Origin of the sequence: Corynebacterium sp. HMSC036E10 (assembly GCF_001836265.1) — a bacterium.
Lineage (GTDB): Bacteria > Actinomycetota > Actinomycetes > Mycobacteriales > Mycobacteriaceae > Corynebacterium > Corynebacterium coyleae.
The window spans coordinates 3,332-52,616 of the sequence record NZ_KV827998.1 but is presented as its reverse complement, the minus strand read 5'-3'; the positions used below and the strand labels follow the sequence as shown (position 1 = coordinate 52,616).

41 protein-coding genes are annotated in these 49,285 nt (G+C 62.4%); 25 read left to right on the top strand and 16 right to left on the bottom strand.

What is annotated here, in order from left to right; genetic code table 11:
• The 8 genes from HMPREF2736_RS12480 to HMPREF2736_RS11570 form a co-directional block, all read left to right on the top strand.
• Positions 1–911 (top strand): hypothetical protein (locus HMPREF2736_RS12480; protein ID WP_168167645.1); only part of this gene is annotated, 911 nt, incomplete at its 5' end.
• A gap of 208 nt (positions 912–1,119) precedes the next feature.
• Positions 1,120–1,560, top strand: coding sequence for a helix-turn-helix domain-containing protein (locus tag HMPREF2736_RS11605; RefSeq protein ID WP_070829934.1), 441 nt, complete (start codon positions 1,120–1,122; stop codon positions 1,558–1,560).
• 38 nt (positions 1,561–1,598) lie between these two features.
• Positions 1,599–2,177 (top strand): PIN domain-containing protein, encoded by a 579-nt coding sequence (locus tag HMPREF2736_RS11600; RefSeq protein WP_070829932.1) that lies wholly within the window; start codon positions 1,599–1,601, stop codon positions 2,175–2,177.
• A gap of 489 nt (positions 2,178–2,666) precedes the next feature.
• The gene (locus HMPREF2736_RS11590; RefSeq protein WP_070829929.1) at positions 2,667–3,734 is read left to right on the top strand and encodes an ATP-grasp domain-containing protein; all 1,068 of its coding nucleotides are present in this window, start codon (positions 2,667–2,669) and stop codon (positions 3,732–3,734) included.
• A gap of 79 nt (positions 3,735–3,813) precedes the next feature.
• The gene (pta, locus tag HMPREF2736_RS11585; protein WP_070829927.1) at positions 3,814–5,160 is read left to right on the top strand and encodes a phosphate acetyltransferase; all 1,347 of its coding nucleotides are present in this window, start codon (positions 3,814–3,816) and stop codon (positions 5,158–5,160) included.
• On the top strand, positions 5,161–6,363 hold the full coding sequence (locus tag HMPREF2736_RS11580; protein WP_070829925.1) for an acetate kinase: 1,203 nt from the start codon (positions 5,161–5,163) through the stop codon (positions 6,361–6,363).
• 99 nt (positions 6,364–6,462) lie between these two features.
• Positions 6,463–9,684, top strand: a complete 3,222-nt coding sequence (locus tag HMPREF2736_RS11575; protein ID WP_070829923.1) for a YPDG domain-containing protein — start codon at positions 6,463–6,465, stop codon at positions 9,682–9,684.
• A 6-nt stretch (positions 9,685–9,690) separates the two neighbouring features.
• Positions 9,691–12,126: a hypothetical protein gene (locus tag HMPREF2736_RS11570; protein WP_070829921.1), complete on the top strand. Its 2,436-nt coding sequence runs from the start codon at positions 9,691–9,693 to the stop codon at positions 12,124–12,126.
• Between the two features lie 167 nt (positions 12,127–12,293).
• Here the strand turns inward: HMPREF2736_RS11570 and HMPREF2736_RS11565 are convergent, their stop codons facing one another.
• Genes HMPREF2736_RS11565 through HMPREF2736_RS11555 form a run of 3 tightly spaced genes read right to left on the bottom strand, consistent with a single transcriptional unit; the run spans position 12,294 to position 17,150 of the window.
• Positions 12,294–14,702 carry a serine/threonine protein kinase gene (locus HMPREF2736_RS11565; protein WP_070829919.1) on the bottom strand — a complete coding sequence of 803 codons (2,409 nt, stop codon included), beginning with the start codon at positions 14,700–14,702 and terminating at the stop codon, positions 12,294–12,296.
• Positions 14,695–15,756, bottom strand: coding sequence for a glutamate ABC transporter substrate-binding protein (locus tag HMPREF2736_RS11560; RefSeq protein ID WP_246822160.1), 1,062 nt, complete (start codon positions 15,754–15,756; stop codon positions 14,695–14,697). Before HMPREF2736_RS11560 ends, HMPREF2736_RS11565 begins: the two co-directional genes overlap by 8 nt.
• The gene (locus tag HMPREF2736_RS11555) at positions 15,753–17,150 is read right to left on the bottom strand and encodes a hypothetical protein (protein ID WP_083279425.1); all 1,398 of its coding nucleotides are present in this window, start codon (positions 17,148–17,150) and stop codon (positions 15,753–15,755) included. Before HMPREF2736_RS11555 ends, HMPREF2736_RS11560 begins: the two co-directional genes overlap by 4 nt.
• Positions 17,151–17,347: 197 nt before the next feature.
• Here HMPREF2736_RS11555 and HMPREF2736_RS11550 point away from each other — a divergent pair, with 197 nt between their 5' ends.
• The 4 genes from HMPREF2736_RS11550 (at position 17,348) to HMPREF2736_RS12085 (ending at position 20,474) form a co-directional block, all read left to right on the top strand.
• Positions 17,348–17,671, top strand: coding sequence for an NUDIX domain-containing protein (locus HMPREF2736_RS11550; protein WP_371326421.1), 324 nt, complete (start codon positions 17,348–17,350; stop codon positions 17,669–17,671).
• Positions 17,664–18,587, top strand: coding sequence for an ATP-binding cassette domain-containing protein (locus tag HMPREF2736_RS11545; RefSeq protein WP_070829917.1), 924 nt, complete (start codon positions 17,664–17,666; stop codon positions 18,585–18,587). Before HMPREF2736_RS11550 ends, HMPREF2736_RS11545 begins: the two co-directional genes overlap by 8 nt.
• Positions 18,580–19,311: an ABC transporter permease gene (locus HMPREF2736_RS11540; RefSeq protein WP_070829915.1), complete on the top strand. Its 732-nt coding sequence runs from the start codon at positions 18,580–18,582 to the stop codon at positions 19,309–19,311. The genes HMPREF2736_RS11545 and HMPREF2736_RS11540 overlap by 8 nt, the downstream gene beginning before the upstream one ends.
• 251 nt (positions 19,312–19,562) lie before the next feature.
• Positions 19,563–20,474 carry an endonuclease domain-containing protein gene (locus HMPREF2736_RS12085; RefSeq protein WP_168167644.1) on the top strand — a complete coding sequence of 304 codons (912 nt, stop codon included), beginning with the start codon at positions 19,563–19,565 and terminating at the stop codon, positions 20,472–20,474.
• Positions 20,475–20,611: 137 nt separating this feature from the next.
• Here HMPREF2736_RS12085 and cls read toward each other — a convergent pair whose 3' ends face one another.
• From cls to HMPREF2736_RS11510, 5 genes are read right to left on the bottom strand one after another with little or no spacing between them, the layout of a single operon-like run.
• On the bottom strand, positions 20,612–22,072 hold the full coding sequence (cls, locus tag HMPREF2736_RS11530; protein WP_070829911.1) for a cardiolipin synthase: 1,461 nt from the start codon (positions 22,070–22,072) through the stop codon (positions 20,612–20,614).
• On the bottom strand, positions 22,069–22,860 hold the full coding sequence (locus tag HMPREF2736_RS11525; protein ID WP_070829909.1) for an exodeoxyribonuclease III: 792 nt from the start codon (positions 22,858–22,860) through the stop codon (positions 22,069–22,071). The genes cls and HMPREF2736_RS11525 overlap by 4 nt, the downstream gene beginning before the upstream one ends.
• Positions 22,861–22,864: 4 nt before the next feature.
• On the bottom strand, positions 22,865–23,461 hold the full coding sequence (locus HMPREF2736_RS11520) for a GNAT family N-acetyltransferase, cg3035/Rv0428c family (protein WP_070829907.1): 597 nt from the start codon (positions 23,459–23,461) through the stop codon (positions 22,865–22,867).
• Between the two features lie 23 nt (positions 23,462–23,484).
• The gene (locus HMPREF2736_RS11515) at positions 23,485–24,546 is read right to left on the bottom strand and encodes a hypothetical protein (protein ID WP_070829905.1); all 1,062 of its coding nucleotides are present in this window, start codon (positions 24,544–24,546) and stop codon (positions 23,485–23,487) included.
• A gap of 43 nt (positions 24,547–24,589) precedes the next feature.
• The gene (locus HMPREF2736_RS11510) at positions 24,590–25,162 is read right to left on the bottom strand and encodes a peptide deformylase (RefSeq protein ID WP_070452812.1); all 573 of its coding nucleotides are present in this window, start codon (positions 25,160–25,162) and stop codon (positions 24,590–24,592) included.
• Between the two features lie 15 nt (positions 25,163–25,177).
• Between HMPREF2736_RS11510 and HMPREF2736_RS11505 the strand changes: the two genes are divergently transcribed.
• From HMPREF2736_RS11505 to HMPREF2736_RS11495, 3 genes are all read left to right on the top strand, one after another.
• A complete protein-coding gene (locus HMPREF2736_RS11505) occupies positions 25,178–25,384 on the top strand; it encodes a DUF3263 domain-containing protein (protein ID WP_070422446.1) in 207 nt (68 codons plus the stop codon).
• A gap of 50 nt (positions 25,385–25,434) precedes the next feature.
• Positions 25,435–26,451, top strand: coding sequence for a LytR C-terminal domain-containing protein (locus HMPREF2736_RS12835; protein ID WP_210399471.1), 1,017 nt, complete (start codon positions 25,435–25,437; stop codon positions 26,449–26,451).
• Between the two features lie 276 nt (positions 26,452–26,727).
• On the top strand, positions 26,728–27,858 hold the full coding sequence (locus HMPREF2736_RS11495) for a glutamate--cysteine ligase (RefSeq protein WP_070482319.1): 1,131 nt from the start codon (positions 26,728–26,730) through the stop codon (positions 27,856–27,858).
• Between the two features lie 18 nt (positions 27,859–27,876).
• On the opposite strand, the gene HMPREF2736_RS11490 is transcribed toward HMPREF2736_RS11495, so the two are convergent.
• The 7 genes from HMPREF2736_RS11490 to HMPREF2736_RS11460 all read right to left on the bottom strand — a co-directional run bounded on the left by HMPREF2736_RS11490 (position 27,877) and on the right by HMPREF2736_RS11460 (position 35,750).
• Entirely contained in the window at positions 27,877–28,284 is a 408-nt protein-coding gene (locus tag HMPREF2736_RS11490; protein WP_070614382.1) for a monovalent cation/H(+) antiporter subunit G, read from the bottom strand.
• Positions 28,281–28,559, bottom strand: coding sequence for a monovalent cation/H+ antiporter complex subunit F (locus HMPREF2736_RS11485; protein ID WP_070422450.1), 279 nt, complete (start codon positions 28,557–28,559; stop codon positions 28,281–28,283). The genes HMPREF2736_RS11490 and HMPREF2736_RS11485 overlap by 4 nt, the downstream gene beginning before the upstream one ends.
• Positions 28,556–29,077 carry a Na+/H+ antiporter subunit E gene (locus HMPREF2736_RS11480; RefSeq protein ID WP_180950054.1) on the bottom strand — a complete coding sequence of 174 codons (522 nt, stop codon included), beginning with the start codon at positions 29,075–29,077 and terminating at the stop codon, positions 28,556–28,558. Before HMPREF2736_RS11480 ends, HMPREF2736_RS11485 begins: the two co-directional genes overlap by 4 nt.
• Positions 29,077–30,789 (bottom strand): Na+/H+ antiporter subunit D, encoded by a 1,713-nt coding sequence (locus HMPREF2736_RS11475; protein ID WP_141761654.1) that lies wholly within the window; start codon positions 30,787–30,789, stop codon positions 29,077–29,079. Before HMPREF2736_RS11475 ends, HMPREF2736_RS11480 begins: the two co-directional genes overlap by 1 nt.
• Positions 30,779–31,240, bottom strand: a complete 462-nt coding sequence (locus tag HMPREF2736_RS11470; RefSeq protein ID WP_070829902.1) for a Na(+)/H(+) antiporter subunit C — start codon at positions 31,238–31,240, stop codon at positions 30,779–30,781. Before HMPREF2736_RS11470 ends, HMPREF2736_RS11475 begins: the two co-directional genes overlap by 11 nt.
• A complete protein-coding gene (locus HMPREF2736_RS11465; RefSeq protein ID WP_070829900.1) occupies positions 31,241–34,219 on the bottom strand; it encodes a Na+/H+ antiporter subunit A in 2,979 nt (992 codons plus the stop codon).
• A gap of 160 nt (positions 34,220–34,379) precedes the next feature.
• A complete protein-coding gene (locus HMPREF2736_RS11460) occupies positions 34,380–35,750 on the bottom strand; it encodes a dipeptidase (RefSeq protein WP_070829898.1) in 1,371 nt (456 codons plus the stop codon).
• Positions 35,751–35,975: 225 nt separating this feature from the next.
• Here HMPREF2736_RS11460 and groL point away from each other — a divergent pair, with 225 nt between their 5' ends.
• The 10 genes from groL (at position 35,976) to HMPREF2736_RS11415 (ending at position 48,956) form a co-directional block, all read left to right on the top strand.
• Positions 35,976–37,613, top strand: coding sequence for a chaperonin GroEL (gene groL / locus HMPREF2736_RS11455; protein WP_070422454.1), 1,638 nt, complete (start codon positions 35,976–35,978; stop codon positions 37,611–37,613).
• A gap of 400 nt (positions 37,614–38,013) precedes the next feature.
• A complete protein-coding gene (locus HMPREF2736_RS12475) occupies positions 38,014–38,178 on the top strand; it encodes a hypothetical protein (protein ID WP_167617019.1) in 165 nt (54 codons plus the stop codon).
• Between the two features lie 29 nt (positions 38,179–38,207).
• On the top strand, positions 38,208–38,375 hold the full coding sequence (locus tag HMPREF2736_RS12470; RefSeq protein ID WP_167594467.1) for a hypothetical protein: 168 nt from the start codon (positions 38,208–38,210) through the stop codon (positions 38,373–38,375).
• A gap of 102 nt (positions 38,376–38,477) precedes the next feature.
• On the top strand, positions 38,478–39,377 hold the full coding sequence (gene ppk2 / locus HMPREF2736_RS11450) for a polyphosphate kinase 2 (RefSeq protein ID WP_070422455.1): 900 nt from the start codon (positions 38,478–38,480) through the stop codon (positions 39,375–39,377).
• A gap of 458 nt (positions 39,378–39,835) precedes the next feature.
• Complete coding sequence (locus HMPREF2736_RS11445) at positions 39,836–41,557, top strand: SpaH/EbpB family LPXTG-anchored major pilin (RefSeq protein WP_070829896.1); 1,722 nt, start codon at positions 39,836–39,838, stop codon at positions 41,555–41,557.
• Positions 41,558–41,771: 214 nt separating this feature from the next.
• Entirely contained in the window at positions 41,772–42,680 is a 909-nt protein-coding gene (locus HMPREF2736_RS11440; RefSeq protein WP_070829895.1) for a class C sortase, read from the top strand.
• On the top strand, positions 42,680–43,573 hold the full coding sequence (locus HMPREF2736_RS11435) for an LPXTG cell wall anchor domain-containing protein (RefSeq protein WP_070829893.1): 894 nt from the start codon (positions 42,680–42,682) through the stop codon (positions 43,571–43,573). Before HMPREF2736_RS11440 ends, HMPREF2736_RS11435 begins: the two co-directional genes overlap by 1 nt.
• A gap of 34 nt (positions 43,574–43,607) precedes the next feature.
• Positions 43,608–47,198 (top strand): LPXTG cell wall anchor domain-containing protein, encoded by a 3,591-nt coding sequence (locus tag HMPREF2736_RS11430; RefSeq protein ID WP_141761653.1) that lies wholly within the window; start codon positions 43,608–43,610, stop codon positions 47,196–47,198.
• 484 nt (positions 47,199–47,682) lie between these two features.
• The gene (locus tag HMPREF2736_RS11420) at positions 47,683–48,192 is read left to right on the top strand and encodes a hypothetical protein (RefSeq protein WP_070829887.1); all 510 of its coding nucleotides are present in this window, start codon (positions 47,683–47,685) and stop codon (positions 48,190–48,192) included.
• A gap of 5 nt (positions 48,193–48,197) precedes the next feature.
• Positions 48,198–48,956 carry a hypothetical protein gene (locus HMPREF2736_RS11415; RefSeq protein WP_070829885.1) on the top strand — a complete coding sequence of 253 codons (759 nt, stop codon included), beginning with the start codon at positions 48,198–48,200 and terminating at the stop codon, positions 48,954–48,956.
• Positions 48,957–49,001: 45 nt separating this feature from the next.
• Here the strand turns inward: HMPREF2736_RS11415 and HMPREF2736_RS11410 are convergent.
• A partial coding sequence (locus tag HMPREF2736_RS11410; RefSeq protein ID WP_141761652.1) for a hypothetical protein occupies positions 49,002–49,285 on the bottom strand: 284 nt, incomplete at its 5' end.

Sequence of the window (49,285 nt, the reverse complement as noted above, 5' to 3'; positions counted from 1 at the left end):
AGGTCAACAACCCGGATAAGGACACCAAGGTCTCCGCTAAGGATGAGGACGGCAAGGACATCCCTGTCGAAATCGATCCGAACACCGGCGAGATCGTTGTCACCCCGGGTAAGGACGTTGATGGTCCGATCACGGTAACCATCGAGGATCCGGACCTGGACGGCGGCAAGACCGAGGTCGAAATCGACGTCAACGGCCACAAGAAGGGCCGCGACGACAACGGTTCCGGCGCGTCCGACGACAAGACCACTGTCTCCCCGGGTAAGAGCACGGTCACGCCGAACGGCAAGGAGCAGAACGTCGGCAAGGTTGATCAGGGCAACTCTGACAAGAAGGGTGAACTGACTGCTGAGCTCGTCGATAAGGATGGCAACCTGATCAAGGGCGCCAAGGTCACCATTGACAAGGATGGCAACATCATTGTCTCCGTCCCGGAGGGCACCCCGGCCGGCGAGGCTTGGGTCGTCGTTAAGGAAGACGGCAAGGAGATCGACCGCTTCAAGATCCAGATCGGTGAGGGCAAGACCACTGCAGGCAGCAGCTGGGGCGACCTCTCCGCCGATCAGCAGCGCAAGTGCCTGGCCTCCTCCATCGGTGGTCTCGGCCTGCCGCTGCTGGCACTGATCCCGGTCGGCCTGCTGGCCACCACGGGTCTGCCGGGCCTGGAGCCGGTCATCCGGGACTTCAACGCCCAGGTCGAGGCTGCGAACATCGCACTGCAGAAGCAGGTTGGCATCTACAACCCGCAGATGGCAGCACAGGCCGCTGAGATCAACGCACAGCTCAAGGAGATCGGCCTGAACCTGGTCACCGGTGCTGCTGTGCTGGTGCTCATCCCGGCTGCTATCGCTGGTGGCGTGCTCACCGCGAAGAACTGCACCCCGGGCGAAGGCTTCGGTTCCTCCATCTAAGCCAGCACCCTGAAACCGCCCCGCTTCCCAGCGCTCACTGAGCGCGGGAGGTGAGGCACCTTCCTCGAAACGTCGTTGCCCCGCTCACCAAACAGGTGGGCGGGGCAACGGCGTTTTGTATTGCGGTAGAAGTAGCCAAACAGGGACACCTCTTGCACTTGCAAGTGAAAGTCGATATTGTTCATCCTGTACATAACAGGAGGTTCAGATGTCCATCACACTATCTCCCCCGAAGCCCATCGTTCTCACTACCGAGGAGATGGCATCATTTGAAACACTGAAGCTGCCGGACGGCGCGGACATTGCGATCCGTGACCGTGATGGTAACGATATTGATCTGCCTGAGGGGATCCAGGAAACTGTGATCGCGGCTCTTCAGGCCATCATTAAGAATGGTGAAGTCACCATCACACGTATGCCCGCAAAGTTAACCAGTACATCGGCTGCAGAGATTCTTGGAGTTTCGAGGCCCACCCTAATGAAGTGGGCAAAGGAGGGTAAGATAAGCAGCTTTAAAGTTGGTACGCATACTCGCTTTAACCGGGATGATGTTCTCGATTTCAAACGAGGTTTGGAAAAGAAGCGGAATGACGCATTTGAGGAACTTCGTTCCTTCGAGTTCCGGGAGTTCGGTCCGATTGATGACTGATCGCCAGACTTGGAATCTAAGGCGATAGCATTACCCTTGTGGTTCAGCGTGTTTTAGTGGATGCGAATGTTGTAGCCAGTCGAATATTGACGGACTGGCTATTTCATTTGCGTAGGTGCAACAGTGGGATGTATGTGCTGTTATGGACTCGGGACATTCAAGTAGAGGCGTTAAGGGTGATGCGTCGTAAGCACCCCGAATGGCCTGGAACCGCTATCGAGGGGCGGCTCAAAATGCTTGAGGAGATCTTTGATGAAATGATCATCTACCCAGAGGCGGACTATGCCTTTACTGGGACAGATGAAGGGGATTTTCATGTTCATGCAGCCGCTGTTGCTGGTAAGGCAAACTACATCCTTACTGACAATGCGCCGAAGGACATCACCTTGGTGCCCGACGAAGAGCACTACGAGATTGTCAACAGTGATGACTTTTTTAATCTCGTTGCGGATTCGAATGTGCCAGCTTTTATAGCTGCTACGGAAGGCCAATTTGATTACTACTCGCAGCGGGGGAGGATGTCTCGGCCTATCCATCAAGTGTTAGAGGATGTGGGTTGCCCGGAGTTCGCTCGAAGAGTGAAGATGGCGTTAGGTGAGATAGCGCAGCGGCGTTGAGGGTTCATTTGCGTGGACTAAGATCTTTTGGCCATGCTTGCGGTGGTTAGAACTGTTTGGAGCGGAGCGAGCACATTCCCTTGGCCGTGGCAACAGATACTTTTTGTGGATTCGTTCCAAGCTAGATGATTCTTCACGTCGCATAGTCGCAACGATTAAGAGGCTGTTTCGGCTGGGGTGATTTCATCCGCCTGGACTTCCAAGTCTGCACCTGTGTCCTCGATGAATATACCTTGGATGAGGACTACATCGCCTACGTGGGCATCGGGTTGTTCGGAGAGCTCGCGCGGTTGCGCCTGTATAGCGATTCCCTCGGCTGGACCTTGAGTGTAATGAGGGGTTATGAAAGCCCCGCCGGCCAGCAGCACGACGGGGACTGGGCGCGTCGCTGTCCCCAGATAATCTGGCGAGGGCGCCGCCTCTGTCCCTGAGCATAGCCGAGTCTCTTGGCTACCTGCGCGACATATAAGTGTGGGACAATCTGGCGTTATGACTGTTCCATCTTCTGCACAGCGTCGCGCGCTGATCCTTGGCACGTCGCCGATGGCCCGCGAGCTTGAGCAGGCTTACCAGCGCCTTGGGTTTGAGACTCAGATTGGTGCTGTGTCGCTGGCTGATCAGTTCCACCCGGACATTATTGTGACCACGGGGGATTCGCCGGACACGCTCGAAGAGGTTGAGGTGGCGGCGGAGGCTGCCGGGGCGGCGGTGGCGCCGTCGACAAGCGCATGCCGCCGTACTGCGGACCGCATGGCGGTGCGCACCCAGGCGAGCGAGGAACTGGGCTTGCCCACGCTGGATTGTGAGTTTGTGACCACGCCGCAGGAAATGCAGGACGCGGTGGAGCGCCTCGGGTTTCCGTGTGTGGTGAAGTCGCCGAAATCCCGCGACGGGCAGGGATTTTCCACGGTGCACAGCAACGCCGACCTTGCGGAGGCCTGGAGTATCGCCTCGGAAGGGGAGGGTGACGGTGGGGTGGTGGAGCGCTACATCGACTTTGATTTTGAGGCCACGATCCTCGCGGCGCGCTCCATCGACCCGAACACGGGCGAGTTGGCTACGTGGTTCTGCGAGCCGATCGGCACCCGCCACCGCGAGGGCAAACTGGTGGAGGCGTGGCAGCCTGCGCCGATGCCGGAGGCCGCGATGGACAACGCGCGCTCGATTGCCGCGCGCATCATGGGGGGGCTTGCAAGTTGCGGCGTGTACTCCATTGAGCTGTTTGTCTCTGGCGACGATGTCTACTTCTCCCAGGTCACCCCACGCCCGAGCCGTGATGGGTTGGTCACGCTTGCCACGCAACGCGTCAACCAGTTTGATCTGCAGGCGCGTGCGACGCAGGAGTTGCCCATCGATTCGACGCTGGTCAGCCCCGGTGCTGTGCGCTTCTTGCCGGGGGTGACTCCCTCGCTGGAGGCTATCGCCGCCGCGATGGAGGTGGAGGAGACCACGGTGCGCATGTTTGGCCCGGATGTGTTGATTCTTTCCACCGCGGATTCGGCCGCTGAGGCGCGTGTGCGTACCGATGACGCGGCGCGCGCCATGAAGAAGATGTAGGTCACACCATATAGTGTCTCGCCGTGTCGGCAGTGCCGGTAAACTATGCACTGTTTGCCCCACAACGAAAGGTGAGACAATGTCCCAGACCCTGCTTGTAACCCTTGCAAACCGCACCTTCGAGGGTGTGGATCTGCAACAGCTCGCCGGCCGTCTCGGCCTCGAACTGGTGCGCGCCGAAGGCGACAGCGTGGCGGAGATCTTCAACTCCGGCGCACTGTTCGGCGGCGCGAAACTGATCCAGGGCACTGGTGACTACAACTTTGACGGCGAGCTCGCCGCAGCGCTCGGGGTGCCCGTGGTGCTCATTACTAGCGACGACACCACCGCCACCCTGGCCAAGCGCCGCGTGGAGGAGTTCGGGGCGGTTGTGGTGTCGTCGATTAGCGGTGGCGAAGTGGACACCTTCGAACCCGCTGCTGTCGAGGCCAAGCAGGTCATGAGCCCCATCGTGTTCGAGCATCAGCTGCTGGAGCAGGCCAAGGCCGCCGGCTCGCACGTGGTGCTGCCGGAGGGCGAGGACGACCGCATTCTGCAGGCCGCGGATCAGCTGCTGCGCCAGGGGATTGCGGAGATCACGATCCTTGGCGATGTCGACGACATGAACCGCCGCGCCGCCGACCTTGGCCTGGATTTGAGCGGTGCGCACCTGGTCAACCACCTCGAATCCGACCTGCTCGAGGAGTTTGCCGCCGACTTTGCGGAACTGCGCAAGAAGAAGGGCGTGACGCTCGAGGAGGCCCGCGAGACCATGAAGGACGTCTCCTACTTTGGCACCATGATGGTGCACAAGGGCCTGGCAGACGGCATGGTCTCCGGCGCTGCGCACACCACCGCGCACACGATTAAGCCGTCGTTCCAGATCATCAAAACCGCCCCGGGTGCATCCGTGGTCTCCTCGATCTTCCTCATGGTCATGCAGGACCGTCTCTGGGCGTTCGGCGACTGTGCCGTGAACCCGAACCCGACCGCCGAGCAGATCGGCGAGATCGCCGCCGTGTCCGCCAAGACCGCCGCCCAGTTCGGCATTGATCCGAAGGTGGCCATCCTGTCGTACTCCACCGGCTCCTCCGGTGCGGGCCCGGACGTGGAGCGCGCGGTTGAGGCCACCGCGAAGGCGAAGGAACTCGCCCCGGACGTTGCCATCGACGGCCCACTGCAGTTCGACGCCGCCTGCGACCCGGGCGTGGGCGCGAAGAAGGCCCCCGAATCCCCGGTAGCGGGCCAGGCCAACGTGTTCATCTTCCCCGACCTGGAGGCCGGCAACGCGGGCTACAAGATCGCTCAGCGCACCGCAGGCGCCCTCGCAGTTGGTCCGGTGCTGCAGGGCCTGAATAAACCGGTCAATGATTTGTCCCGCGGCGCCACCGTGCCAGATATCGTGAACACCGTAGCTATCACCGCGATTCAGGCAGGGGCGAAGTAAATGTCTTACGTACTGGTTATCAACTCCGGCTCGTCCTCGATCAAGTTCCAGATCGTCGACCCGACCTCCGACGCATCGGCAGACCCGTTCGTCTCGGGTCTTGTTGAGCAGATCGGTGAGCCCCAGGGCCGCATCACCATCAAGTACGACGGCCAGAAGCACGTCGTACAAAAGGCCGTGCCCTCTCACGCGTCCGGTTTGCAGGAGACGTTCAAGCTTCTCGACGCCAAAGGCGTCGGCCCGACCCAACTCGACATCGTCGCCGCAGGCCACCGTGTTGTCCACGGCGGCATGGTGTTCTCCGAGCCGGAGCTGATCCTGGACCCGGTCGTCGACATGATCCGGGACCTCATCCCGCTGGCGCCGCTGCACAACCCGGCCAACATCGATGGCATCGAGGTCGCCCGCGAGTTGCTGCCGGGCATCCCGCACGTCGCCGTGTTCGACACCGGCTTCTTCCGCGACCTGCCCCCGGCCGCCGCGCTGTACGCCATCAACGCTGAGGTCTCCGAGCGCAACCTGATCCGCCGCTACGGCTTCCACGGCACCTCACACGAGTTCGTGTCCTCCCAGGTGCCGGAACTCATCGGCCGCGACCCGGCGCACACCCGCCAGATCGTGCTCCACCTGGGCAACGGCGCTTCCGCTTCTGCTGTGGCCAACGGCCACCCGATCGACACCTCGATGGGCATGACGCCGCTGGCAGGTTTGGTCATGGGTACCCGCTCCGGCGATATCGACCCGGGCATCATCTTCCACCTGGTGCGTCAAAGTGGCATGACTATCGACGAGATCGACAACCTCCTCAACCGCCAATCTGGCGTCAAGGGCCTGTCGGGCGTCAATGACTTCCGCGAACTGCGCGCCATGATCGAAAACGAGGACGAAAACGCCTGGCTGGCCTACAACGTGTACCTCAACCAGCTGCGCCGCTTCATCGGTTCCTACATGATCGCGCTCGGCCGCGTGGACGCCATTACGTTCACCGCCGGCGTTGGCGAGAACGATAAGTTTGTTCGCATGGATTCGCTGGACAACCTGAAGCACTACGGCATCGAGATCGATCCGGCGAAGAACGATTTGCCTAACGACGGCCCACGCATCATCTCCACCGACGACTCCACCGTGAAGGTTCTCGTCGTGCCTACCAACGAGGAGTTGGCCATCGCGCAGAAGGCCGCCGCCGTCGCCGCACGGGTATAAAAGCAAAATGTTGTAACAACTTACCCTAAGCCGATATATTGACGTGTAGTAACAACGCCCGCATTGCGGGCTGAACATACCGTCAAAGGGGATGGGCAGATGGCCGAGCAGCACCGCAACGTTTCCAGTGTGCGCCGACGTGGAACCTCAATCGCAGCATGTGCCATCGGCCTGTCGCTCATCGCAGGCGCGGTGCAACCGGTGCAGGCGGCCGAACCCACGGAGACCACGGAACCCGCACCGGAGCCGGTTGCAGACCCGGCGAATCCCCCCGAGGTCGACGAGGGGTGGTCTGGCGTCTCCTACCCAGCGGCTAAGGTGCGCCTTGGCCAAAACACCTCCACGGAGGTGGTGCTCGGTTTCCTTGAGTCGTACATCAACAAGCCGGTGCACTACCGCTTTGAACATCCCGATGCCGTCAACCCGGCCTGGGGTGCTGAGATCGACGGCGATTCGGGCACCGTGACCATCACCCCGGATCCGTCCAAGGCTGAAGAGCTGCCGGATGAAGAGACCATCAACATCATGGCGGTGTACAAGGACGGCGACCACAAGATCGTGCCGTTCGACATCGTGCTTTCTGCGGACCCGTACTTCATGCGGGTCGAGGACCGCACCTTCTGGGCGCACAAGCGCATCAAGCCGGTCCCCGTTCGCGCGCTGCGGGTTCCCGATGGCGCCACATTGACTATCGACGACTCCACCCTCCCCGAAGGCATCACCGCCGACACCTCCCGCGCCAAGGGCCGTTTCCAGAACGTGTACCTCAAGGGCGCCCCGACCACCCCGGGCACCTACAACGTCACTGCGCGCGTGCTGGGCGAGGACGGCAGTCCGCTCGTTGATACCGCAGGCAACGTCGTCACCTCCATGTTCACTATCACCGTCAAGGACACCTCGGAGCTTCCTGAGCCTGTCCGGGAGAAGCTGACCACCCCGCCGGACGGCACCGTCCGGCCCGGTGAGAAGTTGGAGATCCCCGTCGACACCGAAAACGCCTCCTCCGTGGACGTCCAGGGCCTGCCGGACGGTGTGATTTACGACGAGGAAAACAGCGTCATCACCGGTACCCCCAAGGAGCCGGGCGACTACGACGTGGTCGTGGAGGTCATCACCGAAGACGACAGGTTGTTGGAGGAGCACCTTGAGATCTCGGTGTCCGTGGCTGACGGCTTCGCGTGGCATCCAATCACGGTGCGCGCTGGTGAGGATGTAGAGGCTGCGCCGTCGAGGGTGCCGTCGACAAGCATGGGCATCCGCGCCGCCGACGATGCGCCCGAGTGGGTTACCGTTGGCGTCGACGGCGTGATCAAGGCAGTCCCGCCGCGCGACCTGGCGCCGGGGGAGTACAAGTTTGGCGTGATTACCGACGACGGCACGCGCAGCACCGTCACCATCGACGTCCAACCCCCGAACACCGACGCCTCCCGCTACTGGCCCGAGTACCGCCCGGGCTACCTGCGCTACGGCGAGACCGGCAACAACAGCGCACCGACCGCGACGCTGAACGAGGGCGGCCGCAGCTACCGCAACCAGCCGCTGCCTGCCGGCACGAAGTTCGAGATTCTGGGTGATTCCACGGGCCTTGAAATGGACAAGTCCACCGGCGTGATCACGGTGACAAAGCCACGCACCGAGAACTTCGACGTCCGCGTGCGGATCACATTCCCGGATGACACCATCGCGGAGCGTTATGCGAAGTTCATCGTGGACCCCGCCCCGCACAACGTCACCTACCAACCCGCCTACGAGCAGAATAAGGGCGCGCAGCCAGGCAAGACGGTGCTCATCCGCCAGATTGGCAAGATGCCTGAGGATGCGGAGTACGTGCTGGCCACCCCGCACACCGAACTCGAGGGCTGGGATGTTGCCGTCGACCTGGATTCCGGCCTGATTCGCGCGACCGCGCCGAAGGACAACGCCAAGCCGATCGAGGTGCAGGTCCGCGCGCTGTACTCGGACGGCACCATCGACGATAAGGGGCGCGAAGGCGGCGAGGCTGCCACCGTGCGTATCGACGCCCTCACCGGCTCCACCCTCGCCGACGGCGTCCGCAGCCTGGAGTACAAGCCGGTATTCGACGCCGAAGGCAACATCAGGATCACCCCCACCGGCTCGGTGCCGGAAGGCACGAAGTTCGAGGCAGACGGCCTGACCACCCTGCCGGTAGAGCTTGACGAGAACACCGGTGAGATCACGATCAAGGTGCCAACCGACGCACCGGCCGACGCACCCTTCGACGTACCGATCAAACTGACACTGCCGGACGGCTCCACCCAGGAAGTCGTCGTCCCGGTGACCACCCGCTCCGAAGCCAAAGGCAAGGCCGTGTCGTGGGCGCCGCTGAAACTCACCGAGGGCGGCGACCCGACCACCAAACTGCCCACCGCTGCACCGGAGGGGGCGCGGTACGGGCTGGCGGCGTCGTTTAGCGAGCCCGGCTGGCGCGTCCATGTCGACGAAACCACCGGCGCCATCACCGCCGCCATCGACGGCGGCAAGGCGGCGAGGAGCAACGCGCTGGCCACCCTGATCCCGATCGTGGTCACGTTCACCGACGGCTCCCAACGCATCGTCGAGGTCCCGGCGACCGCCGTGCGTGGCGAGGCCGCCCTCACCGGCATCGAATACCTCGGCGGCAACGTCCGCGCAGGCGCGGAACGTGTACTGACCCCCACCAAGCACAAGGGATCCTTCTCCCTGGTCACCCCGGTGGAGGGGCTGCACACCGCCATCGACCCGGAAAACGGCGTGCTCACCGTCAAGGCCACCCCAGATACCCTGCCCGGCATCCGCGAGGTGCCCGTGCGTATTAGCTTCAGCGACGGCTCGGAACTGTTCACCTCCGCGCCCGTCCAGGTGCTCACCGCCAACGGCGCGACCACCCTGGCCAAGGACGCGAAGCTGGAGAACATGCTGGTCAAGGGCACCGCTGGCGAGACCTCCCGCTTCGCCCTGACGCGCCCGGAGACCGCCATCGACCACCCGTTCTCGCTCGGCCAAACCGAATCCGACGGCTGGACCTTCGGCATCGACCACGCCACCGGCGAACTCACCGCCAGCATCCCCGCAGGTGCGGAGGGCCATGCGAAGGCCGTGCCGGTGTTCGTCGAATACCTCGACGGGTCCCGTGGCAAGTTCACGGTGACGGTGGAGGCGACACGGGCGGTGGAGTCGTCGACAAGCAGTAGCTCCGTAGACACCCGCGCGATAGGCTGGATCGCCGGGCTGCTTGCCATCCTCGGCCTCATCGGGGCAACCAACTACGCCCTGTACGAAAACCGAGAGTTTTACCAACAATTCCTCGTCTGGTGGAAGTAGGAGAACATGCGAGTACACAAGAAAGTCGCCGCCGCCGCGGTTGCCGCGAGCCTCGGTGCAGGGCTCGTAGTGCCAATACAGGCAGGCGCCGTCATTGAGCAGACGCGTCCCTTCTCCGTCGACGCGAAAACCGGTGCGTTCGAAGGCTTCCAAACCGTCGAAGCCAACAAAGGCCGCGTCAGCTGGCTGACCTACAACAACCCCACCTACGGCAGCCTGCCCACCGCCCTCTACATCGACGCGTTTAACGACGGCACCCGCGTCCAATACGTCGGCAACGACACCGACGTCAAAACCTCCAGCAAAAACGGCGTAGACACCATCACGCTCACGCACACCAAAAACGGCGTCGAGCTCACCCGCACCTTCACCGTCACCGCCAAAGAAGTCACCGTCAACGTCGTCGCACGCAACGTCACCGACGCACCGAGCCCCCTGGCCATCGACCTCACCGCAGGCATGATGTCCTACGACTACGACCTCACCGCCACCCCCAAAAACAACGGGTACGAGGTCTCCGTCGGCGGACGCTACAACGTGCATACGCTTTTCGACGACCCCACCACCACCGCAACCGGCGACACCCTCAACAACGCCCTTTCCGGCGCCAACAACGCCAGCCGCTTCCAAACCGGCAAATGGGAAAACACCGTCGCACCAGGCGAAACCCTCGAAGCCACCGTCACCTTCCAAGGCACCGCCAGCGAAGCGCTAAAAGATACCGACGGCGACGGCTTCCCCGACGAATGGGAACGCAACGGCTTCACCTCCGCCGACGGCAAAGAATTCCCACTCCACCGCTGGGGCGCCGACCCCACGCGCCCAGACCTGTTCCTCCAACTCAACTGGATGAAATCCGAATGGGAATCCCTGGGCTGCTCCGACAAGCGCAAGTACGCGCCTACCGAAGAAGACTTTGACAAGTTCCAGGAATGCGCCAATGCGAACACCAACGTGTACCGCCCCTCGCGCCAAACGCTGAACGACCTCGTCGACCTCTTCGACAAAGAGGGCTACAACCTGCACATCGACGCCGGCGTCTACTACAACAACATCCCCGGCCTCGAACCCCACGGCGGGCCAACCGAGGACTACGCGGAGTACTACTTCGCCGGCGAAAACCCGGCAGTCAGGATGATCAAAGACCGCGACCGCCTGCTCGGCGAGCGCAAAAACATCTTCCGCGTCGGTGTCATCGGCGACAGCCAAGCCGCAGACAACCCGTCCTCCGGCAACGCCCTACTTGCCGACGGCGCCTTCTACATCGCCAAAAACGAACGCATGACCTCGCAGGAACAACTCCGCAACACCATCCTGCACGAGTTCGGCCACAACCTCGGCCTGACCCACTCGGGCTCGTCGAAAGTAAAGCGCCCCGACAGCGAGTACGTCCCGCACTACGAATCGGTCATGAACTACCTCTACCAGTTCAGCGTGTTCAACTACTCCAAAGAAACCGCCACGCCCGACAGCACAAAGCCGCTGCCGGCCAAGTGCACCGACGGCTCCGTCGAATGCTTCAAGGGCGACTACAGCATCGCCCCCGACTGGAACAACCTCGACCTGGTCAACGGCGAAATCCGCAAGGCCACCGGCACCTCCGGCGTCGCCGACGAAGACCCCGACGAATCCGGCCACACCCACCCCTCCGTGAGCCAACTCGTCGCCCTGTCCGCCGAACGCAACAACGGCAAGGCGGGCCTGCGCATGCTCAGCCTGAAGGACAACCCGTCCTACATCGTGGCTAATCGTTACGACTCCCGCGTCAACGTCGAACTCTCCAACCTCGGCATCGACCTGCACAAATTCACCCTCCAGGTGAACTACCCCGGCGGCGACTTCCGCAGGGAATACCCAGTCGAAGGCGCCCTGACCGAAAACGCCGCCCTGCCCATCGAAGTACCGATCACCAACACCATCGGCTACGACGAAGCCGAAATGCCGATCCAGTTCCGCGTCTTCAACGAGGAAGGCCTGCTTGTCGAGGACCAAACCGTCAACTTCTCCGTCCTCAACTACTCCGCCAAGGACATGCAAGACCTCATCGCCGACCTGGAGAAAACCAACCCAGAGAAGGCCGACCAAGTCCGCGACATCCTGGCCAAGCCCGACCCGTCCAAGCCGACCCTGACCCAGGCCCCGCCGATCCCAACCGCCACCAACCTGCCGGTCCTGCCCGGCCAGCGCGACCCGGCGATCACCTCCCTGGGCCCGAAGCCGACCACGCCGCGGCCAACCAAGCCTTCCAAGACGGTCTACACCACCCCTGGCCCCACCGTGACCAAACCGACCTCCACCGTCGAGCCGCAGGCCTCCGGCAGCTCTGGCAGCTCTAGCAGTGCCGATGGCTCGTCCTCGCCGGGCGCGATCGTCGGCATCATCATCGCGATCCTGGCGGTGCTGGGCCTCGGCGGTGCTGCGGCCGCGTACATGAACCGCTAGCCACGCGCCGGGGCGCCCGGCCCCCGGCCTCGCGCCCTGGCCCCCGGCCCGTGGACCCAAACGGCGCATCCTACACGGTGCATTTCGTCGAAAACCAGCGAAATATGCCGTGTAGGATGCGCCGTTTAGCTTTTGACCGGCCCCACCGGCCCCACCAGCCACCACCCTCAGAACCAGGTGGCGGGGCGGACCTTGTTCGCCATGTCCACAAGCGCGTAGCGGTGCTGGGCGTAGGGGGCGACGCGGGCCTGGGCACGCAGGGTTTGGGCGAGGCCGTGGCGGATTTCGCGTTCGGTGAAGGAGTATTCGAAAAGGGTGGGGGTGTTGGCGGAGCCTTCGGTGACCAGGTAGTGCAGGGCGGCGTCGAGGACGGCGGTCTTGATCTGCAGGAAGCGTGGCTCGGTGGTGGGGATCTGGTCGAGGCGGGCGGCGGCCTCCCGGATTTGCGCTTCGGTGGGGTCGGCGCCGGTGCCTGCGACGGGTAGGACCAGGTAGAGGATGGCGGTGAGTTGGGCCATGCGGGAGTGGCGCGAGGCGTTGGGCACCTTGTCCAGGGCCCGCAACGCCAAATCGGTTTCCCCTTCGCGCATGAGCATGCGGGCGAGTCCGAAGGCGGAGGAGACGGTGGTGGGGTTAGTGAGCCACACCAGGGAGTACAGCCGGATCGCGTGGAAGCGTAGCGCGCCGGGTTCGAGGGCGGTGACGGTCCAGGTGGGGTCCATTTGGCCGTTTTCCACCATGGCGCGAAGCACGGTGGTGGGGACGTTGGAGAGGGGGTGTTCGAGGTTGGTGGCGGTGCGGGCGAGGGAGTCGTCGATAAGCGATTGCTCTTGGAGGCCTCGCTCTTGCAGCAACAACTCGGAGACGGCGGCGAGTGCGAGTTTGGGGGCGGCCTCGCCGGGGAGTTGGTTGAGCACTTCGGAGAAGGAGCGGGTGGCGGTGGGGAAGTCGCCGAGCAGCATTTCTACGACGCCGGAGTACCACGAGAAGCGCCAGGTGTCGCCGAAGCGGTCCTGGAGGGTGAGCAGCCAGGAGCGGGCTTGGGAGGTGAGGCCGAGGTCGATCATGGTGCGCACCACGCCGAACGGGATTTCCACGGAGTGTTCGTATTGCGGGGTGGTCATGGCTTGGCGCAGGGTTTCCAGGGTTTCGCGCGGTTCGGCGTAGGAGGAGCCTTGGAGCATGGCGGCGCCGACGTCGTCACGGTTGATCAGCGGGGAGGGGAGTGCGGCGACGACTTCTTGCGGGGTGATGTCGACGGTGCGGGAGATGCCGTCGATGAGTTGGTCGGTGCGGAACACCAGGTGTTTGGTGCCAAAGGTGCGGCGTTGAGGGGAGAAGAGGGAGTGTTGGGCGGGGTAGGTGCGGCCGTCGCGGACTGCTACCACCTCGCGCAGCACGCCGAGGAGTTGGCTTTCCAGTTCGGAGACGCTATCAAACCTCCGCGCGGGGTTTTCGTTGCAGCACCGCGCGAGCAGCCGGTACAGGGAGGTGTACTGGCGGAAGAGTGGCTCGTCGGTGGGCGTGGGCAGGCCGGGGTCGTAGATGCCGTCGGTTTGCGGCAGGTCCACCACGAGCGAGGCGAGTGTGCGCCCGACCGTGTAAATATCGGACGCGATCGACGGGCCCTCCGTGGTCACCTCGGGCGCCTGGAACCCCTTCGTGCCGTAAATAAACCCATACGCGCCGATGCCGGACACCGCGCCCATGTCGATGAGTTTCACCTGGTCTTCGGTGACAATGATGTTGTCGGGTTTCAGGTCGTTGTACACCACCCCGCGCGAGTGCAGATAGTCCAGCGCGGGCAGTACTTCCAGGATGTAGGCGATGGCGATGTCGGGTTCGAGCACTCCGCTTGGCGACGAATTCCTTCTCGCCCTGAGCGACGGCCCACCCACGTACTCCATGACGGTGAAGCCTCCGGGGACGCGGGGGTCGTCGATAAAGTTGAAGATTTTCACGATCCCGGGGTGGGTGATGTCCGCCAGGAACTCGCGCTCCGCCTCGGCGGCTGCGGCCTCGTCGGGGTTGTCGGTGGAGTGCAGGCCCTTGAGCACCACCACCCGCCCGGCCACGTAGTGGTCCTGCGCGAGGTAGATCCAGCCCATGCCGCCGTGCGCGATCACGCCGGTGATCTCGTACTGGCCAGCCACGATGTCGCCGGGGTGCAGCACCGGCGGCGCGATGCCCTTCTTCACCACGGCTGGCTCCGGGTCGATCAGCGCCTCGCGTGGTTCGGTTGGCTCCACCCACGGCAGCTCCACCATGCCGTCGGCGATGATGCGGCTGGCGCGCCGGGTGCCGCGGCGCTCGCGGAAGGTGTCCAGCGCAGCTTGGCGCGAGCGTTGCGACGTATCCTCGCGCCCCGAACCCTTACGCAACTTGTCCAGGTCTTTGAGCAGCCCGGCCATTTCGCCGAGGCCGGCGTATTCGGCGTCGGAGTCGTCGTCAAGATCATCATCGTCGGCGAACGGGTCGAAGGCGACGGCTTCGGTGCCTGGTTCATCATCCGCGAAGGGGTCGAAGGCGACCGCCTCGGTGGGCTGGACGTCGTCGTGGTCGTGTGGCTTAGCCATCGTTGTCCTCCTTCCGGTACCGCAGCGGCGGCGGTGAGGATTCAGCTATAGACCCGCCGAGCCAGGTGTTGTAGAGGGTGTACCAGGAGCCGTCATTGCGCATCCGTTCCAGGGTGGCGTTGACCTGGCGCACCAGATCGTCCTGGCCCTTGGCCACGCCGACGCCGTAGTACTGGGTGGCAAACGCGCCGTCCAGAATGGTCGTGTGCGGGTCCTGCGCGGCCAGGCCGGCGAGGATCGCATCATCCGCCACGATCGCCTCCGCCCTAAACTGCTGCACCGCCATCAGGCAATCCGACCAGGAGCGGGTGCGCAAAATGTTCGAATCCGGCACGTAGGTTTTGGCGATACGCAGCAGGTTTGTCCCGTCGACGATGCAGGCGGTGCGCCCGGCGAGGTCCTCCAAGCTATTCACGTCGCGGTCCTTGGGCACGAGCACTCTTACCGACGACGTCAGGTACGGCGTAGAAAACTCAATCACCTCAGCCCGCTCGGGCGTAATCGACATCGTCCGGATAATGATGTCCACCTCACCCGAATTGAGCGCCTCCGTGCGGGCCGCCGAATCGACGAAGCGGAAATCGACGCGCAGGTCCTGGTCATCCTCGAAGATGTCGTGGGCGATCGCCCGGGCCAGGTCCACCTCGAGCCCGCGCAACTTGCCGGAGTCCGTGTCGCGGTAGGACAGCAGGTACAAAGACTGGTCGATGCCGACGATGATGCGGCCGCGCTGGCGGATGCGCTCCACGTTCGGCTTCGGGGCCTCCTCCTCGGCACCGTCCGCTTCACTTCCAGCGCCCCCGCGCGGGTCCAACGACCCCTCCCACTCGAACTCGTCCGGCGTGAACGGATCCGCCGGGGGACCGGCCGCCGGATCCAACTGGGCGGCCGGCGGCAGCGGCACCATCTCGCGGGTCGGCGACGGCGTTTCGATCGTCGCCGATACCTTCCCCTCATGCCCCTCACCGCCGGCGCACGCCACCAACGACGGCACCGCAAGCGCCGCCACCGCACACGCCGCAACCACACGCGAGCCGAACCGAGCGCGCATCATAGGTACTCACCCAACCTGCGGCGGATGCCCCACCAGATACACACCACTGCCAGCACGGACAGCAGCGCCACGGCGGCGGAGACGCGCCGGGTCGCGTCCAACGACTCCGCAATGTAGAGCCGCGTGTTCTCCCTCGAGGACGCAATCAGTTCCGCCAGGGACCCGTCGAGGCCACGGAAGGAGGCCTCGCCGTCGGCGTCGCTACGCGTGCTCAAAAGCGCCGCCGCCTGGTCGTAACTGCCGGAGTTCAGCGCCCCGACCAGTTCGGCGTGTTCGTTGGACCAAGCGTTGAGGTGGGAGCGGGAGTCGTCGATAAGTTGCTTGTTCATGCCGTAATCCTCCGCCGTATGCACCGCGCCGGCGACCGACGAGTAGGTCTCGGTGAAGTCGCGGGCGGACTGGGCGGCGGTTTCGCGGCGCAGCAACGCGAAGGTTTCGTCGGTGCGGGTCTCCAGGGCGTCGATGCGCGCCGCCGTGAGTTCCTCCCACGGCTGCGCCGCCCGCGCGTACGCCACGGAACCGGAGCGCCAAGACTGGAAGTTAGACACCCCGGCCCAACTGATCGCGATGAGCAGCGCCAGCGTGGCGGCGAGGAATCCGCGGTTGAAACGGCGGCGGAACGTCAGCCACAGCCACCACTGCGCCAGCAACAGGAACCCCAGCGCCGCCAGGAAGCCGGACAGGGTCACCCACTGCGGTTGGGACAGTCGGCGCATCTCGTCGGCAACGTCCTGGCGGGTGAGCGTATTGATCTCTTGTGCCGCCGACAGCATCCGCGTACGCATAATCGCACTGGCCTGCGACATGTACGCCACGCCCACCGGGTTGCCCATGCGCTGGTTCACCTGCGCCCGCGCGTTCAGGCCGCTGTAGACTGGCAGGTCGCGCTGGATGTTAATCACCAGGTCCTCGATCTCCCGGCTCGAGGCAGAATCGGCCTCCACCGCGCCCTTGTAAATCTCGGAGGCGGAACTGACCGCCTGGTCCAGCGCCGCCGTGTAGGTGCGCATGTCGTCCTCCGACATAGGCCCCGCCTGCACGTAGGACCCCGCGGCGATCGTATCCGCCCGCAGCAGCGACGTGGACAGCACGTGCGCCGCCGCACTCATCGGCTCCGTGGCATTCAGCACCGTGTCCAGCGACTGGTTGCGCAGCGACATGGACTGGCTCATGGACAGCCCGGCCGCCAGCATCGAGGTGGTCAGCACCACCATCACCACGATCAACTTGCCGGGCGTGGTCTGTAGAAACGCCTTGCCCCGGCGCCCCATCGCCATCGGCCGCACAAGCCGCCCCTGCAAGAAGCGGGCACGTTCGCGGCGCGGCTCCAGCTCATCGAGCCATGCGTCCGCGCTCGTCTCCTCCAGCCCCGCAGCCGAGGCCGTCGCCCGCATTACCATTCCGCAATAATAACCGCTTCCACCTACAGTGGGGGCATGCTTGGCGACGGAAACGGCTGGGTCACCGCACCCAACGGCACAAAATTCTGGGGTCTTCACGGGGCCGCTGGCCTCTTCCTTATCGCGGGGACCGGCGAAAACGCGCGTGTGCTGCTGCAACACCGCGCCGCCTGGACCGCCCAGGGCGACACGTGGGGTACCCCGGCGGCGCGATCGATTCGCACGAAACCCCCGCCGAGGCCGCCATCCGCGAGTCAGTGGAGGAGTGTGCGATTGACCCCGGGGAGGTGGCGGTCGTCGATACGCTGCGCACTGCGGAGTTCCCCAACTGGTCCTACACAACAGTGCTCGCGCTTTGCGACGAGCCCCTGCCCACCACCCCCAACGAAGAATCCGAAGAACTGCGCTGGGTTCCCCTGGACACGTTGCGCGACTTCCCGCTGCACCCCGCCTTCGCCGCCTCCCTAGACACAGTGCTTGCGCGCGCGATGGTGCATACTAAACCGCATGATTGAAGTCCAAGGACTGACGAAACGCTACGGCTCCGTCCAAGCCGTCGATGACCTCACCTTCACGGTCAAACCCGGTGTGGTCACCGGCTTCCTCGGCCCCAACGGCGCCGGCAAATCCACCACCATGCGCATGATCCTGGGGTTGGATAAACCCACCTCGGGCCATTCGCTTATCGACGGCACCCCCTACCGCAACATCCCCAACCCCACCCGCAAAGTCGGCGCCCTCCTCGACGCCAAGGGGGTCCACCCCAACCGGTCCGCACGCGCCACCCTGCTCTGGCAAGCCCAGGCAGCCGGCATTGCGCGCAAGCGTGTCGACGAAGTCCTCGACCTCGTCGGCCTCACCGACGCTGCCGGCAAGCGCGTCGGCGGATTCTCCCTCGGCATGGGCCAGCGCCTCGGCATCGCCGCCGCACTGCTCGGCGACCCCGAATACCTCATCCTCGACGAACCCGTCAACGGCCTCGACCCCGCCGGCATCCGCTGGGTCCGCGGCCTACTGAAGTCCCTGGCAGCGGAGGGCCGCACCGTGCTCGTGTCCTCCCACCTCCTCGCCGAGATGGCCCAAACCGCCGACAACCTCATCATCATCGGCCGCGGCCGCCTCGTCGCCGACACCTCCGTCGCCGAATTCATCCGTAACAACTCCGGCGTGACCACCGTGGTGCGCGCCGCAGACACGCAGGCGCTCGAAGCGGCGTTGGGTGGGGTGCCGTTTAGGCGCGTCGTCGATAGTGAAGGGCGCGCGACACTCGAAATCGCCGACCGCGCCTCCGACGACATCGGCGCCCTCGCCTTCGCAGCCGGCATCCAACTCGCCGAACTCACCGAACGCCGCGCCTCCCTCGAAGAGGCCTACATGCACAGCACCCAAGACCAAGCCCAGTACGTATCCGCGGAGGCCCCCAATGCATAACCTCATCCAAGCCGAGTGGACCAAACTGCGCACCACCGCATCCTTCTTCTGGACCACCGGCATCACCCTGGTCATCTCCGCCCTCTACGGCCTCCTATTCGGCTACGCCTCCCGCACCAGCGGCATGCCCTACGCGCCCCTGACCGTCATCGCATCCGTGGCAACCACCATCGCCATCATCGTGATCGTGCAGGCCGCCATGACCGTCACCACCGAATACCGCTACGGCATCCCCGCCACCAACTTCCGCGTCGTCGCCCAACGCTGGCAACTCGCCGTAGCGAAGGTGCTGCTCGCGGCCGTATTGGCCGCTATCGTGGCGCTGGTCGCGCTGGTGCTCGCCTTCATTCTTGGCGACCTCACCGCCTCCGTCCCCGCCAACTGGACCACCAACCCCGCCACCCAACGCGCCCTCTGGGCCGTCCCGCTTGGCATGGCGCTGATCACCATGTTCACCCAGGGCGTCGGCTGGCTGGTGCGCAACACCTCCGGCACCATCGTGGCCTGCATCAGCATGATGCTGCTGGTAGAAACCATCGTCGGCTTCATCCCGCGCTTCGGTGCCGACGTGGCCAAGTTCCTGCCCTTCGGCAACCTCACCTCCTTCATGGTCAACCAGCCCAACGGCCACTGGGGCCTCGGCGTATCGCTGCTGGTCTTCGCCGTGTGGGCGGTGGGGCTCTGGATCGCGGGCCTGGTGGCGCTCGAGTCCCGCGACGCGTAGGGGCTTGAGGGGCGGGTGCCGCCGGTGCCGCGTTGGCGCCGCCGCGCTGGCGCCGCGTTGGCGCCGCCACCCTGGTGCCGCGCTGGTGCCGCCACCCCGGCGCGCCACCTCCCGCAAACGGCGCATCCTACACGGCGCATTTCGTCGAAAATTAGCGAAATGTACCGTGCAGGATGCGCCGTTTAGCTTTGAGACACCCCGCGCCGCACCCTACTGCGCTACACTCAAGCGCGTCTCGGGGAGGGGGCAACATGATTAGACAAGATTTGGTGGGGAAACTAGTTGGACGCGGCAAGGCTGCTGAACAAGTTTGTGTGAAGCTGTCGTCGACAAGGTTTATCGCGCGCACGGAATGGGTAAAACTGAAGCCCCACGAACAACAGTTCCTACGGTGCTGGGCAGCGGGGGCGGCGGCACACACGTCGATACTGGTGGGACGTGCTGCGGCGACGGCGCACGGAATGTGGGTTCTGCCCCGCACGTTTGAGGTGGAGATGGCAAACCCGAAGGGGCGCGTTCCCCGACACTCGCAGCGTCCTTCGGGCGTTACCTATCGACGAATCGTCGTACCAGGCATGGACATCACCGCGTTAGGCCAGAACGACGAGGTGAAACTCACGACCCCGGTGCGCACGGCAGTCGACATTGCTCGGTGGCACGGCGTGAAAGAAGGCGTGGTCGCGATGGACAGCCTGTTCTTCGGGAAACTCGACGCGTTCAAGGGGGGCATCCACACTGAGCTGGAGGAAACAATCCACCGCCTTAGCGGTAACCGCGGCATTGAACAGGCCCGAGAGGCGTTTGGGCAATTGTCGATGCTGTCGGAGTCTCCGTATGAGACGCTCGTTCGCCTTCTGCTTCGGCGCGTCGGTGTCGTGGCGCAGGAGCAGATGCGCATCGGCAAATACCGGGTGGATTTGCTGTGGGGCCAGCTGGTCATTGAGGTCGACGGTGCCATCAAGTTTGAGGAGGATGCGTCACGTGCCGCTCAACAGCACATTCATCGTGAAAATCAGCTTCGGGAGGCCGGCTACTGGATCATCCGCATCACGCCTACAGAAGTTTGGGCGGATGAGGAGAAAGTCCTTCTTCGCATTATTGAGGCAAAGCGTCGTTCGGAGAAGATCGGCCCGGCGTCGGTTGAGGCTCTGCCCGCGTGGTGAGGCACCAAACTTAGCCAAACGGCACATCTAACACGGCGCATTCCGCGGAAAATTAGCGAAATGTACCGTGCAGGATATGCCGTTTGCGTTAAAGGGGCCGGGCGGACGGCAAGGGCCACGCACCCAGCCCAAACCCCCTACTGCAGGGCGGAGGTCAGTTTCATCACGTTGTCGATGTAGCGCCTGTACCAGGGCCGCTGATCCCACCGCTCCAAAGTAAGCTCCCGCGACACGGCTAGATAACACGTGCCGAGTTCGGACAGCATGTGCAGCAGCGTCCCGGAGGCGACGAAGAGGGAGGATTCGTAGTTGAGGCTGAAGGAGCGAATGTCCATGTTGGAGGATCCGACGACGGCGGAGGAGCCGGGGAGGCCGTCGTCGATAAGTACGAACTTGGTGTGGAGCACGAATGGCGCGGGGAATTCCCAGATGCGCACGCCGGCTTTGAGGAGTTGTTCGTAGTAGGCGGATTGGGCGTGTTGGACCATGAATTGGTCGGATTTGGCGCTGACGAGGAGGTCGACGCGCACACCGCGGTAGCAGGCTGAGGTGATGGCTTCCAGCAGGGATTCTTCGGGTACGAAGTAGGGCGAGCACAGCGTGACGTGCGTTTTTGCGTTGTGGATCATGGACACGAACATGCGCAGGTTCGGCTCGGTGAGGTATCCGGGTCCCGAGGGGACGAGTTGGAGCACGCCATTGCTTGTCGACGACTCCCTCACCGGCGCCTGCTCTATCACCTCGCCAGATTCGGTGTACCAGTCTGTGGCGAACATGGAGTCGGCGGACGCGACGATGGGGCCTTCGAGTTCGACAAACGCGTCGACCCATTGGCGGCCGGCGCGGCGGTGTTGGCGGACGAGGTAGGAGCGGTCGATGAGGTTGAAGGATCCGAGCATGGCTACGCGTGAGTCGACGACGAGGAGTTTGCGGTGGTTGCGTAGGTCGGGGCGGCGCCAGCGGCCGCGGAGTGGGGCGAGTGGCAGCATCATGTGCCAGTCGACGCCGATTTCGGTCAGTCGGCGTTTCAGTTTCCGGAACCCGGGGTATTTTTGGCTGCCGATGTGGTCGAAGAGGAGGCGGACGTGGACGCCGCGGGCGACGGCTCGTTCGATGGCGCGGAAGACGACGTCGGTGGTGTCGTCCCAGGCTACGGCGTAGATTTCGATGTTGACGTGGGAGGTGGCGTCGTCGATAAGTGATGCCATGCGGTGCATGGTTTTGCGGTAGTCGGTCCAGAGTGCGCGCACGTCGGCGTGGACGGCGGGGTAGCCGGTGAGGTTGCGGTTGAGGCGCACGATGGAGGTGGTGACGTCGGGCAGGGGTACGTCGGCGGGGAAGTCGGCGACGTTGAGGTTGGAGTCGTCGATGTGTCGGCGTGCTTCAACTTGGATGCGGTGGCGGCGTCGCGACACGAACGTGGAGCCCATGAGGAGGTACAGCGGCAGCCCGACGACGGGCAGCAGCAGGATGAGCAAAAGCCACGCGTTTGCCGACGACGGTTTGCGCCCGCCCGGCACCACACCGATCATGACGAATTTGATGGCGTAGTCGAGGACCATCGCCGCGAATTGCCACCATCCGAGGTCGATATTCATCGGACCTCATTATAGGAGAGGCCGCGCGTGTCGTAATCGACGATCACGGGTGCGTGGTCGGAGGCACCCTTGCCGCGGCGTTCGTCGACGTCCACCCAGGCGCGTTTGACCAGGTCGCGCATGGGTGCGGTGGCGAGTTGGAAGTCGATGAGCATGCCTTCGTTGTGCTGGAACCGCGCGGATTTGTAGTCCCAGAACGTGTAGGGGTTGTCGTGACGAATTTCGTACAACCCCGCCTCCAGCAGCATCTGGAACGCGGCGCGTTCGGGTTCGGTGACGTGGGTTTTGCCTTCGAACCAGGCGACGTCCCACACGTCTTCGTCGCGGGGTGCGACGTTGAAGTCGCCCATGAACACCTGCAGGTCTCCGGGGCGCACGGACTCCGCCAGGGACCACAGGAATTGCAGTTTGTAGTCGTAGTGCGGGTCGCCGATCTCGCGGCCGTTGGGCACGTACAGGCTCCACACTTCCACGCCGCCGCAGTTGGCGCCGACCGCGCGCGCTTCCACCTTCGGTTCGCCTTTCTTGGCAAACGCGGGTTGGCCGTCGAAGTGGTCGCGCACGTTGTCCAACCCCACCCGCGAGGCGATGGCCACGCCGTTCCACTGGTTCACGCCCACGTGTGCGACCTCGTAACCTGCGGATTCGAAGGTGGCGTAGGGGAATGTTGCGTCTGCGGTTTTGGTTTCTTGCATCGCGAGCACGTCTACGTCGTTGCGTTCGAGGAATGCGGCGATGCGTTCCGCGCGGGTGCGCACGGAGTTGACGTTCCAGGTGGCGATTCGCATGCGCCTAGCCTAGCGCCAGCCGCCGACGGTGATGTTCGAGCGCCCCCTCGGGCACATTGCTAATCGACGACACCCCGTACCCCTCACCGTCCACCCACGCCACCTGCTCCTCCGCAAGCGTCCATTCGTCGGTGAGGATCTTCAGCGCGGGTTTCCCGATCCGCTCCGGGATCAAGAGTCGCACTGGCAGGTTGCGTTCGCGGTAGAAGGCGCGGATGGCGTCGATAGGTACTGGTTGCAGGCCAGCGGACGGCCCGAGCGGTACGGCCGAGTTCGCCTCGTCAGTATTCCCGGTGCGCATGATCCAGCCTTCGGCCCAGGCTTCTTCGGTGGTGGGGATGTCGTCGGCAATGCGGCGTTCCAGCGCGCGGATTTCGGAGTTGCGCACCGTTCTCGCCGACAGCTTCTTAATGATGTGCACGTTGGCCACCTCGATCGCCTCCTTCGACGACGGGAAGCCACCCACCTCCTGCGGCCGCACCACCAGCGGGTCGAGCGACACGACGTGCCCGATGATGTCGCTGGCGTGCTCGCCGCGCCGCTGCCTGACCACGACGCGGTCACCCACCCCCACGTCATCCGAGCGAAAAATACGCGACATATGTTGTGTTTCTCGCGCTCTTCTTATCGACGAGCCCTACCCGCACCCGGCAACATAAACGCCACACCGGCCAGCAGCGCAAGCGCGCCCAGGCCGATCAGCCCGCGCATCGGGGTGCCGGTGTCGGCGAGGTCGCCGTCGCGCTCATCTTCGGTGCTGGTCGTGGTGCGTGACGTGGTCGACGAGGACGTGGTCGAGCGCGTCGTGCTCGACGTTGCAGAGGTGGTGCGGTTCTGCAGCACCGACGCCGACGTCGTCGACGAAGAGGAAGACGAAGACGACGAGGTCGTGGCGGTCGCGCTAGACGTCGTGCTCGACGAAGTGCCGGAGGTTGTGGTCTGCCCGGTAGTCGTACCGGTCGTGGTGCTTGTGGTCTCGGTGCCGGACGACGTGTTCGTCGTGGTCTTCTCGCTGGTGGTGGACTCAGTGGTCTCCGAGGTGGTGGTCTCGTCCTGCATCCGCTCGGCGCGCAGGCTCAGCGACTCGGTGACCTCCGGTGCAGTGGTTTTCGGCGCAGTAGTCTTCGGGGTGGTCGACACCGTGGTTGCCGGAACAGCAGCCTTCTCCGAAGCCTTCTCGCCAGCCTTCTCCGCAGTCGCATCCTCCGACGCGGCAGCCTCCTCCTTGCCGCCCGGGATGCCGTAGATGATGCGGGCATCGCCGTTGTCCGAACGCTCGAAGGCGTCGAAGGCGGTGGTGCCCAGGATGCCGTCGAGGCCCTTGAGGGCGGAGGGGAGGACGACGGTGTCGTCGTTAAGCAAAAGCTCTGAGCGCAACTTACGCACACCGGCGCGCTCGGCCTTGAGGGCGTCGGCTGCCTCGTCGAACTCGGCTTCTTCCTCGTCGGTCAGGTCGCCGGCGTCCTCGCGGAGCTCCTCAAGGTCGTCGGCGGCCTCGATGAGGTCCTTGCGCCAATCGGTGAGGATCTCGCGGACCTCGTCCTCCCCATCCGCTTCCTTAAGTGCGGTGAGGGAGGTGGTGCGGGTCTCGGTGACGTCGCTAAGCAGCTGCTCGAGCGGCGTTTCGGGCGCAGCGGGAGTGGTCAGCGTGATCGCAGTCGCGGCGATGACGGCGGGGATGCGCATGGGTGCCTCCGGAAAAATAGACAGTCCCGCACATCATACCGCGTTAGTGGCCGAACGGATCCTCGTCGGTGCCTGGAAGCCACGTGTTGCCCGGCTCGCGCCAGCCCTTGTCGCGGATTTCGCGCTTCGCTTCCTTCTTGTAACGGCCGGTGAGCACGTCGGTGTACAGGAAGCCGTCCAGGTGGCCGACCTCGTGCTGCAGGCAGCGGGCGAAGAAGCCGGTGCCCTCCACCTCGATCTCGTTGCCGTTCTCGTCCAGGCCGGTGACTTTGGCCCAGTCGGCGCGGCCGGTCGGCCAGGAGTAGCCCGGGACGGAGAGGCAGCCTTCGTCGTCCTCGCCGTCGTCGCTAGGCATTGTCTTCGGAATTTCGGAAGTTTCCAGCACCGGGTTGATCACGGTGCCGCGGCGCATCTCGTCGCCGTCGGGGCAGTGGTAGACGAACAGGCGCAGCGGCACACCAATCTGGTTGGCGGCCAGGCCCACGCCGTGGGCGGCGTCCATGGTTTCGTGCATGTCGGCGATGAGTTCCTGCAGTTCCTCAACGGGCTGCGTGACCTGTTTGGTCGGTTCGTGCAGCACAGGGTCGCCGTGGATAACGATGGGTCGGATGGTCATGCCAATATATTAGGCATGCTTTCCGACACCGACCTCGCCGTGCTCCGTTTCGCCGCGCGCGCCCCGCGGTCCCTCGGCAAGCGCGAGGACGCCATCCGCGCTGAACTTGGCATGACGCCGATCCGCTACTACCAGCGCCTCAACGTCCTTTTGGATAATCCCGAGGCGCTTGCGGCGGAGCCTCAGTTGGTGCGGCGATTGCAAAGGCTTCGCGACGCCTAACCCGGTGTGTTGCCTCCCTTCCCTCACCAGGTGTGGCTATTGTTGCTGCTGTGACTAAAGATCAGTATGGCAACGACCCCCGCTACGACAACGTGGGCGACGAGCCCCTCGACGCCGAAATTATCGACGACACCCCCACCGACGCACCCGCCGAGGAATACCGCGGCGCGCACCGTCGCGACGACGACGCCGACTATGACTATGACGAGGCCTACGACGAGGCGTACGCAGGCTACGCCGCCGGTGCCGGTGCCGGTGCTGGTGCAGGTGCTGGTGCCGGCTCGACCGCCGTCACCGCTGGCGGCGCCGCTGCTGGAGCCGGTGCTGGCGCGGGCGCCGGTGCGGGCGCCGCTGCCGCCCAAGGCGGCCTGCCTCGCCGTGGCCTCGCCATGATCCTTATCGCCGTCGCCGCGTTGCTGCTGCTCTGGGCCCTGTGGGCGATGACCCAGAAGGGCGACGACAACAACGCCGCATCCTCCGCCTCGTCCGAAACCTCCACCTCCGCTACCGCCGAGGCCGCCCCGTCCGCGGCCCAGCCTGGCGAGGGCCAGGGCCAGGGCGCCCAGGATCCCAACGCCTCCCAGGATCCGAACGCGCCGCAGGACCCGAACGCCGAACAGCGCGAAGGCGACCAGGCCCAGGACCCCAACGCGCAAGACCCCAACGCGCAAGACCCGAACGCCGAGACCCCGGCACCGGCTCCGGCTCCGGCCCCGCAGGGCGCGCAGCTCGACAATGCGAGCGCGCAGGTCTTCGTCTACAACAACTCTGGCATCGCTGACCTGGCTAATCGCACGGCGGACCAGCTTAAGGGTCAGTTCAACGTCGCTAATCAGTCCCAGGACGCTGCGACGATGAACATGCCTGAGCAGCAGTACGGCATCTTCCCGGAGACCTACGTGTTCTTCGACCCGGCTACCCCGGGTGCTGAGCAGGTCGCTGCCGACATCGCCCGCCGCGTCGGTGGCACCGCCCGCGCGAAGAATGACATCCCGGAGGGCGCCGTCGGCCTTCCGGAGCAGGCCGCGAATAACCGCAGTGCGGTCGCGGTCGTCCTCGCCGGCTAGTTTTAGCCTCCAAACGGCGCCTCCTACACGGTGCATTTCGTCGAAAATTGGCGAAATATGCCGTGTAGGAGGCGCCGTTTAGCTTTACGACGACACCACCCCGGCACCACCCCAACACATGGTGAGAATGCAAGGGTGAAGATGGCCAAAAATCGGCAAGCTCTCCGTTGCGTCCTCACCATCTGTGTGGAAGGCGGAACCCCAACAGCACCGCCCCGCATATAAACCGCTTCGCCATGCCAGTCCCGGGAACCGAAGCGGTTAGGCTGGCTGACTATGGATCCGTTTCGCGATTTTGCCAGGTCGGCCGCCCCTACCCTCGGTGTCGAGTGGGAGATTTGTCTCGTCGACCCGGAAACGCGCGACCTTGTGCCGCGTGCGGCTGAGGTGATCGAGGAGGTGCAGAAGCGCAATCCGGACGTGCACCTGGAGCCGGAGTTTCTGCAGAACACGATCGAGCTTGTCACGCCGATCTGCACGAATACCAGGGAGGCGGTCGACGCCCTCCAGCGCGACCTCAAAGCGATCAAGGAGGTCGCGGATGAGAAGAACCTCCGCCTGTGGGCGAGCGGCGGCCACCCGTTTTCGGATTTCCGCACGAATCCGTTGAGTCCGAAGAACACGTATCAGGAGATCGCGGATCGCACCCAGTATTGGGGTCAGCACATGTTGTTGTGGGGTATCCACTGCCACATTGGGATCAGTCATGAGGACAAGGTGTGGCCGATCATTAATGCGGTGATGACGAAGTACCCGCACCTGCTCGCGATAAGCGCCTCGAGCCCGGGTTGGGACGGTATCGATACGGGTTACGCTTCGAACCGCACGATGCTTTACCAGCAGCTTCCCACCGCGGGTATGCCGTATCAGTTCCAGGATTGGGATGAGTGGGTTGCGTTTATGCGCGATCAGCAGACTTCGGGCGTGATTAATCACACGGGTTCGATGCATTTCGATGTCCGTCCGGCCGCGAAGTGGGGCACGATCGAGGTTCGCATTTCGGATGCCACGTCTAACCTGCGCGAGCTCGCCGCGGTCGTGGCGCTCACGCACTGTCTCGTGGTCCACTACGACCGGATGCTCGATCGCGGCGAGTCCCTGCCCACCCTGCAGCAGTGGCACGTCGCGGAGAATAAGTGGCGCGGCGCTCGCTATGGCATGGACGCGCTCGTGATCACTAGCCGCGATACGGACGAGGACTGGATTAAGCACGAGCTGCAATTGCTTATCGACGAACTCACGCCCACGGCCCAAGACCTCAACTGCCTCGACGAGCTACGGCTGGTCGGCGAGATCGTCGAGCGTGGCGCCGGCTACCAGCGCCAGCGGGAGATTTACCAGCGCACGGGTGATTGGAAGGCGGTTGTGGACGCGACCTGCGACGAAATGTGGGAACTCACGCCGTAGCGCCGTAGCAGCCAGCCCTTAGCCCGCCGGCCGTTCGGTTTCGGTGGGCTTGTTGGGGTTGATGCGCTTGGGGTGGTAGCTGGCGGGGCGATCGTTGCGGGTGAGTTGGCCTTCTTCGCCGTAGAGGCCTTCGCGTCGGGCGATGCGGCCGAGGCGTTGGCCGGTGACGGGGTTGGTCATTAGGGCGAAGATGACCAGCAGGATCATGATGCCGATGTCGCCTTTTTCGTGGACGCCGAAGTCTTCGGCGGTGGTGACTCGGATGATGGTGCCGATCATGAACAGGACGAGCCCGGTGGTTTGGGGTTTGGTGATGGCGTGGACGCGCGCGAGGGTGGAGTTGAAGCGTGCGGTGCCGACGGCGGCGGAGAAGACCATGAACGCGCCGGGCAGGATGAAGATCAGGGAGATGATGTCGGTGATCATAGGGAACCATCCCTCTTGCGGAAGCGGGCGACGGACAGGGAGGCGATGAAGCCGAGGAGTGCGATGACGATCATCACGTTGACCACGGTGGTGTCTAAGGTCCAGCAGATGTAGAGGGCGAGGGCGCACTGGAGGGAGGCGGTGATGCCGTCGTTAGCTAGGACGCGGTCGAGGGAGTCGGGGCCGACGATGACTCGCCAGGCGAGGATGAAGAAGCCGGCGAAGATGAAGATGGCGGCTATGGCGAGGAAGACGTTGTAGATCGTTTCGTTCATTTGCTCCTGCTTTCGAAGATCCCGATCATTTGGCGTTCCAGGGTGGCTACGTTGGCAATTTCGCGTTCGATGTCGGCCGGGGTGGACGCGTCGAGGACGTGGATGGTCCATTCGCGGTTGGCCAGGTCGATGTCGGTGACGGTGCCGCCGGGCTGCAGGTTGTAGGCGCAGGTGGCCAGGTAGAACACCAATTCGTTGCTGACGCGCATGGGCACGCGCAGGATCGCGTTTTTGGGTTGGGGTTGGGGCCGCAGCGAGAGCCAGGCCACTTTGGCGGAGGCGACGATGAGGTCCCACAGCCAGATGCCGACGAAGGCGATCAGGCGTGGCCAGTGGATGCGGTTTCCGCTGCGGGGGACGCGCGGCAGCGGCAGGGCCAGCACGATGACGACGCCTAAGGCGAGGCCGGCGGCGACGTTGCCCCAGGACACTTCGCCCATGAGCAGGACCCACATGAAGGTCAGCCACGCAATGTAGGCGGGGCGCATGCGGTTTTTTATACCGGTGAGCAGGCTCATCAGTTACGCACCTCCTGGTTGCGACGGTTCATCAGCGAGTCGTGCCCGCCTTGGGAGTCGGTGGGTTCGGTGAATGCGTCGAGGTTGCGGGTGGCTTGGGTGGGGTCGTCGATAAGTACTGCGCTGCGGTAGATGGTGACGTCTTGGGCGGATTGGGCGGCGCGGTCGGTGATGTTGGAGATCGGACCGGCCAGGAACGTGATCGACGTGGAGGTGAGTACCAGCAGTGCGGTGGAGAGGAACATGCCGACGGGGATGCGGCCGACGTCGTCGCGTTCGCCGGCAGAGACGGTCTCGCCGCGCTCGGCAAGGTTGGCGGGGCGGGCGAGGACGACGTCGCCTTCGGGGGCGTCGGCGCGATCTCGCAGGAAGCCTTTGGACCAGACGTTCATCATGGCGTACAGGGTGAGCAGCGAGGTGACCACTGCGCCGCCGATGAGGGTCCAGGCGAGCCAGGAGCCGTCTTCGGCACCGGCTTGGATGAGCATGACTTTGCCCAGGAAGCCGGACAAAGGCGGGATGCCGCCGAGGTTGAGCGCCGGGACGAGGTACAGCACGCCAATCACGGGCGCGGTGTACAGCAGGGAGCCGAGGCGGCGCAGTTGCGCGGAGCCTGCTTGCCTTTCCACGAGACCGACCACCAGGAACAGTGACGTCTGCACCAGAATGTGGTGGACGGCGTAGAAGATCGCGCCGGATAGGCCTGCGACGGAGCCGAGGGCCACGCCGAAGATCATGTAGCCGATGTGGCTGACCAGGGTAAAGGACATGAGACGTTTGATGTCGTTTTGGGCGATCGCGCCCATCACGCCCACGATCATGGTCAGCAGTGCGACCCACATGAGCATGGAGTCGAGGGAGCCGTCGGTAAATACGGTGGAGCGCATGCGGATGATCGCGTACACGCCGACTTTGGTCAGCAGGCCTGCGAACACGGCGGTGACGATGGAGGCGGCGGTGGGGTAGGAGTCCGGCAGCCAGGCGTCCAGGGGGAAGACGGCGGCTTTGATCCCGAAGGCGATGAGGATCGTCGCAAAGATTGCTGCCTTGGTGCCGGTGGGCACGTCTTCCATGCGGATGCCCGCCTGCGCCATGTTCATGGTGCCCACGGACGCGTACACGAGTGCGAGCGCGAACAGGAACACCATCGACGACGCCATGGACACCATCACGTAACCGATGCCAGCGCGCACGCGCTGCGGCGACGCACCAAGGGTGAGCAGCACGTATGAGGCGACGAGGAAGATCTCAAACCCGACGTACAGGTTGAACAGGTCGCCGGCCAAAAACGACAGGTTCACGCCCATGCTCAGCAGCATGTAGGAGGGGAGGAACACGGCGATTGGGTCGTCGTCGTCACCATCGCGCAGGCCTTGGGAGATGCCGTACCACATCACCGCGACCAGCACGATCGAGGAGACGAACAACATTATCGACGACAACCTGTCCGCCACCAACGTAATCCCGATCGGCGCCTCCCAGCCGCCCATTTGCACCGTTTGGATGCCGTGGGTGTCCGCGACGATGATCAGCACCGCCGACATGACCGTCAGCGTGGCCAGGGTCAGCAGGGCGATGAAGCGCTGCAGGTTCACACCGCGGAACACCAGGATGAACGCCGCGGAGATGAGCGGCAGCAGAATCATCAGCACCGTCAGGTAGGGCACTGCGGGCAGGGCCCAGTCGGCGAGGGCGAACAGGTTATTTTTCACGGTCCACCGCCTTGACCGGCTCCTCGAAGGATGCTGCCGTGGCTGCCTTGCCGGCTGCTTCTTCTTCGTCGCGGTCGCCCGTCGGCGTGGTTGGGCGCACCGCAATTGCGCGGTCCTCTTCGTCGCGTTCGACCACGTCGTCGGTGCGGTAGCGGTACTGGCGGTATGCGAGCGCAAGCATGAATCCGACCATGGCCATCGAGATGACAATGGCGGTCAGGATCATCGCCTGCGCCAGCGGGTCGGCGGAGTCGGCGACGGCTTCGGAGTCGCGTCCGATGATCGGCGGGGAGCCCGCCCGGCCGCCGGATTGCAGCAACAGCAAGTTCGCGCCGTTGCCGATGAGCAGCACGCCCATGATCATGCGCGTCATTGCTTTGTCCAGCATGAGGTACACACCGCACGCGATGAGTACGCCCGAGCCGATGAGTAAGAACAGGTTCGCTTCCATTTACTTCTCCGAGCTCTTGCTAATCGACGACGACCCTGCCGACGACACCGCCGCCCGCTCATCAAACCGCTGCAGGCGATCACGCTTTTGCTGTTCGCGGCGCCTGCGGTTCTTCTCTTGCAGTTCGATGGCGCGGTCGCGGGCGCGCTGCTTACGGGACTCTTCTTCGAGGTCGATGTGGGCGCCCATGGAGGCCAGCACGTGCATGATGAGGCCGACGACGATGGCGTAGACGCCGGCGTCGAAAAGCAGGGCGGATGGGACGTCGAACTCGCCGATGAGCGGCAGACTGAACGTGGCGTACCCAGAGGTCAGTGGCGGGTTGCCGAAGAACATGGGCACGACCGCCGCAGTGGCGGACATCAGCAGGCCAGCGGCGAGCACCTTGCTTGGGTGCACCGGCAGGGTTGCTTCAATCTCCTTGCGACCGCCCGCCAGGTAGCGCAGCGTGAGCGCGAGTGCGGCGACAAGGCCGCCTGCGAACCCGCCGCCTGGGGCGTTGTGGCCGGAGAAGAAGAAGTACGCCGACAGCAGCATCATCGATGGGAACAGGATGCGGGTGGCAACCTCCACCATCAGGGAGCGGTTCTGTGCGGTTTCGTCGTTCACGCCGGAGGCCAACCAGCGGGCCTTTGTGGTCTGCAGGGTCGGGCGGCGTGACTGGGTTTCAAACTTGCCGGTGCCGAAGATCAGGCTGGCCACACCCACTGCGGCGATGACCAGCACGGTGATCTCACCGAGCGTATCGGCGGCACGCAGGTCCACCAGCAGCACGTTGACGGTGTTGCGGCCGTGACCGATTTCGTACGCCAGCTCCGGCATGGTTGTGGAGATCGGCTCGGCCACGCGTGCGGACATCGCCGTCATGGCCACGACCACCACTGATACGCCGGTGCCGATGGAGAGCCAGGCGCGGAGACGGTTGTCGTCGTGACGCGGCTCGACCTCTGTGGGCATCTTGCGCAGCACCAGCATGAAGATAACCATCACAATGGTCTCCACCAGCGCCTGCGTCAGCGCCAAGTCCGGTGCGCCGTGCAGCGCGAAGATCATGGCCAGGCAGTAGCCGGTCATGCCGACCATCACCACGGCAGACAGGCGGTTGCGCTGCAGGGTGGCGAAGAACGCCATGCCCGCCATGATGATCACGATCAGGCCTTGCCAGACGTTTTCCCACACGATCATGCGGATGTTGTTCGACGCCCCCAGGATCAGCGCAGCCAACGGCACAACCATCAGCGTGGCAAAGATGACACCCAGGTTGATCGCCAACGAACCACGCTGGGTGGACGCGGTCAGGCGCATCGACCAGTGGTGCAGCTTGCTCAGGATGGTGTCGTAGACGGCGTTGGCGTTACCCAGCGCGGGCTGTTCAAACTGGGCCTTTGCCACCAGGTCGCGCTGCCAGAACATGATCGCGCCCGCAGTGATGATTACCGCAGACAGGATCAGCGGCACGTTGATGCCGTGCCACAGCGCGAGCGTTTCGCCTTCCACGTCGGGGAAGCGCGCGTCGAGGTGGTTGTTGATCGGGTCCGACAGCAGCGCCGGCACCAGGCCAAACACGATCGTGCCGGCGGTCAGGATGGCGGGGGAGAGCCACAGTGTGGGGCCCACCCGGTGCATGTCGCGCACGGCTTCGGAAGGCTTGCGGTCGTGCTCTGGTTTCGTCGCAAAGGCACCGTGCAGGAAGTAGAGCGAGTACGCCATGGTCAGGATGGAACCAGCGACCATCACTACCAGCGTGATCCTGCCCGGCATACCGGTGAGCAACTCCTCGTGCAGGATCATCTCCAGCGCGGCTTCCTTGGCTACAAACCCGAACAGCGGCGGGATGCCAGCCATCGACGCAGCCGACACAATGGCCAACCCCGCCAACAACGGCTGCTTCTTGCCCAGCCCCGACAGTTCGTGGATGTCGCGCGTGCCGGTGGCGTGGTCGATCGTGCCCACAATCATGAACAGCGCGGCCTTAAACAGCGAGTGCGCGAACGTGATCGCAAGCCCCGCCATCGCGGCCTCACGCGACCCCACGCCGATCACCGTGATGATGAAGCCCAGCTGGCTCACCGTGCCGTACGCCAGCACCAGCTTCAGGTCGCGCTGCTTCAGCGCCATCCAGCCACCCAGCAGCATGGTGAACCCACCCGTAGACAGCACCAGCAGGTGCCACGTGGTCACCGCCGACATGTCGGGCGCAAGCCTAGCGACGAGATAAATACCCGCCTTGACCATCGCCGCCGAGTGCAGATACGCCGACACCGGCGTCGGCGCCGCCATCGCGCCGGGCAACCAGAAGTGCCACGGGGCCTGGGCGGACTTGGTCAGCGCACCCAGCATGATCAGCACGATTGCCGCGGAGATCGCCGGGGTGCCCTCGATGTCGGCGATCTGGGACACCTCGGACAGACGCCAGATGCCGGCGTTGAAGCCTAGGAGGTTGATGCCCACCAGCATGGCCAGGCCACCCATTGTGGTGACCATCAGTGCCTGCATGGCTGCGCGTCTGGAGGTCGCCCGCTCCCCGTAATACGACACCAGCATGTACGACAGGATCGAGGTCAACTCCCAGAACACGTACATGAGCAGGAAGTTGTCCGAGATGACCAAGCCGTACATGGCCATGGCGAAGGCGCTGAGCTCAAACCCGAACTTGGCCAGCCTGCGCGGGTTCGAGTCGAAGTAGCCCCAGCAGTAGAACAACACAAGCGCCCCGACACCCAGGATGATCAGGCTAAAGAGCGCTGCTAGGGCATCGAGGCGAAACTCTAAGTTGAGGTTGGTCGATGGCATCCACGTGAACGTGGAAACGATCTCCCCGCCGTCGCGGAACACCCCGTCGGCGAAGAGTTTGACCACCCACAGGAAGCCGCCGAGCGGCACCAACGCCAGTAGGGCGAACGCCGAGCGGCCGATGCTGCGCAGCAGCACCGGGGCGATGGCGCTGGCAGCCGTGAGCGCAAGAAGTAACGTGAGCACGTTTCTGGCAGCCCTCCTTTGAGGTCGGTCGTACCGTTGGCGCGCCTAACCTCAGGGGGTTTCCAGTTCACACAGAAATAACTTGCTCATCGCGGCAACAAGATACAACGCGTCAACACCAGTGGCGCGGCCGTCTTTTTGCCACTGTAGCGAATTTTTCTTACTTCCCGTATTGCTGCAGGAACATCGCCTCGGCGATGGCCACATGTTCGATCTCGGTCGGGTCGACGGACTCGTCAACACCGTGAATGCCACACAGCGGCTCCTCCACGCCGTACAGTGCGATCTCCGCGTTGGGGAACTGCTCCTGCAGGGTGATGGTCAGTGGGATCGAGCCGCCGGTGCCTACGACAGCCAGCTCGTCTGCGCCGTATGCGTCCTTCAGGCACTGCCCAAGCTTTGCGACGGCCTCCGCTTCCACATCCGTAGAAAACGGCTGATTCACGCCACTGACCTGTACGTCCACCTTGGCTCCCCACGGGGTGTGCGCCTTGATGTGCTCTACCATCTTCTCCGCCACCTCGGCGGAGTCCTGGCCAGCCGGAACACGCAGGTTGAACTGTGCTTCCGCGCGCGGGTTCACCGCGTTCATCGCTTCTGCAACCGGGGTGGAGGTAAAGCCGATCATGGTCACTGCCGGACGTGCCCACACCAGGTCAGCCGGGTTGTCGTCTGCGGTGCCCAGCAGTTCCACGCCGTCCAGGACGGTCGCATCGCCGCGGAACGTCTCGGGATCGTACGGGTCGCCGTCCCACTTCGCGGTGGTGTCCACGCCGTCGATGGTGGTGCGGCCGTGCTCGTCGAAAAGCGATGTTGCAATGACCATCAGCGCGTGCGCCGCATCCGGAGCTGCGCCGCCGAAACCGCCGGAGTGGATCGCGCCCTTGAGCGTTTCCACCGTCACGTTGATCTGGGCGCCGCCGCGCAGGGAGGTGGTCAGCGTCGGCACACCGACGGCCACGTTGCCGGAGTCCGCGATCAGGATCGCGTCCGCCTCAAACACCTCAGGCTTGTCGACGATCAACTTGCCCAGACCGTCATCCCCACCGAGCTCCTCGGAGCCTTCGACGACAACCTTCAGCCCCAGGTCCGTGCCGCCGTTTTCCTCAACGAGGCGCAGCGCCTCCAGGTGCATGGCCAGGTTGCCCTTGCAGTCCGCGGCGCCGCGCCCGTACCAGCGGCCGTCACGCTCGGTCAGCTCGAACGGGTCGTTCGTCCACGCCTCCGGGTCGTTCGCCGGGACGACGTCGTAGTGCGAGTACAGCAGCACCGTCGGCATGCCGTTCTTCGCCGGCTTCGTAGCGACGATGGTGTCCGCGTCGTCCACCGTCGGGTAGCGGGTGACCTCGAAGCCGAGGTCCTTGAGCGCCTCGACCGTCCACACACACGCTGCCTCGTGCTCGTCCTTCAGGGCCGGGGTGGAGTGCGGGGAGTTAAAGGACACCAACTTGGACAGATCCGCGAAGATCCGGTCGCGCTGTGGTGCGTAGGTTGCTGTGCTGTTGCTTGTGCTGTTCTGTGCGTCAGTCATGGCACTACGCTAGCAGCAACCGAGCCAGCCCCTGCGTCTCTTGCACTCAACCCCCGAGAGTGCTAAAAATGTGGCTGGCACTCATCTCAACCGAGTGCCAAATAAACGAAGAAGAGCGGGTGAGGCTGAGACCACTCGTCAGCCGTGCCGTCGCGGGCGCCTGCTTGCACCGACGAACTGAGTGATCGTCCACGTACGCCTATATATAAGGAGTGACACACTCACATGGCAAAGATGATTGCATTTGATGAGGAAGCACGTCGCGGCCTCGAGACCGGCCTGAACACCCTGGCTGACGCTGTAAAGGTCACGTTGGGCCCGAAGGGCCGCAACGTGGTGTTGGAGAAGTCTTGGGGCGCTCCGATGATTACCAACGACGGCGTGAGCATCGCTCGCGAGATTGACCTCGAGGATCCGTACGAGAAGATCGGTGCGGAACTGGTCAAGGAAGTCGCCAAGAAGACCGACGACGTCGCCGGTGACGGCACCACCACCGCTACCGTTCTCGCCCAGGCGCTCGTGCGCGAGGGCCTGCGCAACGTTGCGGCTGGTTCCAACCCGATGGGCATCAAGCGTGGCATCCAGGCTGCCACCGACAAGGTATCCAAGTACCTGCTGGATCAGGCAAAGGAAGTTGAGACCCAGGAGGAGATCGCTTCCACCGCTGGTATCTCCGCTTCTGACCCGGAGATCGGCAAGAAGATCGCCGAGGCAATGTACGCCGTTGGCAACGGTGCGGTGAACAAGGAGTCCGTGATCACGGTCGAGGAGTCCAACACGTTTGGTGTGGACCTCGAGGTCACGGAGGGGATGCGCTTTGACAAGGGCTTCATCTCCGCTTACTTCGCTACCGACATGGAGCGCGGCGAGGCCGTGCTCGAGGACCCGTACATCCTGCTGGTGTCCGGCAAGATCTCCAACGTCAAGGAGCTTGTGCCGGTGCTGGAGCAGGTTATGCAGTCCGGCAAGCCGCTGCTGATTATCGCCGAGGACGTTGAGGGCGAGGCCCTGTCCACACTGGTTGTGAACAAGATCCGCGGCACCTTCAAGTCTGTGGCTGTGAAGGCTCCGGGCTTCGGTGATCGTCGCAAGGCAATGCTGCAGGATCTGGCGATCCTGACCGGCGGCCAGGTCATCTCCGAAGAGGTCGGCCTGTCCCTGGAGACCGCTGGCGTTGAGCTGCTGGGTCAGGCTCGCAAGGTTGTGGTGACCAAGGATGAGACCACGATCGTGCAGGGCGCTGGTCAGCAGGAGCAGATCGACGGCCGTGTGAAGCAGATCCGCGCTGAGATCGAGAACTCTGACTCCGATTACGACCGCGAGAAGCTGCAGGAGCGCCTGGCCAAGCTGGCTGGTGGCGTTGCGGTGATCAAGGTTGGCGCTGCTACTGAGGTGGAGCTCAAGGAGCAGAAGCTGCGCATTGAGGATGCTGTGCGTAACGCCAAGGCTGCTGTGGAGGAGGGCATCGTCGCTGGTGGCGGTGTGGCTCTGCTGCAGGCTGCCAACGAGCTCGAGGGCGACCTCGGCCTTGAGGGCGACGAGGCTACGGGCGTGAAGATCGTCCGCGAGGCCCTGTCCGCTCCGCTGAAGCAGATCGCGCTGAACGCTGGCCTGGAGCCGGGCGTGGTGGCTGACAAGGTTGCCAACCTCCCGGATGGCGAGGGTCTGAACGCTGCGACCGGCGAGTACGTCGACATGCTGGCTAACGGCATTGCGGATCCGGCGAAGGTGACCCGTTCTGCGCTGCAGAACGCTGCGTCCATCGCTGCGCTGTTCTTGACCACTGAGGCGGTTGTGGCTGATAAGCCGGAGCCGGCTGGTGCGAACCCGGGCATGGACCCGGAGGCTATGGGCATGATGTAACGCCCGCTTGTTGAGAGACGCGTCCTTCGGGGCGCGTTTTTCTTTTGCGCAATTGCTTGTCGACGACCCCCTGAATAGGTGTAGTTCCCCACATCCACTTCCGGTTTGTGGCGTTTCCGTCGCGATTTTCGGTGCTGAATGGTCTATACAGTCGTCATCGAATTCATATGACGTTTACTTCTTCTATTGAATTTGGGCAGGTAGGAGATAGAGCTGAAATATGGTTACGTTTTGGTAAACGTGAGGTGTTGAAAAATATCTGTCAGCATTGAAAACAATTCTGCAGTTTCCCTTGACGTAATCGTTACCTATGGCAAAATAACTCCCTGACGCCCGATGGGTGTCAGTACCTGTCAGTAAAGCCAGACACAGACTGGCACCTAACTTTTAGGAGCATGTAATGCCTGTAGATCTCAAGGTCATCCAGAAGGCGCTCAAGGACTTCAAGACGTTCGCAACCGCGATCGAGAAGATCTTCACCAAGACCCCGGAGTCTCTGCTGACGTTCGCTGAGAAGGCGACCGGCAAGAAGGTCACCCCGAAGCCGGCTGCAGAAGCTAAGTAAGCACACCTCTTAACTAGGAGAAAAACATCATGGAAGCACTGTACAACTGGGTTGCACTTTCCTCCGGCACCGGTCTCGGCGTTGAGAACGGCACCGCTACTGAGGTTACCCGTATCCCGGGCGCTCTCGTTGAGCTGCTTGGCAACTTCGGCGTCCTCGCAGGCGCTCTCGCCGACCTCGTTGGTCTGGTTGCATAAGACCGACTTCTGAGGTGCCTCGTCGCTACGTGCGACGGGGCATTTTTTGTTATTCGGGGGCTTTCCCAGCGCAGCGGGGCAAAGCGGAATAGAATGAGTGGTATGGCTGACCACAAGGATGACGAACTGCCGATGATCGACCTCGCCCAGACCGAAGGCTGGGTTGTGGACGACACCGATGAAGACGATCCGGTGCTGCTGATGCCGGACGGCACTGCGATTCAGACGTGGCGCGAGAATTACCCGTACGATGAGCGCCTCTCCCGCGATGAGTATGAGCATGAGAAGCGCGCGCTCCAGATTGAGCTGCTGAAATGGCAGAACTGGACGAAGGATACTGGTCAGCGCCACATCATTATTTTCGAGGGCCGCGACGCCGCCGGTAAGGGTGGCACCATCAAGCGCTTTAACGAGCACCTCAACCCCCGTGGTGCTCGTACCGTTGCGTTGGAGAAGCCTTCGCCACGTGAGAGCACGTCGTGGTACTTCCAGCGCTACATTGAGCACTTCCCGGCTGCGGGCGAGATCGTGTTCTTCGACCGTTCCTGGTACAACCGTTCCGGTGTTGAGCGTGTGATGGGTTTCTGCACCGAGTCGCAGCACGCCGAGTTCCTGCGTGAGGTGCCGATGCTGGAGAACATGATCCTCGGCTCCGGCATTTCGCTGACCAAGTTCTGGTTCTCGGTGACCCAGAAGGAGCAGCGCACCCGCTTTGCTATCCGCCAGGTGGACCCGGTGCGTCAGTGGAAGCTGTCGCCGATGGACTTGGCGTCGCTGGATAAGTGGGAGGACTACACCCGCGCGAAGGAGGAGCAGTTCCGCTACACGGATACTGACGAGTCCCCCTGGATCACCATCAAGTCCAACGACAAGAAGCGCGCTCGCCTGAATGCGATGCGCTACATCCTGTCCAAGTTTGAGTACACGAACAAGGACCACGACGTGGTTGGCGAGCCCGACCCGTTGATCGTTAAGCGCGGCCGTGACCAGATCGGCGACTAGAGTCCCTGCTTAGCGACGACCCTCTGCCCCGGGATTCCGGCGCAGAGGGTCTTTTTCATGTGTTTGCATAGCGGGGTAAACGTGCTGGTGGGGAGTGTTTGACGCGGTTAGCGCGGTTGCTAAGAAATCCCTTGAAAAACTCACGCAAAAAGTGTGTCGAACATCTCCCCCCCCCCCTATATGTGATGTCGAACACCCGTTTTTCGGTGTCATTTGCCTGTAAGGCCAGCTCGCTTTTCGCAGCTAACGCAAAGGTTTGGAAACTTGCCTGAAACCATCCTTAGCGAGGGGAAACGGCCCATATTTGCGCTTTACTTAAGTTGTGCAACCAAATAAACTTTACGATGGCGCCCAGGCTGGGCCCAGAAGAATCGCACGAAGGACACGTCGTGCGAACAGACTTCTCTCGCTGACCGATAGGGCCCAGCGACAATTACTTCTCCGAAAGGACCACCACTATGGCAATTGCCATGAAGAAGACCGCCGCGATCGCAATCGCCGCCGGCCTCACCTTCGCCGGTTCCGCCGGCATCGCCGCGCAGGACGCGCTGGCGCAGACGACCAACGCGACTGCTCCGACGGCGCGTGCGACCGAACAGCTTGCTGAGTCCTCGACGATTCCGGAGGGTGACAACTTTTCCCTTACGGTGAACAAGCGCTACAACCCGACTGAGCTGCGCATCGGAACCGGCCAGGAAGATGAGCAAATTTCCGGTGGCGCGTTGAACGGTGTCACGTTTGAGATCAAGAAGCTCAAGGGTGACATTCGGGATCAGAAGGAGTTCAACCGACTGGCGAAACTCACCCAGGATTACAACAAGGCTGGCGCCGATAAGTCCGGGTTTGAGCTTGACTTCGATAACGCGGTACCGCCTCAGGATAAAGCAACCGCAGGTCAGGGGCAGGCAAAATTTGAGAACCTCCCCGCTGGCGCCTACTTGGTTACGGAGACCAAGCATGATGGCGGGCTGCCTGCCGATGAAGGCTTCGAGAAGAACGGAACCGAGACCCTCGTACCGGCTGACCCATTCATTGTGTTCCTGCCGATGACCGATCCAACTGGCAAGGAATGGATCTCCAACGTCAACGTGTACCCGAAGAACTCCTTCGCACGCGCGGAGAAGGCTGTCGTCGATAAAGACAAGCACGCCTTGAATCAGGAGAACATTACCTACACGCTCACCGGCGTAGTTCCTTCGGCGAAGGAAGGCGAGAAGCTTGATTGGTTCGGCCTTCGCGATGCATATAACAACACTGAGATCACGCCGAATCTGGATAGCATCACGGTCAAGATCGTGAACGCCGACGGCGAAACCAAGGTTGAGAAGCCAAACTTTGCTGTCGCTCAGGATAAGGGCTTTGGCTCCAAGAAAGATGGAGATTTCGCCTCGGATGCAAACGACGGATTCTTCATTGGCGTTAATTCTTCTCTTCTGAAGCCGGGCGACAAGGTTGTTGCAACCGTGGAAGCTAAACTTCTCGAGGGTTCGAAGAAGAATCAGGAAGTTGAGAACTCTGTCCGTGAGTACTTCCGTACTTCGAAGGACGAAGCGGGGTTCAAGCCGGTACCGCCGGAGACCCCGCCGAACGATCCGCCGGGGGACACCCCGCCGAACGAGACCCCGAACGACAAGGTTGTTTCCTACTTCGGCAACATCCAGGTGTTCAAGACCGGTGAGGAAAACGGCAAGCGTACCGCGCTTAAGGGCGCGAAGTTCGAGGTCGGCAAGTGCAACTCCGAGGGCACTGCTTTCGACGGCAAGGCACTTGCCGAGGGCGTAACCGGCGATGATGGCACCTTCACATTTGAGGGTCTGCACGTCACCGACTACGCAGATGATGAAGAGATCGTCGATCCGGGTAAGTACTGCTTGCGTGAGACCGACGCTCCGGCTGGCTACACCTTTGACAAGAACAAGGTTTACCCGCTCGACCTGAAGCGCGAGACCAAGAAGGGTGCCCAGCCTGCGGACTTCACCACCAAGACCGATCTGCAGCACGGTGACTACACCGATGACGGCACGGTCATCATGAACGGTGTGGCGATCAACAACCTCAAGCGCAACGTTCCGTTCCTGCCGAACACCGGTGGTATGGGTGTGCTGATCATGGCACTTGCAGGCTTGACCATCATTGGCGGCGGTGTTTACGCGGCACGTCGCAACTCCCAGTCCGCATAAGCAAGAACGCATAAGCGCAAACGCATAAGCGGACTCCAGGGCTAGAGCTCACCAAAGAGGGCTAGCCCGGAAGGCGCCCCGGAACCGGACCTAAACAGAAACACAGACCCAAACCGGGGCGCACGCCCGCCAGCAGGAGGGCGTTAAATTCCTGCTCCAGTTTTGAAGGAAAGGGTTGTCGTCGATAAGCGATGGCCCCAGAGAGGACAGCAACGTGAGCACAGCAGTGAAGGCGAGGCACCGGAAGCAGCCGGCGCAGAAGTCGTTCTTCCAGCGTGTGGCGCTGCCTGTCCTCATCATCCTCGTTGGCCTGACGGTGCTGATGTACCCGGTGATCTCCACCCAGTGGAACAACCGTGTGCAGGAGCAGGTGGCGAAGATGTACGAAGACCAGCTCGAGGCGGCACCGCCGGAGCAGGTCAACCGTGCGTACGAGGCTGCGATCGCGTACAACCGCGCGCATACCGACGGCCCGATTCTGGACCCGTGGCTTGCGCGCATCAGTGAAGACAACGCTGAGTACAAGGCGTATGAGGCGCAGTTGGCGGGGGTGTCGGCGATGTCGCAAATTGCGATCCCGTCTATCGACGTCCGCCTGCCCGTCTTCCACGGCACCAGCGAAAACACCCTGCAAAAGGGCCTCGGCCACCTGTACGGCTCCGCGCTGCCGACCGGCGGCAAAGGCTTCCACTCCGTGATCACCGGTCACACGGGCCTTACGACTGCAACGCTTTTCGACGACCTCGTGGACGTCGAAATCGGCGACGCCATCTACGTCTCCACATTCGGTGAGCGCATGAAGTACAAGGTGTACGACATCGAGGTTGTGCTCCCGGACGAGACCGACAGCCTGCGCGCCGAAGCCAACCGTGACCTGCTCACCTTGGTCACCTGCACCCCGTACGGCATCAATACGCACCGTCTGCTGGTCCACGCCGAGCGTGTGCCGATGGACCCGGACGAGGCGCAGATTCTCGACGAATCCACGTCCACCGTCCAGTGGTGGATGTGGGCCCTTGGCGCCGTCTCCCTGCTGGTGCTGCTGGCCCTGATCTGGTGGATCATCCGCGAAAAGAAGAAGAGCGACCGCAAGGACGCTATGAACAAGGAGGTTCAGTCCTAATGCGAGCTTCGAAGATTGTCGCGACTCTTGGCGCGGCATCCATCCTGGCCACCGGCGCATTCATGCCGGCTGCCGACGCCCGCGTGGTCTCCGGCAACGACAAAAACATCGCCGCCGACAGCGTGGACACCAACCGCGCCATCTCCCTGCTGGTGAAGAAGACGGCCACCAACCCTTACGACGACGTCCCCGCCGGCGCGAAACCACCAGCCATCGAAGGCGCCACGTTCGTGCTCTCCCGCGTAAACGACATCGACGTGACCACCGAGGAAGGCCGCGAAGGCGCCAAGAACCTCACGATGGAAAAGGCGCGTGAGAGGGGGCTTGGTGTCGTCGATAAGAAAACGACCGATGCCAGCGGCGCGGTACAGTTCACCGGCCTCCGCGCCGGCCTGTACCTGTTGGAGGAGCAGGCGCCTGACGACGACCGCGAGTACCACGTCTCCAGCCCCCAACTGATCATTCTGCCGCTGGGCGATGTGAAGGGCGAGCGGTTCACCTACGAAAACGTCGTAGTGACCAAGTGGGACGACGACGGCGGCCTGACCCCAACCACACCCCCGACGCCAACGCCGGGGACCTCGACCCCGGCAACAACCGAGCCGACGACGAAAACCACGCCGACCACCCGGAAAACGACTCCTCCGGGTAGCACCGTGACCACGGTGACCACCCCGGTCAAGACCACGTTGACCACCACCAGGCCCGACGGCTCCACCACCGTGGTGACCACGCGAACCAGCTCCGTGACCACAGTGACCAAACCAGCAGATAACACCCGGGGCGGCGACCTCGCCTCCACTGGCGCGAACGTGCTGTGGGCGGCGGGACTCGGCGGACTGCTGATCTTGATCGGGTTCGTGCTGGCCCGGCGAAGCAAAAACGAATCGTAAACACGGTAGATAAGCGGATTTAGGAACAAGGATTATGCGAAACATTATGAAGCCTGCAGCCACTGCGAGCTCGCGCACCCGTCGCTCCGTTCGTGGAGTCGCTGCTGTGGTCGCCTCGTTGGCGCTCGCCGCCGGCCTGGGCTCCTACCCGGTCGACGCGCAGGAGACGAGCGTTACTGCGACTACGGCTGAGAGTGCTGTGGCCTCGGAGAACGTGGAGGCGTCGGAGATTGCTTCTGCAGAAACTGCCGTGTCCGAAACTGATGTTGCGGAAACAGTGGCTCCGGCGGCACAGACCACCGGACCGGTGAGCGCGACGCAGCCTTCCGTAGCAGAGAAAGCTCCCGTACAAACCACCCGCTTCGGTGCGGTTGACACAATCACTATCGACGACCCCACAGGCGAAGCATGGCAGTTCGGCGGCAAAGCTTCGCCGGAAGACATCTTCGGAATCAAGCGAATCGGCGATGGCGAAATTGAAGAGATCCTGACGCTTACTGCCGACGGCAAAAATCTCGATCCGGAGAGCTATGGCTTCACCAACAACGCCGAGGGCGGCTACATCGCCTTCGACATGAACGCGTTGGACGTGGTACCGCCGAAGCACATCGAGGTAAAGGTCCGCGCGACCGACGATGCGACCTACACCATTGCAGAGAGCGACGAAGTCCCGACTGCGCGCGCTTTGGCAGCAACCGGTTATGGCCAGAATCCACAGGCTGCTCGCGCTGCCACCCTGGCCAACGACGGCCAGGCACGTGCAGCGAATGACACCAAATGGTCCGAGGAAGTTCGGCTCAACTCTGAGATCGTCGGTACCGGCCGACAGAAGTTTGAGAATATTGGTACGGAGCCGTACCTCGAAGTTCGACCAACCGGCGAGCACCCTGACCAGGTAGGACGAGACATCAGGATCACGCGTGTTGTCGTCCGCAATATTGAGGACAACACCCGCAAACCGAACAACAGGGCGATGATCGTCAAGAACGACGCAGCTGATGAGCAGTTCTATTTCAAAGATGCTACGGAACTTAAGAACGAGAAGAATCGCATAAAGGGTTTCGAGGCAGCCTTTTTCAACCCAGAAACTGGTGAATCGCCAGTGGCTCAGCAGCTCATCATCTATTCGGGACAGGACTCCATAAAGGTTGGTATCGATGGTGTCCCTGCCTGGGTCGACAACCTGGATACCCTCCGCCAGCGTTACGCAGTGGAGGTCTACGGCTCCTTCAGGATTCCTACGGAACCCACACCGCCGGAGACCTCTCCGACGGAGGAACCTGAGCCGGAACCGGAGTCAGTTGTTCAAGGTGAGACGACCATTGGTAATGCGACTTTCCGTGTCGTCTCAGAGACTGATCCCAAGAATCCGATGACGCTCAGCGAAGTCAACACCACGGGAGCAAATCCTTACCAGACGACTGCCAAGTTCGATCAGCGATCCAATTTTTCTGGAGCGGTGGTTGAGGTAAAGGCGCCAAATAGCGTTTTGGCGGTCGAGCAGTACGGGTTTCACATCGACATGCTCGAGAGCGGGGTCGATCTCGACCGTCGAGTGATTTCTGCAACGAAAGATTCGGTAGTTTTCGAGGTGTTCCCGGTCAAGGACGGTAAGCGAATCGATAGTGCGCTTGTTGAGAAAGGCGCGACTCTCGCAGCAACTACGCGGTTCACCGACCAGCCGAACAACATTGACGCGACTATCACGGTGAAGGGGACTCAGGTCCCGCGTAAGGTGACGGAACCGACTCCGCTTCCGCGACCGACCGATGAAAATTGGCTTGTGAAGCGTCTTCCCAACCCGGAGCTCGCGAAAAAGTGTGGATTGAAGGTTGCGATTGTCGCGGACCTTTCGACTTCTTTGAAGTACGCAGACACAAATGGCTTTCAAGCTAGCAGAACAGCTGCATCCGCGATGGTAGACGCGTTAGCAGGAACGCCTACTGAGGTGGGTATTTACCACTTCTCCCGAACAGCCGGTACCGACACTGAGGCGGTCTCAGTCCAGGATCCGCAAGGTGTCCAGACAGTAAAGAACGCAATCGCGAAGTGGAGAGACCCCACCGAAAAAGACAAAAGTGAAGGCGCCACAAACTGGGAGGCCGGGCTGAAAGCAGTCCAGAATCAGAACTACGACGTGGTGTATTTCATTACCGATGGCATGCCAACCTGGGACGACACCGGCTGGCAAAAGGCAGGCGAGGATGGCACTGGTGCTTATGTCCAGGAGAAGTCGCTTAACCAAGCCATTATCGCGGCAAATGCGCTCAAATCTGATGGAACACGAATCGTCCCGCTAATGGTCGATTTGACCTTGAAGGCTGGAAACACCGTTACCAGGGACTACGTTTTGAGAAACGCGCTTCCGAATGGTGCTACAGGATCCCTTGATCCAGGGCGGGTTCGTTTTCAACGAATTGGGGCAAGGAACCCCGGTGACTATCCGCGGGCTACATATAAATACCCCGGTAACGAGATCATCGTCAACATTGAAGAGGCACAGAAAAAAGAGGCGAAGAGAGAGGGCTATTGGCACTTTTTCAAAGGCGAAGATATCACCAAGGATCCGAATGCGTGGTCCCATGGACTCAGGGAAGTCAAGCAAATGGGTGAGGACATCTCTGGCGATGGTGACACCATCCGAGTGGAGGGTTACTCAAAACTCACGGAGCAGTTGAAATCCCTGGCCACTGGCCTCAAGAACGATTGTGAAGGCACGTTCACTGTCCAAAAGCGCATCGTCAACGCCGATGGTTCGGTTGAAAACGCACAAGCTAAGGACTGGTCATTCACAGTCAACGCTGGAAACGAAAACGTCCTTGATACGGGTGACGGTACGTTGAAGTCTAACTCGGTTGGGATCACTGGCGACGACGGCAAGGTTCGTTGGCGGACAGTGAACGAAGACCACGCGACCTTCTCGGTCGTTGAGACTCAGAAAGATCCGTATCGCATTTTCCAGCGCGACGGTGCAAACGCTGTGTGCTCCATCCGGGAGACGGAAGACAGCAAAACGAGTTTTAACTTGCCGATCTCCAGTAATAAAGAGAATGGGATCAATGTCGATATCCCGGGCTACTCCCACGTGACGTGTGTGTTCGACAATTACGAGCCGAAAGACGAGTTTGTGAAGCTCGAGCTCGAAAAGCTTGACGCTACCGACAAGTCCGTGCTTTCTAACGCGAAGTTTGAGGTGCGCTCCGACCGTGAAGGCGATGGTCCGTTCGCAGTGGCTTGGGACGAGGCATCTCAAACGTACAAGACTGAGGCGAAGCTCGCAGTGTCGAAGCCGTATTACCTCGTCGAAACGCAGGCACCGACCAAGAACAGCCAAAGCTACTCACTCCTGGTCGCGCCGGTTGAGTTCCAGATCGTTGCTGGCGAAGACGGCTCTGTAGTTCAGATCCGTGACGGTGAGAACTGGACTAGCGAGGTTGTGGGCGCTGGACTATGGACCGAGCGCCCGGACAAGTTCGACGCAGCAACCGGATACCTCCAAGTCGCCAACGTCCGCCAGGGCGACCTGCCTAAGACTGGTGGTGTGGGCCTGCAGTTGCCGATCCTGTTCGGCGGTGCGCTCATCGCTGCTGGTGTGTTGGTGGGACGTCGCAAAGTAGCGGTCTAACCGCGTAGCGGGGACACAACCAAAGCGCTGGGCGTAACCACAACGCCCTGCGCTTTTTCTGCCCTTCAGAATACTAATTTGTCGAGGTGTGCGCGCTGCGACTTCGGGGGTAAAGCCCTCAGTAGGCGCAATATCTATGACGCGACCTGCAGCAACGCGAGCGAATGCCATCCCGTGAGTAACCACAACCATGGTCATGCCGTCCCGGGCGAGGCCGACGACCACGTCGAGAACCTCGCGGACGATTTCGGGGTCGAGGGAAGCGGTGATTTCATTGAGCATCGGCGGAGCCTTGAGGAACCGCTGCTAGTGCATGCCTTAGATGCCGAGAACAACGAGACGGGTCTACACCGAGCCCGATTGACAGTGATCCTCGAGAAATTCGTAGAACGGGGACTAGAAAGGTGCAGATCGAACCACTAGGCTCAGGCAAAAGCCCTGAGAAGTGGTTCGTCCCCTATGTCCGTAAGTGAGGAGGTGCGAGGTGAGGGTTACGTTGGAGCAAGCTGCCGAAAACTTCCACGCAGATTTAGAAGACATGAGGCGTGTGGTCAAGAGCGGACGCGCAGTGTTGGATGAGCACGGAACCATTAACCTCATGCTCGCGCAAGCGCTGTCTCGATTCGTCTCCGAGGAGTTCACTAGGCTTTTCGGCGCTGAGCAATCGTTTGTTGCCTGGGATCTCGTTTATGTCGAACCGACCTATTTCAACCTCGTGGATCAATTCCGGCCGGCTGAGGCAGGACTACTGGACACCCGGAAAATGGGGCTTGCGCCAGGGGGACGCCGGTATGTGCAAGCATCTTCGCGAGACGAGCTGATCGATGCGGGGATCTATGGGCTGTGTAATCAAACATCCCGTGTAGGTGTCCTCATCAGGGAAACAGATTGCACTGAGCAACAAGCTCTCGCTGATGCTTACATGCTTGGGGATGCTCGGCTGCAACAGGCGGTCCGAGCATATGTGGTAGAGCACTCGACACTTGTAGCGTAGCCACTATGGACCACGTTCGTCTGTTGCTCCTCAAGGTTGCGTCTGCGCTTGATGGGGAAGACTGGTTGCTCGTTGGCGGGGCGATGACCCACCTGCACTGCGCGTTGAATGAGGTTGGCTACGCCAGGCCAACAGAAGATGTCGACATAGTCGTGGATCCGGTCAACCATTCGACTCTGGGCAGTGTGGCACAAAAATTGGAGGAAAGCGGATACGAGCCAGTCTTGCCACTAACTAGAGAAGGGTTCCTTCACCAGTTTCTCAGTGGCCAGGGATTTCGTGTTGATGTGATGGGGAAAGACAGTGAAAATACGCCCAACCGATGGCGCGGGTACAACATCGTAAAGTGCCCCGGGTCCAAATCAGCACTCGGCATCCTTTCGGATGGGACGCTCAAGGATGTTCTGGAGGTACCGGTTAGTGACGAGCGGGCGGTCCGCCTGCCAAACGTTTGGTCTGCCATCTCAATAAAGGGCCACGCCCTCCGGCTCGCCGATGGAAACCGTGAACGTCACGTTCAAGATGCGCTCGCACTACTGGCGTGCGCTAATAGGACGGAAGTAAAACGAGAGCTGACAAAATCTGAGCGAGTTGCGGTAAACAACATTCTCTCGAGTTCCTACATGTCCGACATTGAAAATTGGCTGCCCTTGGACCAGGAACATTGGAGCGAGGCTCTTCAAGAGATCAGACGGTTGCGTCCCCGGGGGCCTATATCAGTACCTGAGCTGATTCAGCCGCGTTTGCCTCCCGAGAAGCGATGAGTCGGGATCGGACCCCGACTTCCGCGAAAGGGGCGAAGCTCACCCCTACCGAGGCTCGACGGGGTTGCCTTGCCAGACGGTGTTGGCGGGGACGGAGTCGCCACGCATGACCAGCGAGCCGGGCCCGACTGTCGCGCCGGCGCCGATGACGGAGCCCGGCAGGGAGACGGAGTGGGCGCCGAGGGTGGCCGACGCCTCGATGGTGACGGTGTCCAGCGACATCACGCGGTCCTGGAACAGGTGCGTTTGCACGACGGTGCCGGGGCCGACGATGGCGCCGGCGCCGACGGAGCAGAGGTCGGTTTCGGGGAACCAGTAGGACTCCACCC

Excerpts from the sequence above, each read along its gene's own strand:
- HMPREF2736_RS11605 (WP_070829934.1), top strand. The coding sequence starts at position 1,120 with ATGTCCATCACACTATCTCCCCCGAAGCCCATCGTTCTCACTACCGAG.
- HMPREF2736_RS11590 (WP_070829929.1), top strand. The coding sequence starts at position 2,667 with ATGACTGTTCCATCTTCTGCACAGCGTCGCGCGCTGATCCTTGGCACG.
- pta (WP_070829927.1), top strand. The coding sequence starts at position 3,814 with ATGTCCCAGACCCTGCTTGTAACCCTTGCAAACCGCACCTTCGAGGGT.
- HMPREF2736_RS11580 (WP_070829925.1), top strand. The coding sequence starts at position 5,161 with ATGTCTTACGTACTGGTTATCAACTCCGGCTCGTCCTCGATCAAGTTC.
- HMPREF2736_RS11575 (WP_070829923.1), top strand. The coding sequence starts at position 6,463 with ATGGCCGAGCAGCACCGCAACGTTTCCAGTGTGCGCCGACGTGGAACC.
- HMPREF2736_RS11570 (WP_070829921.1), top strand. The coding sequence starts at position 9,691 with ATGCGAGTACACAAGAAAGTCGCCGCCGCCGCGGTTGCCGCGAGCCTC.
- HMPREF2736_RS11565 (WP_070829919.1), bottom strand. The coding sequence starts at position 14,702 with ATGGCTAAGCCACACGACCACGACGACGTCCAGCCCACCGAGGCGGTC.
- HMPREF2736_RS11560 (WP_246822160.1), bottom strand. The coding sequence starts at position 15,756 with ATGATGCGCGCTCGGTTCGGCTCGCGTGTGGTTGCGGCGTGTGCGGTG.
- HMPREF2736_RS11555 (WP_083279425.1), bottom strand. The coding sequence starts at position 17,150 with ATGCGGGCGACGGCCTCGGCTGCGGGGCTGGAGGAGACGAGCGCGGAC.
- HMPREF2736_RS11545 (WP_070829917.1), top strand. The coding sequence starts at position 17,664 with ATGATTGAAGTCCAAGGACTGACGAAACGCTACGGCTCCGTCCAAGCC.
- HMPREF2736_RS11540 (WP_070829915.1), top strand. The coding sequence starts at position 18,580 with ATGCATAACCTCATCCAAGCCGAGTGGACCAAACTGCGCACCACCGCA.
- HMPREF2736_RS12085 (WP_168167644.1), top strand. The coding sequence starts at position 19,563 with ATGATTAGACAAGATTTGGTGGGGAAACTAGTTGGACGCGGCAAGGCT.
- cls (WP_070829911.1), bottom strand. The coding sequence starts at position 22,072 with ATGAATATCGACCTCGGATGGTGGCAATTCGCGGCGATGGTCCTCGAC.
- HMPREF2736_RS11525 (WP_070829909.1), bottom strand. The coding sequence starts at position 22,860 with ATGCGAATCGCCACCTGGAACGTCAACTCCGTGCGCACCCGCGCGGAA.
- HMPREF2736_RS11520 (WP_070829907.1), bottom strand. The coding sequence starts at position 23,461 with ATGTCGCGTATTTTTCGCTCGGATGACGTGGGGGTGGGTGACCGCGTC.
- HMPREF2736_RS11515 (WP_070829905.1), bottom strand. The coding sequence starts at position 24,546 with ATGCGCATCCCCGCCGTCATCGCCGCGACTGCGATCACGCTGACCACT.
- HMPREF2736_RS11510 (WP_070452812.1), bottom strand. The coding sequence starts at position 25,162 with ATGACCATCCGACCCATCGTTATCCACGGCGACCCTGTGCTGCACGAA.
- HMPREF2736_RS11505 (WP_070422446.1), top strand. The coding sequence starts at position 25,178 with ATGCTTTCCGACACCGACCTCGCCGTGCTCCGTTTCGCCGCGCGCGCC.
- HMPREF2736_RS11495 (WP_070482319.1), top strand. The coding sequence starts at position 26,728 with ATGGATCCGTTTCGCGATTTTGCCAGGTCGGCCGCCCCTACCCTCGGT.
- HMPREF2736_RS11490 (WP_070614382.1), bottom strand. The coding sequence starts at position 28,284 with ATGATCACCGACATCATCTCCCTGATCTTCATCCTGCCCGGCGCGTTC.
- HMPREF2736_RS11485 (WP_070422450.1), bottom strand. The coding sequence starts at position 28,559 with ATGAACGAAACGATCTACAACGTCTTCCTCGCCATAGCCGCCATCTTC.
- HMPREF2736_RS11480 (WP_180950054.1), bottom strand. The coding sequence starts at position 29,077 with ATGAGCCTGCTCACCGGTATAAAAAACCGCATGCGCCCCGCCTACATT.
- HMPREF2736_RS11470 (WP_070829902.1), bottom strand. The coding sequence starts at position 31,240 with ATGGAAGCGAACCTGTTCTTACTCATCGGCTCGGGCGTACTCATCGCG.
- HMPREF2736_RS11460 (WP_070829898.1), bottom strand. The coding sequence starts at position 35,750 with ATGACTGACGCACAGAACAGCACAAGCAACAGCACAGCAACCTACGCA.
- groL (WP_070422454.1), top strand. The coding sequence starts at position 35,976 with ATGGCAAAGATGATTGCATTTGATGAGGAAGCACGTCGCGGCCTCGAG.
- HMPREF2736_RS12475 (WP_167617019.1), top strand. The coding sequence starts at position 38,014 with ATGCCTGTAGATCTCAAGGTCATCCAGAAGGCGCTCAAGGACTTCAAG.
- HMPREF2736_RS12470 (WP_167594467.1), top strand. The coding sequence starts at position 38,208 with ATGGAAGCACTGTACAACTGGGTTGCACTTTCCTCCGGCACCGGTCTC.
- ppk2 (WP_070422455.1), top strand. The coding sequence starts at position 38,478 with ATGGCTGACCACAAGGATGACGAACTGCCGATGATCGACCTCGCCCAG.
- HMPREF2736_RS11445 (WP_070829896.1), top strand. The coding sequence starts at position 39,836 with ATGGCAATTGCCATGAAGAAGACCGCCGCGATCGCAATCGCCGCCGGC.
- HMPREF2736_RS11435 (WP_070829893.1), top strand. The coding sequence starts at position 42,680 with ATGCGAGCTTCGAAGATTGTCGCGACTCTTGGCGCGGCATCCATCCTG.
- HMPREF2736_RS11430 (WP_141761653.1), top strand. The coding sequence starts at position 43,608 with ATGCGAAACATTATGAAGCCTGCAGCCACTGCGAGCTCGCGCACCCGT.
- HMPREF2736_RS11415 (WP_070829885.1), top strand. The coding sequence starts at position 48,198 with ATGGACCACGTTCGTCTGTTGCTCCTCAAGGTTGCGTCTGCGCTTGAT.